The organism is Sphingobacterium thermophilum, from assembly GCF_039541675.1.
Taxonomy (GTDB): Bacteria; Bacteroidota; Bacteroidia; order Sphingobacteriales; family Sphingobacteriaceae; genus Sphingobacterium; species Sphingobacterium thermophilum.
The window spans coordinates 288,948-346,618 of the sequence record NZ_BAABGR010000006.1; the positions used below are offsets into that span (position 1 = coordinate 288,948).

Genomic DNA, 57,671 nt, shown 5'->3' on the forward strand with positions numbered 1-57,671 from the left:
ATCTTTAGTTAGGTAGCTTTGTTTTTGTGAAAAATAGGGGAAGTAAATTTGATTTACTTATGTTTTTCAAAAAACAAGGTGTTGAAAGTTTTGAGGGATAATGTGATAGGAAATAATCAACCAATAGGGAGAGACCTATTGGTTGAAATATTTTTTTAGGATATACTGTAAATCTTCGGGCGTATCTATGGCGTCATTTGTGTGGTTGGATAGAGCGGTTTGTATATGGTATCCATTGTCTATCCATCGTAGTTGTTCCAATGCTTCCATACTTTCCAGGTCCGATACGGGAAGATTGGTAATTTCTTTGAGGATGTCGATGCGATATCCATAGATTCCTATATGGTTGTAGTAAGGTCTCTTGTCTAGCCATTCTTTTTTGTCGACTCCGCGCTGGAAAGGTATGGCCTGGCGTGAGAAGTAGATGGCTTCTCCTTTTTTGTTTAGGACGACCTTGGGTTTGTTTTCGTTAAAAAGGTCGTCAATGTTTTCTATGCGTTTTACGAGAGTAGCGATTTGTGTTTTAGGGTTTTCGAAGCAGGAAGCCAATAGATCTATCTGCTGCGGATCGATGAAAGGTTCGTCTCCCTGGATATTTATAGCGATGTCAAATCCGTTCAGCTTGGAGGCTACTTCCGCACAGCGATCAGTTCCGGATTCGTGGGTGCTGCTAGTCATCATAACATTTCCAGCAAAGCTTTGAACATGTTCATAAATACGCTGATCGTCTGTTGCGATGATGACCTCATGAAGGGATGCTGCACTTTTACATTGTTCGTATACGCGCTGAATCATAGTTTTGCCCGCGATATTGGCCAGCGGTTTTCCGGGAAAGCGGCTAGAGCTGTAGCGCGCTGGGATTATTCCTATTATTTTCATAAAGGTAAATTACTATAATTTCCCCAAAACAAAAAAAGTAGTTGTCGATTAAGACAACTACTTTCGTGTTAGAAGTTATATTTAGATTGGTTAGTTAGTGAATGAATAATAGCTCACGTAATTTTGGTAGAGGCCATTTTGCATCGTCAATAATCTTTTCAAGTTTATTGACGTGGTAACGGATCTCATCAAAATAAGGCTTCACTACTTCGTCGTAAGCGATAGCTTTTTCGCGAACGTCTTCGATAACATTAGCTTTTTTACGAGCTTGACGCATTTCTTCTGCTTTTTCCAAGATGATGTTGGTGTGTTTAGAGATGCGTTCGATCAAGTTGAGTTGTGAAGAGTATGCTTCTTTAGGTAAGCCTAAATCTTTTAGTCCTTTCACATTTTCGATCAGCTCGTTTTGGTATTGGAAGCATGCTGGAGCGATTTGGTTATTCACTACTTCACCAATCACACGTGCCTCGATCTGTAATTTTTTGTAGAAGTTTTCCAACAAGATCTCGTGGCGCGCTTCAGATTCACGTTTAGAGTAGATGCCTAACTTTTCAAATAGCTCTAAAGATTCCTCTTTAACGTAAACGTCTAATGCTTTAGGTGTTGATTTGATGTTAGACAAACCTCTAGCTTCGGCTTCAGCAGCCCATTCATCGCTATAGCCGTTGCCTTCGAAGCGGATAGGTTTCGATTCTTTAATGTATTTGCGGATAACGTTCAAGATCGCAAGATCTTTTTTCGTTCCTTTTTTGATTTGTTTATCTACTTCAGCCTTGAATTCAATCAATTGAGCTGCAACGATAGCATTTAAGATCGTCATTGGTAAAGCAGCATTGGCTGAAGAACCTACAGCACGGAACTCAAATTTGTTGCCTGTAAATGCGAAAGGCGACGTACGGTTGCGATCTGTGTTGTCTAATTTCAATTCAGGAATTTTAGGTATTCCATGCCACAAGTTTGTTTCGGCTTTTACTTTCTTCGCTACTCGTGCAGACTCAACCTCTTCCAAGATTTCATCTAATTGCGAACCTAAGAAGATAGAGATAATCGCTGGAGGAGCCTCGTTAGCACCAAGACGATGGTCGTTAGAGTGGCTGGCGATAGATGCACGTAACAAATCAGCGTGCTCGTAAACGGCTTTGATGGTGTTGACAAAGAATGTCAAGAACATCAAATTGTTTTTAGGAGTTTTTCCCGGAGACAACAAGTTTACGCCAGTGTTGGTAATCAAGGACCAGTTGTTATGTTTACCGGAACCATTGATTCCTGAATAAGGTTTTTCGTGTAATAATACTTTGAAGTTGTGACGGAAAGCAACTTGATCCATTAAGTTCATCAACAACTGGTTGTGGTCGATGGCCAAGTTGATTTCTTCATACATTGGGGCACATTCAAATTGTGAAGGTGCAACTTCGTTGTGGCGTGTTTTTAAAGGGATACCTAATTTTAAGGCTTCATTTTCCAAGTCCACCATGAACGCCAATACGCGGTCTGGAATAGCGCCGAAATAGTGGTCTTCCAATTGTTGGCCTTTTGCGGACATATGACCAAACAAGGTACGACCTGTCAATTGTAGGTCAGGACGTGCGTTGTATAAGGCCAAGTCCACAAGGAAATATTCTTGTTCAATACCTAGAGAGGCATTTACACGTGTAATCGATTTATCGAAGTATTGACATACGTCAGTAGCAGCTTTATCTACGGCAGCAATAGCCTTCAATAAAGGTGCTTTGTAATCCAATGATTCCCCTGTATATGAAACGAAAACTGTAGGGATGCATAATGTCTTTCCTGCAGAAGTCTCGTAGATGAAAGCAGGAGAGGTAGGGTCCCAAGCTGTGTAACCGCGAGCTTCGAATGTGTTGCGGATACCACCGTTAGGGAAAGAAGAAGCATCAGGCTCTTGCTGTACTAGGGCATCGCCAGTAAACTTTTCGATAGCATTTCCGTTTTCATCTGGTTCGAAGAAAGCATCGTGTTTTTCAGCAGTAGAACCTGTCAACGGTTGGAACCAGTGAGTGTAGTGAGAAGCTCCATTTTCGATAGCCCAAGTTTTCATCGCTTGAGAAACGATGTCGGCTAACTCGCGTGAAATAGGAGTGCCTTCTTCAATACATTTTGATAATTCTTTGAAGGTTGATTTTGGCAAGTAAGCTTGCATCTTTGAGATGGTAAAAACGTTTTTACCAAAGATTTCTGTTGCTCTTTTTGTGCTCACTTTCTCGTCTGAGAAGGCTTTTCTAGCAGCAGCAGCGCTTACTGATTCGAATCTGAAGTTTGACATTGTATGTTCGTTTGGTTGTTGTTATTCTTTGTTTTTTAATGTGTATCAAAAATACAGTATGAAATCAAATTTTTATAATTTTTTTTGATTTTTTTATCAAAAAATAGTGTGTTATATAATTTTTAGTGCGGATTTTATGGTTTTTGTTTGAAAAACAGGGGTGTTTTTGTCTTTTTATGTGATTTTTTATGATTTTTTGGTGGTGTTTTTGTTGGTTTGTTGTGTTTTGTTTGTGGGGTTAGCCTATGTTTTAAGGTGAAAAGAGGAGGGAATAGTGTATGATTTCACTACAAAGGCAGTTGTATGGGGGTATAATAAATGCAAAGACCCGGTAAATTCCGGGTCTTTGCATTTTTGGGGAACATTAATCGGTGATGTTAAATCCCCAGTCTATTCCTTTGTTTACTGCAGGGACACCTTTTTTGATCCAATCTGCAGCAGGTTTACCTTTAAGGAAGTGGTCGAAGAATTGCGCTTGACGTCTTTGTATGTCTTTACGATTTTGTCTTTCCATCAGGTTGTGACCATCTCCATTATAGTTTAGTAACCATACTGGTTTTTGAAGTCTGCGTAGAGCGGTAAACATTTCGATACCTTGATACCAAGGTACGGCACCGTCGTTGTCGTTATGCATGATAGCTACAGGGGTAGTTACCTTATCCATGTTGAATAGAGGGGAGTTTTCAAGATAAAGTTCTGGTTTTTCCCATAAGGTAGCCCCTAGACGGCTTTGTGTTTTTTCGTACTGGAATTGGCGTGACATACCGGTTTGCCAGCGTATTCCGCCGTAAGCAGAAGTCATATTTACTACCGGAGCGCCGGCCCATGCAGCGGCATACATGTTGGTACTGGTGATGAGGTGTGTCACTTGGTAACCTCCCCAGCTTTGACCTTGGATACCCATCTTGGTAGAGTCTACCCAGCTGTTTTTCGCCAAATAGCGCATGCCTGAGTTGATATACTCTTCTGCCGATTTGCCAGGATGTCCGATTTCGTAACGGATATCCGGAGCGAAGACTAGGTAACCGTTACTTACAAAGTAAGGGATCATCAGACGAGATGGGGTAGGTGCCGGCTCATGATAATTATATAAGCCGTCTGACAATACTTCATAGAAGTAGGCAATGATTGGATATTTTTTGTTTGGATCGAAGTTTTCCGGCTTGTAGAGTATACCTTCTGCGTCGTAGCCTTTTGGTGTTTTCCATCTTACCAATTCGGCAGTACCCCAGTTGTATTGTTTTTGCTGAGGGTTAATATCCGTAAGCTGAGTAGCTTTTACGAAATCTTTGGAAACAAAGAGATTCGTTGATTCTTGATAATTTTCACGAGAATATGTGAAGATGGTTTGATTTTCATCAGCCGATATTCGCTTATAAACGTGTTGCGACTGGATGATTTCTTTTGGAGCCTTATTTTTAGCTATTTCTAGTTTGAATATTCCGTTTTGTTTGTCGTTTTCGTTGAATGATGACAACAAGACCACTTTTTTGGGGTCTAAATAAGTCGTCATCGAACGAGGTTTGTTCGAGCTGAAGGAAATTAGACGGAATCTAATTTTATTGTTGCGCCCCGCAGATTGAGTGATGTTTTTTGGCGTTTTGCCGTCAAAGTCTACATACCATAGGTCATATTTATCATAAAGATATACGCCTTTGTGGTCGTTTGACCAGCCGGCAATGCCATAAGATTGTGGAAGGGCAGGAGAGTCGTTATCCTCATTGCCAAAAGTAACATTGAGGTTGCAGGTTAAACATGCTGTAGTCTTGGTGCTGATATTATATGCATACCAATTTTGATTTTCTTTGTCAAAGAGCAACACATGTGTTGCCTTCGGAGAAAGAGCTGTATTTCCTAGGAAATCACGTCTTACCAACTGGCGATTTCCGTTGTTTAGCGATACGACATATATGTCCGATCTTGTGCCGTAAGACCATTGCCTTGCAATTTTGTTTTCTAAAGAAGTGTATGACGTTAATCCCCACTCTTCGTCGGCATTTTCAGTAAGACTAACGTTTTCGAACTCAAGATTTGCAAGAGGTACTAGTTTATTTTCGGCAAAGTGATATACTGCTCTGTATGTTTTGTTTTTCAGCAGAGGAAGGGAGGCTAACTGTTGTGTCATCAATAGCTCGTCTTGCCAGTGCCAGATGTCCACTTTTGCGTGTTCGAATTCCACTAATGTGGTGTCCTTGACTTTTGGTATAGGAGCTATGCCGAAGAACAACCTGTTGCCACTTGCGCTGAACGACAGGTTTGTGGACGTCGGAATGTACCAGTTGTTAGGTATCCCTGCTGTGTTTTTTGAAATAAGCTCTTTGGCAGATTCCGCTTTGAAGTCGTACTGATAGATGCTAGGCATCTTCAGCAGTGCTTTTGCAGAGCTTGTATCCACGACGAAAGCCAGCTTATCAGAAGCATCGCTGAAGGTAATATTTTGAAAGGTAGCTTTGCCGTCGTAAATCTTCTTTACCTTTTTGTCTTGAAGGTTATAAACATATAATCCTGGGGTTTTGGTGCTATCTTTTTCAGCTCCTTTAATATTATATACAAAATACTTTTCGTTGTCGTCAAAGTAGAAATTCTCCGCTTTCCAGAATTGTAAGGTGTCTTTAGTTCTTAGGTTATAGAGAATGACTACCAACTCTTTTTTTGCTGATGTTTTTTTGGCTGGCGCCTTTGTTATTGAAGTGTCGGCTTTAGTGGTGTCTGCTTTGCCTTTTACTTCAAGCTCTTGGGAGAAAGCGATGTACGAATCGATTTCGCGGGCGGCTTTCCAAGATTTTATTGGTCCAAGCTTGGTGGACTGTTTGGTTTGGATGTCGAAAAATACCAGCGAATCTTGAGGCATTTCGTTAGGCTTTTTCTTCTTGATTTTGGCGTCTCGAGTTTCTTTGTAAAAAGGCTTTACCGTATTAACCAAGAAGCGTTCGTCTTTGCTAAGTTTGGGAGATACGCCTCTGGCCACATGTAGCAGAAGGTTGTTGTTTTGATCTTTCAGCTCTGTGTAGGCATCACCTTCTTGTGCGTTGACGGTGTAATAGACGTACTTGCCGGATTTGGAGATAGCATTGTAACCAATGCTTTTCCAAGAGTCAAAGGCCTCCATGGTCAATGGCGGTTTTTCCTGCGCTTGTGCTATTGAAAAAACCGAACAAACAGTAACAAAAATTTTAAAGTAATTGTTCATAGGTTTAATCTAAACTAATAATACCAAAGGTAGTCAAATAAATGAAAGGTTTTTGCAACAATTTTGGCACGTTTATTAATCGTTTACGTTATATAAGGAAAATTAGAAATTTTATGAAATATACATCTATTATTATCAGTGTTATAGCAGCTGTGGCCTTAATAGGGACGGCCTGCATCTTAGGAAGTGCTTATAAATATAAGTATAAGGTGAACCAAGTCATTACCGTGACGGGTAATGCGAAGAAAGATTTTGATTCGGATATCGTGAAGTGGACTGCGACCTACAGCCGTAAGTCTATGAACCTTAGTGAAGCTTCCGAGCAACTCAGAAAAGATCGAGAGTTGGTCAAGAACTTCCTCGTGCAAAAGGGAATCAAAGAAAGTGAAATCGTTTTTGACCCGGTCATCATAGTACGTGATTTTAACTATCATACCGACGAAAGAGGGAATAGTTACAACACTTTCGCAGGTTATAGTCTCAGTCAAAATGTAATCGTAGAATCGAAAGAGTTGGATAAGGTAGACAATGCCTCCCGCGAAATCTCGGGGTTGATCTCTCAGGGAGTGGAATTGATGTCTAATGCACCTAATTACTATTATTCGAAGTTGGAAGATTTAAAGTTGGCGTTGATCGCTGAAGCTTCCCAAAATGCGAAAAGCCGTGCAGAAAATATAGCGAAGGAATCCGGGAGTAGTTTAGGAAAATTATTGAAAGCAGATTTAGGAATTTTTCAGATCACAGGACAAAATAGTAATGAAGAATTTTCGTATGGAGGTGTATTCAATACAACATCCAGAGCAAAGACAGCAAATATTACCGTGAAGGTAAGCTATGGGCTCTAAATAGAGTTTTATACTCAAAAAAATAAGTTTGATATTCAGTTTATTAGTGTTTAAAGGCCATTTTTAGCTTCCAATAATTTGGAATATTGGTGTGAACTTATGATATTTGCACTCGGTCTTAAACACTTAAGCCTCCTTAGCTCAGCTGGTAGAGCAACTGACTTGTAATCAGTAGGTCGTTGGTTCGATTCCGACAGGAGGCTCAAAAGATGTTAGGCCTCCTTAGCTCAGCTGGTAGAGCAACTGACTTGTAATCAGTAGGTCGTTGGTTCGATTCCGACAGGAGGCTCTGAAGTGGTAAGACCACGGGCTCGGAGGGATTCCAGAGCGGTCAAATGGGACGGACTGTAAATCCGTTGCTTCGGCTTCGAAGGTTCGAATCCTTCTCCCTCCACCAAAAGCCTCCTTAGCTCAGCTGGTAGAGCAACTGACTTGTAATCAGTAGGTCATTGGTTCGATCCCGATAGGAGGCTCAAAAAAAAGAGATACCATACAGGTATCTTTTTTTTTATGGATTTCTCTTTTTATTATCCTAAGGCCACATCCAGGCTCATCATCACAATAAATCCTAAAATAAATCCCAAGGTAGAAAGATCAGAATTTTTGTTTTGCTGTGCTTCAGGAATAACTTCTTCGACGACCACAAAAAGCATGGCACCGGCGGCAAAGGCCAATGCATAAGGTAATAGGGGATTGAAGAATGTTACAGCAAGTGCGCCGAGCACCCCCGCTATAGGTTCTACTATGGCCGAGAGCTGCCCATAGAAGAAGCTTTTGCGTCGGGACATGCCCATACGGCGTAATGGCATGGATACGGCTATTCCTTCCGGAAAGTTCTGAAGGCCAATACCTACAGCCAAAGATACCGCTCCTGCTATGCTGGCTTCAGGAATACCTGCTGCCACACCCCCAAAGAGAACCCCTACGGCCAAACCTTCCGGAATGTTGTGCAGCGTGATCGCCAAAATCATTAACGTAGTTTTCTGCCATGCTGTTTTTACTCCCTCCACCTTTTTGAAGTGTATATGTAGGTGGGGGATAATTTTGTCGATGGCATATAGAAAGCCTGCACCTAAGAGAAATCCTATAACGGAAGGCATGACCTTCGTAAAACGTTCACCTTCCGACATATCTATTGCGGGAATAAGTAGGCTCCATATACTTGCGGCCACCATGACCCCTCCCGTAAAGCCTAACATGGAATCCATAATGTTCTTATTGTAGCTTTTGAAGAAGAAGACAAAAGCAGCACCTAACGCTGTTATGGACCATGTAAAGAGGGTGGCGTATAAGGCAGCAAGTATAGGGTTAATGCTTTCGAAGTAATGTATTATATTATCCAGCATATTTTAGCTTATGTGTTGCAAAGTTAATAAAGGTATGAATTTAATAGTCTGTACTTTCTAAAATTATTAAAGCCTCTTCTCATCCAAGAGGCTTTAATAAATATCTTATTGAATATGTGTTTTCCTTTGTTGGAAATAGGTTGTAATCTGTTCGAGGCTGAAGGCGTTCAAACATGTGCTTGGGGTCAGGCCTCCTTTTCTGCCTACATACACTCCATAATGCATATCAAGCAGTCCTTCGGTACGATGGGCATCCGGATTGATAGATAGCAACACCCCTTTTTCTAAGGCGTAGCGATGCCATCTCCAATCTAGATCCAATCGTAAAGGGTTGGCATTGATTTCTATGACCACTTGGTTTGCTGCACAGGCATCTATAATTTTTTTGAAATCTAAAGGATATCCGGCACGTGAAAGCAACAGTCTTCCTGTAGGATGTCCCAATATGGTTGTGTAAGGATTTTCAATGGCCTTGATCAGACGTTGTGTAGCTTTTTCCTGATCCATCTTCAGATTGCTATGTACGGAGGCTACGACAAAATCAAATTTTGCCAATATCTCATCCGGATAATCCAGCGATCCGTCCGATAATATATCCGATTCAATCCCTTTGAAAATTTTGAAAGGGGCCAGCATCGCGTTCAGCTCATCTATCTCAGCCCACTGTTCTTCCAAGCGGTCTACGGTAAGGCCGTTGGCATATACGGCGGTTTTGGAGTGGTCACAGATGCCCAGATATGATAATCCTAATTCTTCCTTACAGTAACGGGCCATCTCCGATAAGGAATGTACTCCATCGGAGTAAGTGGAGTGGTTGTGTAAGGTACCTTTTAGATCTTCAAAGGTTATTAGGTTTGGTAGTGTGTTTTTTTGTGCTTTTTCAAGCTCATCAAAGCCTTCGCGCAATTCAGGTTCGATGTATTGCAGGCCCATCTTATGATATATCTCTTCCTCCGTTGCTGCCTCAGGGATTTCAGGAGTAATGTTTTTCAGTTGTTCAATATGCTTTTCATTACCAGTTGTTAGCAACAAATCTTTGGCGAAGCTTTCGTTGGAAGTAAAATGGACAACAAAAGGGCAGGAGTTTTCATCCGTAAAAGCAAGCGTTTGGTTTTGCGGATCTTCAGCAAAGTCAATGTTCAACTGCGAGATGAAATCCTTTACTTCTGTGTGAGGAGCTTCCGTGAGGATGTCCACCTTTTGCAATATTTCACATTTTCTTCTAAAAGCCCCAGCAAATGAAAAGCGGTATTGAGGGAAAGCGGAGGATAGCTTATCTAGGAGGGCAAAGGCGCTGTTTTCGGCTTTGGCAAAAAGGTACCACCCCTGGTTGTCCATAGTGAACTCTATTGCTTTTTTTATTTCCTCCTGTGTTTTGAATCCGAAACCTTTGGCTTCTATAAGACGGTTTTCGTTGCACGCATAATAAAGCTCACCTACAGTTTCTATTTCCAAGGTTTTCCAGATGACTTGTATTTTCTTAGGCCCTAGTCCTTTTATTTTGAGCATTTCCAGAATTCCTTCCGGTGTTTGGGAGATAAGTTTGTCCAATTCCGGGAAGCTTCCTGTATTGATGATTTGAAAGATTTTCTCCGCGGTACTTTTACCTATTCCTTGCTGAGCGCTAAGCTCTTCTAGAGAGGCATTGGCAGCAGGGAAGGGGAGTTTGTCTATCTTGAACGAGGCACTGGACATAGCTTTGGTACGGAACGGGTTTTCATTGTGCAGTTCCATCAGCTGTCCGCAAAGTTTGAATGCACGTGCTATCGTCTTGTTGTCCATAATGAAAGTTTTGATTTATTGCCAAAAGTACTAAATAAAAAAATGTCGGCAATTTTCATTGTCGACATTTGTACTTATTATTTTGATTTAATATAGGATTAAAAGGATACTTACGCGTTTGTAGTCGTAGTTTCTTTGTCTACGGCTCTTTCGTATTTATCAACGATAAGGCGAACGCCTGAATTTTTCGTTAAGAACTTGATAGACCAGTTTACGAAGGTTACCAACTTATTGCGGAAGCCGAAGATAGACACTAAGTGAACGAACATCCATGTCAACCAAGCTAAGAAGCCACTCATATGGAATTTACCAATATCTACGACTGCTCTGCTACGACCGATAGTGGCCATTGAACCTTTATCGAAATACTTGAAGTTTTCAGTGTTAGGTTTGTTTTCGATGATGTTGCTGATATGTTTGGCAACATATGCTCCTTGCTGTTGTGCTACTGGAGCTACGCCTGGAAGTCCTCGAGGGGTATCTTCCGTGATCATCGCTGCTACGTCACCTATAGCGTAGACGCCGTCCATGCTTTCGATTTGACATTGTCCGTTTGTGCGGATGCGGTTACCTCTTTCGATAAGGGAAGCATCAATACCTTCCGGAAACTGACCTCTTACGCCGGCACCCCAGATGACTGTTTTTGTTTTGATGCTTTCACCGTTGTTGAAGGTGATAATATCTCCGTCATATCCTGTAACCTGTGTGTTGAGCAACACGTTGACACCTAGTTCTTTTAGGTATTTTTCAGCGTCTCTTTGCGATTTTTCAGATAATGCGCCTAATACTTTTCCAGTGCCTTCTACCAAATAAACTTTCATTTCGTTTACCGAAAGTTCTGGGTAATCTTTCTTAAGCACATGTAGTTGGATTTCAGCAATGGCTCCCGACAATTCTACACCTGTTGGGCCGCCACCTACCACTACGAATGTCAAGTATGGGGCACGTTCAGAAGCATTTTTTAATAATACTGCCTTTTCAAGGTTTTGTAATACATAGCTCCTGATGTTTAGGGCTTCCTTGATGCTCTTCATTGGTAAGGAATTTTTCTCTACTTCCTTATTGCCAAAGAAGTTGCTTGTAGCTCCTGAGGCGATTACCAAATAATCATAATCGTATGTACCTACCGATGTATGAACTTCTTTCTTAACACTGTCAATGCTTAAAACCTCAGCCATTCTGAATTTGAAGTTGTGCTGGTTTTTAAACATTTTGCGAAGAGGGAAGGAAATCGAGTCTGCTGCAAGAGTACCTGTAGCTACTTGGTACATAAGGGGTTGGAAAGTGTGGAAGTTGTTACGATCGATAAGCAGAACTTCAACTTCTTTATCTTTTAAATTTTTTGCTACCTCTACTCCTCCAAAGCCGCCACCGATGATGATAACTCGAGGGAAAGAACGCTCAGAACGACTTAATAACATATCGCTTGTTTATTTAATTTTCTGTGTTAATTGCAGTGCAAATATCTTAAAAAAGTAGGATATTTCAATATCAAAATCTTAATATTTATGTCTTATTGTTAATTAAAATTTATTTAAATCTAACTTTTGAATATTTTATAGTTGCTTAAACAATTTTAACTTAGTGTATAAAATACACATATTGTTGAATGTTAGTAGATTATGGGAAATGATCTTAGTTAAAATTCTTACTAAGCGAGCTTAATTCTTCGGCTACTGTTGTACATTATGGAAATAAAAAAACGCTCTTTAGTAAGAACGTTTATAGCGTGGGTTTTGTTTTAGCCGTAAATCCATTTGAACTTATATTCTATTTCTGGCACTTTTATTCTGTCAGCTAGGCGAAGTAATCTGTCTGGTAGCTTCATCAGATAATCTCGTGCTTTTTCTCCTTTTTCGTTCAATCCACTAATTTTATCTATTTTCCAATCCTGTATAAGTTCTTTAAGAATATTTACATAATCTATGGCGGTGTACACATTCATGCGCTGTGCAGCATCCGAGAAGTGGGCGAAAGCACCACCTTGAGGCTCTCCCGATTCTCTGAGGAAGTGGGCAGGCATGACGATTTTTTTACGCATCATATCTTCGAAGGCTATCATCACTTCGCTTGGATCTACCTCGAAAGCTTTGGCGATAAAGGACATGTATGCTTTGGCGTGGCGGGCTTCGTCGGAAGCAATAACACCACACATTTTTGCCAGTAGCTTGTCTCCGCTTTTTTTAGCTATTCCGGCAACACGTCGGTGTGATATATTTGTTGCCAGCTCTTGAAAGGAGGTGTAGATGAAATTACGATAAGGATCAGCTCCCGTACCGATGTCGAATCCGTCTTGAATCAGATATTGCATACTCATCTCGAATTCGCGCATGTTAATGCGGCCGGATAAGTAAAGGTATTTGTTCAACAGGTCTCCATGTCTGTTTTCTTCGGCAGTCCATGCACGGACCCATTTCATCCATCCACTGTTTTCATCTTTGTTGACATCTTCGACCATGGTAAGCCATGATTCGTAGGTAGGTAGTGCTTCTTCGGTAATGGTATCACCGATCAATACGGCCACCAGGTCGTAGGGAAGTTCTTTTGCACTTTCTTGTAAATCGCGAACTTCCTCAAAAAAAGTATCCCTTGAGGCATCCGGAAGAAAATCGGACGGCTGCCACATCTCTTCTACAGGTTTCAAATACTCGCTCATCTCATTGAGCATGAATGGCTCCAGATAGGCCATTACTTCTTTCCTGGATCCTTCAGGGATATTTAAAGGTATTTCTTGCATAACTAAATACAAAGTTATAGAAATAAATCTGAAAATAGGTGTAGAAATGATTTAAAACCCTTTTTATGAAGGAAAATAAACTTACCGTGTAGCTTTACTTTGACCAAAAGAATACATTTAATTCTGATATTTGAATTAAAGAAGTATTACCTTTGTAACATTAATATAAGAAAAAATTGGAAAAATTCGATATAAATAAAATACGCAACGATTTCCCTATCCTTAAAAGAGAGGTCAATGGCAAGCCTTTGGTCTATCTAGATAATGGGGCGACGACGCAGAAACCTAAGTTTGTAATTGATGCTATTACAAATTATTATGAGGAGATGAATTCGAATGTACACCGTGGTGTGCATTATCTGAGTCAGCTATCTACCGATGCATTTGAAGTTACGCGTCGTAAGGTACAACAATTCATCAATGCCAAGGAAGAGGCGGAGATAATCATTACCAAAGGTACCACCGAAAGTATCAACCTAGTGGCAAGTTGCTTCGGTAAAGCTTTTGTCCACGAAGGAGATGAAATCATCATTTCTGCCATGGAACATCATTCTAACATAGTGCCTTGGCAGATGCTTTGCGAAGACAGGGGTGCAGTATTGCGTGTCATTCCTATGAACGATAAAGGTGAGTTGGATATGAAGGCTTATGAGGAGCTGCTCTCCGATAAGACCAAAATCGTTGCTGTGGCTTATGTTTCTAATGCTTTGGGAACTATCAATCCGGTAAAGCAAATCATAGAGATGGCTCATGCGAGGAATGTTCCGGTGTTGGTAGATGCTGCGCAGGCCATTCAGCACATAGCCATTGACGTTCAGGAGCTGGATGTGGACTTCTTAGCCTTCTCAGGGCATAAGATGTATGCTCCTACAGGCGTGGGCGTGTTATACGGCAAGCGTGTCCTTCTGGACGCTATGCCACCATACCAAGGAGGAGGCGATATGATTAAAGATGTGACCTTCGAGAAGACGACATATAACGAACTTCCTTTCAAATTTGAGGCCGGCACACCTAATATAGAGGCAGGAATATGTTTCGCAGCGGCGATAGATTATATCAATTCTTTAGGAATAGAGAATATTAAAGCACATGAGGACGAGCTGTTGGCATACGCTACGCAAAAGCTGAAAGCCATTGCTGGTGTACGCATCATAGGTGAGGCAGAATACAAGTCGTCGGTGATATCCTTTGTGGTGGATGGCGTACATCCGTATGATATAGGTGTGATTCTGGATAAGCTGGGGATAGCGGTACGTACCGGACACCACTGTGCACAGCCGGTGATGGATAGATTTAATATTCCGGGAACAGTGCGTGCCAGCCTGGCATTGTATAATACGAAAGAAGATATTGATAATTTTGTGGCGGGTTTGACTCGTGCGTTAAATATGCTTTTATAAAATGACAATAAACGAAATTCAAGACGAATTAATTGACGACTTTTCTTTTTATACAGACTGGATGGAAAAATATGAATACATCATCCAACTAGGAAAAGAAGTCCCCTTAATCGATGAAAAATACAAAACCGACAACTATATCATTAAAGGCTGTCAGTCTAAGGTATGGCTCTATCCTGAAATGCTTGATGGAAAAATTTATTTCAAAGCCGATTCAGATGCTGTCATAACGAAAGGTTTGGTAAGTCTGATGGTGAAAGTGCTTTCTGGACATACTCCAAAAGAGATTGCGGAGGCAGACCTTTATTTCATTGATAAAATAGGCTTGAAAGAACATCTTTCTCCGACGCGTGCCAATGGTTTATTGGCTATGGTCAAACAGATGAAACTATACGCTATAGCATTGATGAATAAATAACAAAAAGGACTCTATCACCGATAGAGTCTTTTTTGTTTATGGCTATTGCAACACACCTTGTTAGGTGTATATAAGGTAGGGTGAAATATCTCTAACCCATTGTTCTATGCCCTCCTTGGTGTTAATTCTGTTGTTTTTTAAGAACTCAAAAGCTTGGGGTATACCTAGCAGCTTGTCGAGATGGCCACTTCCGGAAGGGTTGACGTGGGTCTTGTAAGCTCTTTCGGTAAGCTTATCACCAAAAAGTTCATAAATAATCTGTATAAGTCTTATGAAATAATCAACGGATTGAAAGGTTTTAGGTTTCCAAGGGATAATCCGCAAGCCATGACACACTTCGCCCGAATATATAGACTCTTTGGCTACATAGTGTACTTCTTCAATGTGTGCTTCAGTCAGTCGCTTTTTGACCTGCTCGTGTAGGAGCACGGCATCTATCCATGGAGCGCCAAATTGTGCAAAAGGAAAATCAGTACCGCGGCCTTCGTGTATATTTAATCCTTCGAAAAGACAAGCTCCGGCGTAAGTATATATGGTATCGCGTTTCTGTATCGCTGGGGAGGTAGGAAAGAAAGGATAACCTTGATTTTGGGTTCTATCCCATCCTTTCATAGCCACAATTTCCAGCTTTAGCTCAGGGAAGTAGATGGCTTTAAAGTATTGAGCTAGTTCGGCCAAGGTGCAGTGATGAGTTATGGGCATGTTATACCTTCCAATGAAGGATACGCACTTTGAATTCAGGAAAGGACCTTCAGCAAGATTGAGGTTGTGTGCCATAGGGTTGGGGCGGTCCAACAGCACCACAGGTTTGTGGTGTCTCTCACAGCTTTTCAACACATAGGTCATCGTCCACAGATAGGTATAGAAGCGTGCGCCTATATCTGGCAAGTCGATGAATAAAACATCGATATCGGAGAGATCTTCTTCTGCTGGTGCTAATTTTTCACTATAAAGACTTATGATAGGAACATTCAGTACATTGTCCTTCTGATGGTTTATGTAGGCACCATCCGCTCCTGTACTGTCGAGGCCATGTTCTGGGGCGAATAGTTTTACGATGTTGATTCCCGCCTTTTGAAGTGCAAATCTGCTATGTAATCCTTGCGAGGTCAGGGAGGCCGCATTACATACCAAAGCTATCCTTTGTGCATGGTATGAAGAAGCCTTTTCCAGCATGGTGTCGACTCCGAAGCGTATCTTATTATTCATGTGGTGAAAATACACATTTGACAGTTTATTTAGGTAAAAAATTAATGTTAACCAGCTTATGAATGCTTGTTGTGTCTCTTTTGATATTGTTTGGGGCTAGTCTTGGTGATACTTTTAAATATCTTATGAAAGTTAACGAAACTATTAAAGCCGCTGTCGAAACAGATTTCTTTGAGGTTAAGTTCGGATGATTTGAGCAGCTTACAGGCATGGGATACCCGCAGCTCTGAAACAAACTGTATAGGTGTCTTTCCCGTTTTTTGTTTGAAGTAGCGGCAAAATGAATTTTTGGTCATTCTTGCCAGTGCAGCTAGTTCTTGTAGTTCTACTTTGTGGCGATAATTTTGTTTGATGTACTGGATGACATCGTTCATTCTTTTTTCGTCTAACGAATGGTTGAGGAAAGCATAATTTTTGCTCACCAGACTATGTGGATTTTCTTTCTGAAAATAATATAATGCATTTAATAAACCGGTGATTTTAAGAACATGTTCTTCCTCTAGGATGGCGTGGAAAAGGCTATGCCATCTTTTGTCTGTATCGGCTAAAAATAAAGCTCGGCCGGAAGCGAGAAGACAGTCATTCAAAATTTTAAGTTCTTTAATCTGGAAGAAGTTTTCTCCTAAAAAATGCGGATGAAAGTGAATGACAATACAGTCTATCCTGGGGTCTCCAATAAGATAGTTTTCGTCAAACATCCAATAGTGGGGAAGGTTAGAGCCTATAAGTACACAGTTGCCAGGAACAATCGTTTGGATACAATCGCCCACGAAGAGTGTTCCCGTACCCTTGATAATATAAATAAACTCTACTTCATCATGATAATGCCAGACCTGGTGATGTTGAGGGTAAGTATCTCTTCGTACATGTAAGCTTTTGTGGAAACTGTCCTGCAAGCTCAGCCTTTTTATCTTCATACATCTAAGATATTCCTCTATTAGGTAAAATGCAATTTTCTTAGGGTAATATAGTTTATGTTTTGGGTAAATTGGTATACTTTATTTTTTAGGGATTGTCCTATCTTTAGATAACCAAATATAAACCAGTAATTATGAGCAAACAAAAGTCATATACTTTTGCGATAATACTAATAACCTCATTGTTTTTCTTTTGGGGTTTCATCCATAATCTGGATCCTATACTTATCAAACATCTGCGAAGTGTATTCAGTCTCGCACATGTTCAGGCTTCGTTAGTAGATTCCTCGGTATTTATAGCTTATTTTCTGATGGCCATTCCCGCAGGAATGATTATGAAGCGCTATGGATATAAGTCAGCTATTTTGGTGGGTTTGTTGCTGTTTGCTTTAGGCTGCTTTTTGTTTATTCCTGCCGCTAATGGCTTGAGTTATATGTTTTTCCTTACTGCGCTGTTTGTACTTTCGTGTGGCCTAACGATTCTGGAGACGGCCGCGAATCCTTATATCACGGTATTGGGAGACCCATCAAGGGCGGCATTGCGGCTTAACTTTGCCCAGTCTTTCAATGGTTTGGCTGCCTCATTAGCGCCCATAGTAGGGGGCAAGTTCATTTTAGCAGAAGAGCCTAAAAGTCAGGAAGAATTGATGGCCTTGGGGGATGCCGCAAAATTAGCTTATATACAAAGCGAGACGTCGTTGGTGAAAGGTCCTTACCTTGTGTTGGGAGCAGTGATTTTGCTGGTAGCTATACTCTTTTTCTTTACCAAGCTGCCGGATATTAGGGATGAGGAAGAGGTGGTCGGCAAAAACCTTTTTTCGAGTCTGAAACACAAAAATGTGCGTTGGGGGGTGGTGGCTCAGTTTTTTTATGTGGGAGCACAGATTTATGTGTTCAGCTTTTTACTTGTATTTGCGGAAGACGCTTTGGATATGCCGGGCCAGCAAGCAAAATATTATGGAGCATTAGCCGGGCTTTTATTTATGATAGGCCGCTTTGTGGGAACCTTTTTTATGCGTTTTGTAGAAGCGTATAAGCTATTGATGCTGTACAGCATTTTTGCTGCTCTGTTGACCTTGATAGTCATCTTTGGATCTGGCATGGCTACTTTGTATGCTTTGGTAGGAACTACCTTCTTTATGTCGATTATGTTTCCTACGATTTTCGCTATAGGTATTCGGGATACGGGATCAGACACCAAGTCTGCTTCCAGCTTTATTATTATGTCTATTGTAGGGGGCGCAATCATTCCACCCTTATCAAGCAGCATTACCGATATGACACATAATATTCACTCTTCTTATGTCATCGTGCTGTTATGTTTCTTGGTGGTAATGTTTTTTGCGTGGAATACACGCCCTGTTGAATCTTTAGAAAATCATTCCTTATGAAAAGATATGTTTTAGCCTTGGATCTTGTGGATGACCCTTTCTTAATTGCGGAATACGAACGTTATCATAGAGAAGTATGGCCGGAAGTGAAACAGTCAATTCTTGATGCTGGAATTGTGCATATGGAGATTTATAGGTTCGCCAACAGACTGTGTATGGTCATGGAAGTCGCCGAAGGATTCAGTTTTGAGAAAAAAGCCGAGATGGACGCAGCCAATATAGACGTGCAGAAATGGGAAAGGTTGATGTGGAAATACCAGCAGGCGATGCCTGGAGCTAAAGAAGGAGAGAAATGGGTGCTTATGGATAAGATTTTTGAGTTGTAAGCAATGGGAGGAAGAAGTTTTTTGAAGATTCACCCTCAGGACAATGCACTTGTGGCGTTGAAGGATTTGCCGGAGGGCACAATCATCCGTTGTGACGGAAGGGTTATTGTGTTGCGGCAGGAGGTAAAGGCTAAGCATAAGTTTACGCTATATGCCTTGTCTAAGGATGCCGAAGTGTATATGTACGGTGTGGTGGTAGGTAAAGTTAACGAGTTTCTTGAAGAGGGTAGTCTGTTGACCGTAGACAATCTGCGACATGCTACGGGTGGTTTTCACATGACAGACAGAAAATTAGAATGGCAGAAGCCTGATGTTACCAGATTTAAGGATGCTACCTTTTTAGGGTATCATCGTAGTAATGGGCAGGTAGGTACGGCAAACTATTGGTTGGTCATACCCTTGGTATTCTGTGAAAACAGGAATGTACATACTCTTAAGGAGGCTTTGGAAGAGAAGTTAGGATATGCTGTACAGAGTAAGGATTATTCTTACGAGGTGGACCTATTGATAGAAAAATACAAGAAAGGGGCCACAGTGGAAGAGCTCTTACAGATAGACTTTTCAGGAGAGAAACGGAAGATTAAAAGTAATAAGCTGTTTGAAAATGTAGACGGTATAAAATTTTTGACGCATGAATTCGGCTGTGGAGGCACGCGTCAGGATTCTGATGCGCTATGTGGTTTGTTGGCTGGATATATTACGCATCCCAATGTGGCTGGAGCTACGGTGCTGAGTTTGGGCTGTCAGCATGCACAGGTATCCATTTTACGTGTTGAGATTGAAAAACGTGATCCCCACTTTGATAAACCGCTATATATTTTCGAGCAGCAGCAGGAAGGAACAGAAGACCTGCTGATGCAGAAGGCTTTGAAAGCTACCTTCTGCGGTCTTGTATTCGCTAACAGTCAGGTTCGTCAGCCGGCACCGTTAAGTAAGCTGTGCATAGGTCTGGAGTGTGGCGGTTCGGACGGTTTTTCGGGAATTTCGGCTAATCCTGCCGTGGGTTTGGTGTCCGACATTGTGGTGGCTTTAGGAGGTTCAGTCATCCTTTCCGAATTTCCGGAATTATGTGGTGTAGAACAGGAACTTAGTGAACGCTGTGTGGACGAAAATACGGCAAAGAAGTTTATACAGCTTATGAAGAGTTACAATAAGCAAGCGGAAGATGTTGGTTCGGGATTCTATATGAACCCTTCTCCCGGCAATATTCGTGATGGACTTATTACGGATGCCATAAAGTCTGCTGGAGCAGCCAAAAAGGGAGGTACTTCCCCTATAGTGCATGTGGCCGACTATCCAGAGTTAGCGAATAGGCAGGGATTAAATTTGCTATGTACTCCGGGAAATGATGTGGAAAGTACTACTGCGGAAGTGGCAGCGGGCGCGAACGTCGTCTTGTTTACTACAGGATTAGGAACACCAACCGGAAACCCTATCACTCCGGTAATTAAAGTCTCGTCAAATACGGCAACCTACCAGCGCATGCAGGATATCATAGACATAAATTGTGGTACCATCATCGATGGAGAAGAAAGCTTAGAAGAAGCGGCATATAGAATTTTGGATTATGTTATTGCCGTGGCCAGCGGCAAAGAAACACCGAAATCCGTATTATTAGGTCAGAATGATTTTATACCTTGGCGTAGAGGTGTTTCACTTTAGTTGTATGAATTAATAGTTTAATAGAATGAAGTTAAAAGATAAAATAGCCATAGTCACAGGAGGGGGGAGTGGTATAGGAAAAGCTATTTCGCAAACCTTTGCGGAAGAGGGAGCTTTCGTACATATCCTTGATCTCAATGAGAAAGCAGGAGCTAATGTTGTAGAAAGTATATCACGAAAGGGAGGGAAGGCCCAATTGCATGTCTGTTCGGTGGCTAATCAGAAGGTCGTGATGAACGTTGTGGATAGGATAGGCCGGGTGGATATTTTGGTAAATAATGCCGGGATAGCTCATGTAGGGAACGTAGAAAATTGTTCAGAAGAGGATTTCAATAAGGTCTTTGAGGTGAATGTCAAAGGAGCTTATAATGCATTGTATGCTGTAGTACCCAAAATGCGTATACAGGGGGGAGGTGTCATTCTTAATATAGCTTCCATAGCAGCTTTGGTGGGAATAAGTGACAGGTTTGTCTATTCGATGAGCAAGGGAGCGGTACATGCTATGACGATGTCTGTTGCTCGCGATTATTTAAAGTATAATATCCGTTGTAACTCTATTTCTCCGGCGCGTGTTCATACGCCCTTTGTGGATGGCTTTATCGCCAAAAACTATCCAGGAAAAGAAGAAGAGATGTTTGAGAGACTTGCGCAGTCGCAGCCTATAGGCCGTATGGCACAACCCGAAGAAATCGCTAAATTGGCTTTGTTTCTCTGTTCGGATGATGCTGCATTCATTACAGGTAATGATTATCCTATAGATGGAGGTTTTGTTAAGTTGAATAATTAAAAAATATTGTATATGAGGTTAATACGTTTCGGTGAATCAGGAAAGGAAAAGCCTGGAGTAGAGTTGGATGGAAAATGGTTCGATGTATCGTCGATAATAAAAGATTATGACGAATCTTTTTTTGCAGAAGATGGGTTAAGCCAACTAAAAGAATTGATAGAATCCAAGCGCGGAATATTACCGGAGGTGAATAAGTCCGTTAGGTTAGGCCCTCCCTTTGCGCGTCCTTCTAAGATAGTGTGTATAGGTCTTAACTATAAAGACCATGCTGAGGAAACAGGGGCGACAATTCCGAAGGAGCCTATAATATTTTTGAAATCCACAACCGCTTTGATTGGTCCTAATGATAGCGTTGTTATCCCTAAAAACTCTCAAAAAACCGACTGGGAAGTGGAGTTTGGGATAGTGATAGGTAAGAAGGCTGCTTATGTGGAAGAGGCCGATGCTTTGGATTTTGTGGCAGGATATGTGTTGCATAATGACATTTCCGAGCGAGAATTTCAAATGGAAAGAGTCGGTACCTGGGATAAGGGCAAGGGTTGTGATACTTTTGCACCTATGGGGCCTTATATGACTACCGTTGACGAAATTCCTGATATCCACAATGTCAATCTGTGGCTTAAGGTCAATGGCAAGACCTACCAAAATGGGAATACCAAAAATCTGATTTTTTCCGTACCTTATATAGTGTCTTATGTTTCCCAATTTATGACGCTATTGCCGGGAGATGTGATCTCTACAGGAACTCCTGCTGGTGTAGGATTAGGGTTTAATCCTCCAATATATCTAAAGCCGGGAGACATTCTAGAGTTAGGGGCTGACTTTTTGGGAGAACAAAGACAGCAAGTTGTAGCCTACAAACCATAAAAGCTATGCGTATCGATGCACACCAACATTTTTGGTTATACAATGCCGAAAGAGATACTTGGATTACAGAAGAAATGTCTCTTATTAGGAGGAATTTTCTGCCTAACGACATTTCCCAAACACTGAAGGACAACGGCTTTGACGGGGCAGTAGCCGTGCAGGCCGATCAATCGCATGCGGAGACAAAATTTCTCGTGGAGCTGTCACAGGTGTACAAGATGATAAAAGGGGTGGTAGGATGGGTAGACCTTCGTTCACCTCACATAGGTGAATATTTGGAAGAGTTTTCCAAGTATCCTGTTATTAAGGGGTTCCGTCACATTGTCGAAGCGGAGGAGGACGGAGACTTTTTGTCCAGAGATGAATTTTTGAAAGGCATAGAGGGTCTTACGAAGTACAATTTTACGTATGATTTGCTGATACGACCTGTGCATTATGCCTCTACATTGGAATGTGTCCGCAACAATCCTGAGCAGAAGTTTATGCTGGATCATATAGCGAAACCGCCTATCAAAAGCCAAGCTTTCGACGAATGGGCCTTATTCATAGAGTCGTTAGCTTCCTTTCCGAATGTGTACTGTAAGGTGTCGGGACTTGCCACAGAAGCGGATTGGACAAATTGGAGGTTAGACCATTTTTCCCCTTATATCGCGCATGTGCTTAGATGTTTCGGCATAAGACGTACCTGCTTCGGATCGGATTGGCCTGTGTGCTTGTTAGCGGCCTCCTATGAGCAGAGCATAGAGATTGTGTCACAGATTATCGGTGATTATAGCGTGGAGGAGCAACAGTGTTTTTGGGGGCAGAATGCTGTAGATTTCTATCAATTGACATAATATGGATTTATTTTTAAAAGATAAGGTTTTTATTGTCAGCGGAGGAGCTAAAGGCATAGGGCGAGCTATTGTTTTGGCTTTAGCCAAAGAGGGGGCTCTTCCTGTGATTGTAGGCAGAAATCAGCAGGACAATGAAAAGGTGGTGCAGGAGGTGCGACAGCTAGGAGTTCAGAGCTTGGCGATAGAAGCAGAGCTTTCGCTTCCAGAGGCCTGCAAGCAGGCGGTGGACATGACGTTGGCACATTTCGGCCGCATAGACGGTATTGTCAATAATGCAGGACAAAATGATGGCGTGGGGCTGGAAAATGGGAGCTATGAGTCTTTTATAGCTTCTTATCATAAGAATGTAGTTCATTACTACATGATGGTCCACTATGCTTTGGCGGCATTGAAAAAAAGTAAAGGCGTTGTTCTTAATATAAGTTCGAAAACGGCAGAAACAGGACAGGGTGGTACTTCGGGTTATGCTGCCGCCAACGGTGCTCGCAATGCATTGACAAGAGAATGGGCTGTAGAGCTGTTGCCTTATGGCATCCGGGTCAATGCTATCATTGTGGCCGAATGTGCTACTCCTCAGTATGACAAATGGATACAGACCTTGCCCGATCCGGAGAAAACCCTCAAGAAGATTACCAATCGTATTCCTTTGGAACATCGGATGACTAAAGCCGAAGAAATAGCCGATACGGCAGTGTTTCTGCTTTCGTCGCGGTCTAGCCATACTACAGGACAGCTAGTATATGTGGATGGGGGATACGTTCATCTGGATAGAGCTTTGATAAAAGAATAGGGACTTGAACTACTAGTCCCTATTCTCTTTATTATACTTTAATGTGTTTTGCTGTCAGCTCCTGTCCGAAAAATATTTTTGCCTTTTCAGAAAAGTCCTCCGCATTGTCGGTAGTATAAAAGTCTATCTTACTTCCGATGCTGCATTTTTCTTGGATTTCAGGATGGCGCTCTAGGTAGCTTGCTAAACTTTCAGCCACCAGAGGTCCTTGCGAAAGAATCTGAATATGTTCGGGGGTGTATTGACGAATTATTGGATATAGTAAAGGATAATGTGTACAGGCCAATACTATGGTGTCAATATCTGGAGATTTCTGTAAAAGAGTTTCTACATCCTTTTTGATAAAATAATGAGCTCCACTGCTGTTTACTTCATTATTTTCCACGAGTGGGACCCAGAAAGGGCAGGCATGCTGAAAGACACGAATCTCCGGATGGAATTTTTTTATTTCCAACTCATAGGAATTCGAAAGGACTGTTCCTTGTGTCGCTAGTATACCTATGGTATTTGTTTGGGTGTAATGATGAATGGTTTCTGTGGTGGGACGTATCACCCCCAATACTTTTTTGCCTTCCGGCAGGTCTTTCTGCTGTATGGTACGCAAAGCCTTTGCTGAGGCTGTGTTGCATGCTAATATTACTAGATTGCACCCTAATTCGAAAAGCTTGAAAACACATTGTTTTGTGTATTCGTACACCGTATCAAAGGAGCGCGTACCGTACGGCACACGTGCGTTATCTCCCAAGTAGATGTATTCGTATTGTGGGAGTTTTTTGTAAATCTCCTTAAAAATCGTCAATCCTCCGTAGCCGGAGTCGAAGATACCTATAGGTCCCTTATTGTCCATAAAAATAAGACTTAGGATTACCCTAAGTCTTAGAAAGATTTAGAGCAATCCATTATATTTTTAGCAAAGATGGCTTTTCTTTATATATTTTCCATAACAATTCTCCAAATAAAGTGTTTGCCCAAGCGAACCAGTGACGCGTGAACTTCTTCGGGTCATCCTTATGAAAAGATTCGTGCATAAAACCTGTGTCACCATGTGTGGCTACCAATGTCTGGATACACTGTTGTGTTTCCCGGTCATCTAAAGACGTCATGGCCCGCATGACGATGGACATCGGCCATACCATATCCTTTCCTATATGCGGTCCACCTATACCTTCGGCCGCCTTACCTTTAAAGAAGAAAGGATTGTTTTCGGATAGGATAAATTTCCGTGTTCGTTGGTATGTTTCGTCTTTCACATCTACGGCACCTAGATAAGGTAAAGAAAGTAAGGAAGGCACGTTGGCGTCATCCATAAGAAGAGCACTGCCAAAGCCGTCTACTTCATATGCATAAATCTTTCCATATTTAGGGTGGTTGATGATACCATACTCGTTTACAGCTTGTTCAACCTCATTAGCTAAAGCTTCCATTTTGCTGGAAAGTGTAGTATTGTTCTTTACAGTGCGTAATATTTCGGCAGACTGTCTTAGACTTTTGATAGCGAATAGGTTGGAAGGGATGAGGAAAAGGAAAATCGTACAGTCGTCCGATGGTCGGAAGCTCGAGCAGATAAGACCTACGGGATTCACCGGATAACCCCAGCCATCTACTTGAAGTGTATCGCTACCGCGTGGTGTGGTGCGCATAAATTTATATGGACCTAAATTCTCTTTTCGTTGTTGTTCGACGAAAGTTTTATAGATATTTTCCTGTGCTTTTACCCATTCTTCATCAAAAGGTGTTGTATCTCCCGTAGTTTTCCAATATTCATAAGCCAAGCGGATGGGATAACACAGTGAATCTATTTCCCATTTTCTTTCATGGATGCCTGGCTTCATATCGGTATGGTCGGAGAACCATTCCCCTTTTTTGTTAGGGTCGTTATAGAAGGCATTAGCGTAAGGATCTATGTTGATACATTGGGTCTGTTTATTTATTAAGCCCAAAATGAGATCTTTTAGCTTTTTATCCTTCTGCATGAAAGGAAGGTAAGGCCATACTTGTGCGCTACTGTCTCTGAGCCACATGGCGTCTATATCACCTGTAATCACATAGGTCAATTTTTTGGATGCCGTGGATTCGTCATAGACTGTTGTATCCAAAGTATTGGGGAAGCAGTTGTTGAATAGCCAACCTAACTCTTCATGTTTGACGTTCTTGCGAAATTCTGAAATAGCATCTTCTATTGCTTTGCTGGAAAAATGTCTTTTCTCTAACGGCACGCGAACTTCCGGAAATTTGGACTGGAATGAGTTTGCCAATGAAAATTTGCTTGCCAGCATTCCTGCTCCCAGCAGGGCACTCTGTTGTAAAAAAGTTTTACGATTCATGATATTATTGGTTAATAGCCAATCTTTATATAGTTTGAATATTTTAAAACGTTTTAGCTTAAGCTAATATATCCATTTGGCGTCAAATAAAAAAATACAAGGTATAATTATTTTAATACTAAATTTGTGGTAGTTTTAATATTTAATTAATTTCATTGCGTTTATTATAGTAATATACTTTTTTTATGCAGAAAAACCTTTCATCTTATGTTTTGGCTTTAACATTTTTATGTTTTGTTGCAAAAGAATCTGAAGCGCAGATTGTTGTTCAGCCTTATTCTTTCAGCCAATCGCAGAAATATAGCCGCATTTTGTATAATCCTAATACAAGACTGCATACGTCTTCAAAACCTATGGTTATGCGAGATGAGGATGTATTGGATGAGAAGGAATACTTGGAAAATGAATATAATGTCAGATCGAGTAATTGGCTTGTGCGTAAAATTTTTAACGAGCATTTGGTTCAGGTAGAAAAAGAGGATCATACATTCTATCTGGATTTTTTACCAGACTTTCAGATCGGTAAAGAGATGATTGGAGAAGACAAGCGCACAACATGGTTGAATACGCGTGGCGTGCAGTTGGGATTGACTATAAAAGATAAATTTACCTTTTATACAAACTTTTTCGAAAACCAAGGTGTCTTTCCTAAATATCTTGATGAGTATATGATTGAAAATACGGTTCCCGGACAGGGGGCTGTTGAAAATCTGGCTAACAACAAGAAGGATTGGATGTATGCTTCAGCATCTTTAACTTATGATTTCAGTCCTTATTTTCAGGTGACCATGGCCTATGACAAAAACCATATTGGAGATGGATACAGGTCTGTACTGTTGTCTGATTTTTCTTCCAACTATACTCATCTGAAATTTACAGGGGAAATAGGTAATGTTCAATATACTTCGATTTGGGCTTACATGTTGGATTCAAAAAATCCACGCTATGGAGAAATTGACACCACTAGGATTTACGGAGATGGCATCAAATGGGGTGCATTTCAATATGTAGACTATAACGCTACCGACCGTTTTTCTATAGGTTTTTTTCAAGCTGTCATTTGGGCAAACCGAAATCCAAGTGGAAAGAGAGGTTTTGATTTTAATTATTTGAATCCTGCTATACCCTTACGTCCTTTGGAGTCTACGAATTCCTCTTCGCCGGACAAGATGTTTCTGGGCTTAAATTCAAAATATAAGCTCACCAAGAATCTGACCACCTACGGGCAATTTATGCTTGGAGAGTTTACCGCGAAGGAATTTTTTGGCAACAAGGGCTATATCCATAATAAATGGGCTGCACAGATAGGGGTACGTGGGCATGATATTTTACAATTCAAGAATTTAAATATGTTGCTTGAATACAATTTGGCCCGCCCTTACATGTATCAGCATAAGACATCCATATCTAATTACAGCAATCATGGAGAGCCTTTAGCCCATCCTCGTGGAGCCAACTTCAGAGAATTGGTTGGAATATTGACGTATTCATGGCAGCGGTTTGACTTTTTTGCAGAAGCGTTATATTCTAAGTTTGGTACGGATCCGGCCGATAATACCAATTATGGAGGTAATATATTTCAATCGTATAATACCGCCCCTAATACTTATGGCAACAAAATTGGTCAAGGAGTTAAGAATAATCTTTATTACGCGGATTTGAGAGCCTCCTATGTTTTCAATCCTAAATATAATTTACGTTTCGAAATAGGATATACACAACGATATAGACAAATCGAAGAATCTCCAACGCAAAAGTCAGGAGTAATTAGCTTTGGTTTACGTTCTACATTCCGTAATTTTTATGGTGATTTTTAATACATGAATATCTATATTTATTCGTCATTATAGAATATGAAGAAGATATTAATACTGAATGGTCCCAATCTGAATCTGTTAGGCGTTCGAGAAAAAAGCATCTATGGAGACCAGTCTTTTGAAACTTATTTTCAGAGCTTGAAAGAGCGTTATCCTTCTTTTGACTTGGAATATTTTCAGAGCAACAGTGAAGGAGCTATTATAGATAAGCTGCATGAGATAGGCTTCTCTTATGATGGTATTGTGTTGAATGCAGGAGCCTACACACATACTTCGGTGGCTATAGCCGATGCTATTGCGGCTATACGAACTCCTGTGGTGGAGGTGCATATTTCCAATGTGCACCAACGGGAGTCTTTCCGTCATCATTCTTTTTTATCCAAAGTATGTAAGGGTGTAATCTTAGGTTTTGGTCTGGATAGCTACCGTCTTGCCATAGAAAGTTTCGTTTAAACTGTTCACTACAAGACCGATAATTTGTGCTACAATTTGATAAATTTCGTTGATGTAATGCGAAAAATGTATCATCTTTGCACTATTATTAATCAAGATGTTAGAGTTTTTAAAAGAAAGTACATTTCGTGCTAATGATGTCTTTTTTCGAGCATTAGGAATACTCCGAAAACATTATTTCTCAGTAGCAGGTCTTTGTTTCTTATTATTTGTAACCAACAGCCTTTCGACTTACTTGGCTTTGTATCTCAGTGATATGTTGGGGGCTGAGATTAAGTTTGTGTTGTTTTTGGTATTCGTAATCCTATTTTTTGGATTGCAGCTAGTCCTTATCAAACGTGCCATTCTACTTTCAAAGAATATAGAGAAGGCTGAATTGAAGAGCTATATACCCACGACGAATCAGTTTGTTCAATTCATTTTGGGGCTATTGCTTTATTCATTGATTACGGGAGTAGTATATTTACTATGTTCTATAATTGGCATGCCGCTCTTATATCTTGGAGTTGAGATGGACAAGATTATCTATGAGATAAATCCTCTTTTGACGGGACTAATCATGATGTTTGTGCTGATAAGGATTTCTTTTTTCCCGTTTTTTATTCTGGAGAATAATTTCAATATTATTAGGTCCGTTAAGATGAGTATTGCTTTTACTAAGGGCAATACCATTAATTTGCTTATTTTAATGGTAATAATTGCTTCCGCCTATTTGGGACAGTTGTTTTTCGAATATGTGGGCTACAGTGTCATCGCCAAAATATTGGGAGCGATTAATACTTTTGTTATTATTCCTTCTGTCAGCCTGGTATTGGCCGTAGCATATGTGGGAATGATAAAAGAATATAAAGGCAGTGATGATCCTGAATTGTTGAACAATATACTATAGGGAAGGGACGTTTTGAAGAAGAAAAATTTAGCCATATTAGGTTCGACAGGAAGTATAGGCACTCAGGCGCTGGATGTTGTTCGAGCCTTTGCCGATAGATTTGAGGTTAGCGTAATCTCCGCATACAATAGTGCCGAGCTGCTTATCCAACAAGCGCTGGAGTTTAAGCCTAAAGTTGTAGTAATTATCAACGAGTCAAATTATACGACGGTAAAGGAAGCCCTCGCTCATACGGATATACAGGTGACAGCAGGAGCAGAAGCCTTGGTGGAGGCCGTACAGCTAGAGGAGATCGATGTGGTGCTTAATGCAATAGTTGGATCTGCGGGGTTAAGACCTACCGTACGTGCTATTGAAAAAGGAAAGGATATCGCATTAGCCAATAAAGAAACACTGGTGGTTAGTGGCGAGTTAGTAATGGACTTGGTAAAGAAACATGGTGTCCGTATGTTGCCGGTGGATTCGGAGCATTCTGCCATTTTTCAATGTCTTGTAGGAGAGCCAAGTCCAATCGAGAAAATATACCTTACCGCTTCGGGAGGACCTTTCAGAGGCTGGGATAGAGGTCGTCTAGAGAATGTTACAAAAGAATCGGCTCTCAAGCATCCGAACTGGTCTATGGGAGCAAAAATTACGATAGACTCTGCTTCTTTGATGAATAAAGGGTTGGAAGTAATAGAAGCTAAGTGGCTTTTCGATTTGGACATAGAGCAGATTGACGTTGTCGTACATCCTCAATCGGTTATTCATTCTATCGTACAGTTTCAGGATGGCTCGATGAAGGCACAGATGGGATTGCCAGATATGAAGCTGCCGATACAATATGCGTTGACCTATCCAGAGCGCTATAAGAATAATTTTAGGCGGTTCGATTTTCTAGAGTATGCAAATCTGACTTTTGAAAAGCCGGACTTAGATACTTTCAGAAATCTTAAATTGGCTTTTCAATCCTTACGGGAGGGAGGAAACAGATGTTGTGTGATGAATGCCGCCAATGAGGTCGCTGTTGAGGCCTTTCTACATGATGAGATTTCCTTTTTAGGTATGTCAGATGTCATAGAAGAGACATTATGTCATATAAAAAATACAAATAACCTAAATTTAGATGATTATATTGCGGTTGATTTGGAGAGTAGAAAAGTGGCACGAGATTTAATCAATAAATTTAAATTAAAAAACTAAAATAATAAATGGGTACACTAGTGATGATAGGTCAGGTTATTTTGGCCTTATCAATTTTGATTATACTACACGAATTGGGACATTTTCTTGCAGCCCGTGCTTTTGGGATCAAGGTGGAGAAATTTTATCTTTTCTTTGATGCTTGGGGCGTAAAGCTGTTTAAGTTTAATTATAAAGGTTGTGAGTACGGTATAGGCTGGTTGCCGCTAGGTGGCTATGTGAAAATTGCAGGTATGATCGACGAATCTATGGATACGGCACAGATGAAGGAAGAGCCGAAGCCATGGGAATTTCGTTCGAAGCCGGCATGGCAGCGCCTTATCGTCATGCTTGGCGGTATCATCGTAAACGTCATTGTCGGTATTTTAGTGTTCTGGATGCTGATATTCAAATATGGCGATTCGGACTACGATAACACAAGATTATACGGTATCAAGCCAGGTATTATCGGAGAGAAGATTGGATTGCAAGAAGGTGATAAAATCTTGGCAGTGAATGGCAAACCGGCCAATCTCTTTATTCAAGATGTGATGTCTTCCGAGGTGCTTATGGGGGATGCGCAGTTGCGTATAGAACGTCAGGGCAAGGTTATGGACATAGCACTTCCTGCGACTATGTTGAATGATGTTGCAGAATACAAGAGAAATGAGTTTGTAAGCCCTATTTTTAAGATGCTTCCTGTAGACAGTGTTTTCGAAGGTACACGTGCTCAAAAGATGGGGTTGAAGAAGGGAGACCAGATTGTAGCAGTAAATGGAGTGAAGGTAGAGCGTCTTGATTATTTTCAAGAAGAGATAGCTAAGAATCGTGGTAAGCAAATCACATTGGATGTATTAAGAGGTTCGGACTCATTACAGTTGGTGGCAGAGGCGGATACCTCCAGTAAGTTAGGCTTTACCAACCTTCCTATGGTTATGCGTAAATATACGTTAGGAGAGTCTTTACCTTTGGGTACAGCTAAGGCTTTTGCTGTGGTGACCGACAATATCAAAGGGTTTGGCAAGATTTTTAAAGGAGAGGTTCGTGCGGATAAGGCTTTGTCCGGTCCTGTCGGTATCGCTAAGTTGTTCGGAAGTGAAGTCGATTGGACACGATTCTGGAATTTGGTGGGTATGCTTTCCATGGCCTTAGCCTTCATGAACTTACTTCCTATTCCGGCATTAGACGGTGGTCATGTTTTATTCTTATTGGTAGAGATGATTCAGGGAAAACCGTTGAGCGACAAATTTTTAGAGACAGCGCAGATGATAGGATTCTTTATCCTTATTGCGTTGATGCTTTTCACCTTCGGTAACGATATCCTTAAGTGGTAAAATAATCAGTTCGTGATATAAAAATCATAAAGCCGAAACAAATGTTTGTTTCGGCTTTATGATTTTTAATGCTCTTGCTTAAACTTTTTGTATGCGTCAAAAATGTAAAGCTTGAGGTCTTCGTCCGTAGCTGTTTTTATGAAATCCAAGGAGGGACGATAACGTTCGCGAAATAAGGCAATTTGTGCATCATCCAAAGGAAGCAAAGATTTGATAAGGTGTTTGGTAAAGCGCTGGTCTATGCGGCGTGCGTTTTGCTCTTCTAGCAGAAGCTGTACATTGCTTCTTGCTTGTTTGGCTTTCTTGCCAAAGAGGCGAGAGGGTGATATCTTGATTCCTCCTTCGTTGTCTGGTACTTCGACAATTTTTCCTTCGTTTTTTGCTTTTTCGAGCTCTTTAGCCAGAAGGTTGTCTGTTAACCGTTTTACCAATACCTCATCGATTTCTAGGATATTTTCATCCTTATTGAGATAGATGCGACGTATTGCTTCATCGTAATAATAAATTGTGTCCGGCTGATAGCCTACGATGTTGACGCTAAGATAGTCGTTGACCTGGCCTTCAATGCTGAAAGCGCCGTTCCTATCCGATTTTACAGTTTCATTCGTGCGCAAGTTTTTTATTTCAACGTTGCTTATGGGTTGATTGTTGATCAAGTCCAGCACATAGCCTTGAATGTGCTGCGCATAAGAAAAGGCGCAGCACACAAGAGCTAAAAAGGTTGTCAAATAATATTTTACTATTTTTATCATTTATTTTGCTATCCAAGTGTTGTTTTCCGGGTTGATATCCGGAAAGACGTTGCGAGGGTCCAACTGTACCTTCGTTAATTTTTCTGTACTTTCCAATTTGAATGTCCAAGAGGTATTTCTTTCCCAAATTTCTACAGGAAGTTTTTTGGTTATTTTTTTGCCAGATACGGTTGTTGCTTCAATTTCTACAGGCATAGGGAGTTTTCCCAAGTTTTGCACAGTGATTAAAGCTCCTTTGGTTTCATCCATTTCCACATATCTTACTTCCGAGATAGCCTGATCCATCTGCCAGTTGTGTTGGAACATGCCGCGCCAGAACCAATTTAGATTTTCTCCTGTTTCATTTTCTATGGTACGGAAAAAGTCGTAAGGAGTAGGGTGTTTGTATGCCCAATATTCGATGTATTTGCGGAAGGCCGCGTCAAAACGTTCAGGACCTATAATTTCTTCCCGTAGAAGACGCAAAGCATATCCAGGTTTATAATACGCCAAAATACCGATATGACGCTCTTTCATGTTCTGTGGAGTGGTCATGATAGGCTCCAATGATTTATTGAACATGGCTTGTGTTAGGCTGTTTTTGGCACCCACACGAGTGTTATATTCCCCTTTGTTGAAATGTATAGTGGAAATTTCATTGATAAAGGTGTTAAAGCCTTCATCCATCCAAGCGTGCAACCTTTCGTTGCTTCCCACGATCATAGGAAACCAGTTGTGACCAAACTCATGGTCGGTAACGCCCCATAGGTCGGCACCTTTGGCGCGATAGCCACAGAAGGATAAGCCCGGATATTCCATACCACCTACGTTGGAAGCCACGTTTACGGCAACAGGGTATGGATATTCAAACCATTTTTTTGAATAATGCTCTATGGAAGCTTTAGTATATTCCGTAGATCGTTCCCACCCGTTATTGCCATTACTTTCTTCAGGATATACCGAGAGGGCAAAACTTGTTTTTCCTGAAGGAAGGTTGATTTTGGCGCCATCTACTATGAAAGCAGGGGAGGCAGCCCATGCAATATCATGTGCATTCTGAAGACGGAATTTCCACGTCAATTCTTTTTTGTTTGGACGAGAATTTTTATCGTTTACCTCAGATAAAGAGCGGATCATTACGGTCTTGTCCGACTTTTGTGCTTCATTGTATCGTGACAGCTGCGTCGGCGTCCACACCTCTGAAGGGTTTAATAGTTCACCACCCGCCACGACGATATGGTTGGCCGGAGCTGTAATTTCTATGTTGTAATCTCCGAATTCTAAGTAGAACTCTCCAGGACCGGTGTAGGGATGTGTATTCCATCCTAAGATGTCGTCAAACACACATACACGCGGATACCATTGTGCTATGGAATAAATCTTTCCATTTTTGGTAGGCAAAATACCCATTCTGTCGGCACCGTACTGTGGAATGGAAAATTCAAAATCCATACTGAAGGTAACCTTACCGCCTTTAGCAGGGATAGGCTTAGGTAAGTTGATGCGCATACGTGTATCTGAAATGATGTAGTCGGATGTTGCGGTATTGTTTACTTTGATATTTGTAAGCTGGTACCCCCCTTCAAAGGTACTTGCGGCATTTCCGTATCGGCTTTGACTAAGTGGGATGGTAGCTTGTCCTCTGGACTTTGAATTAAAAAGGTTTTGATCCAACTGGAACCATACGAAGTCCAGAGTTTCCGGACTGTTGTTGATGTAGGTCATGGTCAACGTACCTCTGACTTTGTCAGCCTGATCATCTAATGTAGCTTTGATATCGTAGCTTGCTGCATTTTGCCAGTACTGAGGTCCAGGCTTACCACTGGCAGAACGATATTCATTGCCGAAAGTAGTGTAAAAATTTGGTGCAAACGCCTCTGTGTAGCTGTATTCAGACTGCGTTTGAGCCTCCACAAATTGCGTTGTCAGCGCTCCCGCAATGAGGCACATGGTGAAGTATTTAGTAAATCTTCGCATAATTTATTTTAATAGTTTTTCAGTATATAATTGTTCGTCAAATCCAAGGATAAGTTCGTTTTCGAGCTCTATAAGCGGACGTTTGATCATGCTGTTATGAGCAAGCAAAATCTCTCTTGCCGATTTTTCATCTACTACGGCGGCCTGCTGTTCGGGATTAAGTTTTTTCCATGTAGTCCCTTTTTTGTTGATTAAGGATTCCCAAGGGATTAACTTCTGCCAAGCTATAAGCTGCTTTTCTTCGGCAGGTTCTTTTTTGTAGTCGTGAAAAGTGTATTCAATTTTATGAGCATTGAGCCAATTGAATGCTTTTTTTACCGTGTTACAATTCTTAATTCCGTATACGTTGAGCATAGTGATTATTATTAGGTAATTTCATTATATAAAAGTACTGAAATATTTTCTGTTTTGAGGACAAAACTGTGGCAGATAAAAAACAGTTGTTCTGTTTAGTGTGATAAACAGACAAAAGTGAATACAGAATTGGAGAGGATAAGAAAAACTATGCTGCGCTTTTTTAGAAAAAATACATTTTTGATAGTGTATTTTTGACACTATTATTTTTTTAATGACAAAATAATTCTATTTTTATGCTTTCATTAAAATAATACAACAATGAGCCTAAAAGACTATAAAGGTGTTTTGACAGGGGATCAAGTACAAGAATTATTTGAAATCGCCAAAAAACACAATTTTGCTTTACCTGCAGTAAACGTAATAGGAACCAACTCTATTAATGCAGTATTAGAAACAGCAAAAGCTGTTAATTCTCCGGTAATTATCCAATTATCTAACGGTGGTGCTCAATTTTATGCTGGAAAGTCATTGAACAACGATGGTTTGAAGGCTTGCATTTTGGGTGCTGTATCTGCGGCGCATCACGTACATTTGTTGGCTGAGCACTATGGTGTTGCCGTAATTCTTCATACGGATCATGCGGCTAAGAAATTGTTGCCTTGGATTGATGGATTATTGGATGCTGGCGAAAAGTTCTTTGCACAAAACGGCAAACCTTTATTTTCTTCGCACATGTTAGATCTTTCGGAAGAGCCTATAGAAGAAAATATTGAGATTTCTAAGAAATATCTTGAGCGCATGAAGCCGCTAGGCATGACTATAGAAATCGAGCTAGGTGTTACTGGAGGTGAAGAAGATGGTGTAGACAATACAGGAGTGGATAGCTCTAAATTATATACACAACCGGAAGAGGTGGCTTATGCGTACGAAGAATTGTCAAAAGTATCGGATAAGTTTACCGTAGCGGCTGCCTTTGGTAATGTTCACGGTGTTTACAAACCTGGAAATGTGAAATTGCAACCTGTAATCTTACACAACTCCCAGGAGTATATCCGTAAGAAATTCAATCTTGCTGCTGAAAAGCCTGTAAACTTTGTTTTCCATGGCGGTTCAGGCTCGGCGCCTGAAGAGATTGCAGAAGCTATCTCTTACGGTGCTGTGAAGATGAATATCGACACAGATATGCAATGGGCATTCTGGGATGGTGTTCGTGCGTATGAGGCTAAGAACCATGATTATTTGCAATCACAAATTGGAAATCCTGAAGGTGAGGATGCACCGAACAAAAAGTATTACGACCCACGTGTTTGGTTGCGTAAAGGCGAAGAGTCTTTCGTTGCCCGCTTAAAACAAGCCTTCGCAGAATTAAACGCGGTGGACGTAAACTCTAAATTGTAATTAAAGCAAAACTATATAACAAGCTTACTCTATTAGAGTAAGCTTGTTTGTTTTATAGGTGAGGACTTTTAAACCCTAATTTTTGTAGTCCAGCTTTAATTTCGGGGGCCTGCATGAATAGATTCCAGATAAATCCGTCTTTATAATTCTGTATCATGACGACCATAGGGCCTTGATCTATGGCAAGATACCGCTGTGGATACCACGCTTCATTTTCACTATAAGCATCGTAAAAACCATATTTCCCCCATACTTTATCCTTCAAATTGTCCATAAGATATTGGATGAAGTTGATACTTTCTTTTGGCGTATAAGGTATGGACGATATGGCTGCTGTAGGAGATATGACTCCTGCGGGATCGTTGTCGGGATGGTGCGCATTATAACCATTTACAGAATAACTAGCAGTCCATCCCCATCCTTTGTTTGAGCCATAACCTTTGTAATTCTTGGGATTTTCATCGGCATAAGCCAGATGAATCTTTGTATGATTTTTCACTACTTCTTCATAGTCGGCATAACGATCTCGAAGGCCAAGTGGGTTTAAGCCAAGAAACGAGTAATGAGACCAGAATAGGGGACCTACCTCTCCTGGTTTGGCGTTATGTTTTACTAGTGTAGGTATTCCATATTTCTTGATGTCGGTCTTTATGGAGCCATTGCGTGCCCACCCTTTGTGGTATGTAGAATCCGGAATAGGATGGGTTGGAGAAGAAGCTGCAAGAATATAGGTGATCATACATTCGTCGAAACCCTGTATAGGGTGATTTAACTCCCAGCCATAGGTGGGACTCCAATGCCAGAAGAGTGTGTCTTTCCCATTGCGGTAGAAATTCCAGTTAATACCTTTCCATAGTGTATCTGCCAAAAGTGCCAGCTGCTTCTCTTCGGGAGATCCATCCTTGTAATATTCGCGAACGCAGATCAACGCTTGTGCCAGAAAGGCCGTCTCCACAAGGTCGCCACCGTCATCTTTGCGACTGAAAGGTTTGGTCTTTCCTGTGTCTCCATGATACCAATGTGCCCAAGCCCCTTGGAAGCGAGGAACGCTGTCCAAAAAGCTTAAGGACCGTAATAGTCGATCATATCCCTCTTCCTTAGTGATAAAATCATTGTGCATACCAACCAAAATTGACATAAGGCCAAAGCCGCTGCCTCCTGTAGTGATGACATTTTGGTCGTTTTCTGGATAGTTCCCATCGATATGGATACGCTCTCTAGCTAGTCCAGAGTTAGGCTCTGCACCTTCCCAGAAGTATTGAAAGGTTTGACGTTGAACTAAAGTTAAAAGGCTGTCTTCTGCCGAAGTTTGATTATTTATTTTTTTCTGCTCTTTTCCTTGTTGGCAGGAGAAGAGCAAGATTAAGAAACATATTAAAGGAAAAAGTCTCATAGTCTAGATGTTTGGAGATGTAAAATCAAGTTTTGTGAGTCCGTTTTTTACTTCTGGGCACTGCATAAAAAGTGACCATAGGAGGCCTGACCGATAATTTTCTATGCCAATAATTATAGGACCTTGGTCAATGGCTAAATAGCTGTCGGCAAACCATAATTTGTCAAGGGAAAAAGCATCTTTAAATCCGTATTCACCCCAAATTCTATCGCCCAATTTATAATACATAAATTCTAGAGCATCCAAGGACTCCTCAGGGGTATAAGGCATAGAGCTTAGCGCAGCAGTAGGGGATATTACGCCTCTATCGTTTGTTGGGGAGTGCGCCGAATATCCATCATAGCTATCGCTGGCGGTAAGACCCCAGCATTGCGCGCTGTATCCATAAAAATTGTGTGGATTAGCTATACAGTAGGCTCTGTTGATGAGGGTGTGACTTCTTACTTGAAGCTCGTAGTCTGCGTATTTGTCCTTTAGCCCGTGAGGATTTAATCCTAAAAAGCTATATTGAGAGATAAAGAGGGGGCCACCTCTTTCAGGTCCTAACGGTAAAGTAATACCATAGTATAGACTGCCGTTTTGAATTCCTCCGTTGTTAGCCCAACCCTCTTCGTAATCTTCCTTGTCAATAGGAAATGTGGGTGAACCTGCAGCAAGAACATAAAGAATCAAAGCTTCGTTCCATCCTTTAACTTTTAAGTTCATGTCCCAAGCATAGGTAGGGCTCCAATGCCAAAATAATCCTTTTTGGTTGTTACGGAAAAAAGACCATTCCACAGCATTATAAAGTGCTGTAATATCTTCTGATAATGCTATATCATTAAAGTAATTTCTCGCAGCCAAAAGCCCCTGAAATAATAATGCAGTTTCTACCAGATCGGCACCGTCGTCCTTTTGACTGAAAGGTACTGTTTTTCCGGTATTACCGTTATACCAATGGGAGAAAGCTCCATGATATCTATCAGCAGATTTTAAGAAGGAGACAATTTTCTTGACTCTTTCCATACCTTGGCTTTTGGTGATGAAGCCTCTTTCTGCCGCAGAGATGATGGCCATTACCCCAAAGCCGCTACCTCCCGTGGTTACCACATCACCGGAAGTATTGCGTTCCCTTATCATACCTGAGGCTGGATGTGCAAAATCCCAAAAGTAAGAGAAGGTTTGTCGCTGTACTTTGGTCAGAAGCTCTTCCGTGCTTATACGCGGGAATTTGTCAGTACTATCAATCGCTGTGGTGAATGTGTAATCTTTTTCAGAATCTAGTCTTTCTCCACTTTGCGCTATCAAAGTGGAGCGGATGACTAGATGGTAAGAAGATAATGGGGATAAATTAACTTTAGGGAAAATTGTCACAGTTTTGTTGTCCGAGCTGAAGTTAAAATCCAATCCGTATTTTGTTCCGTTATAGAATAGCTCTACATTCTGTTCTATATTTTTTTTGTCTACAGCCTTGTCGAATATTAAGGTTATCTTAGGTTTTATAGCAATACCTTTGAAAATATTTCCTTCTTTTTCATCTATAGCAAATCGGGTAAGGGAAAAGGTGCTCCTATCGGCCGTAGGGTCGGAGCTTTTACTACAGCCGATGAGGATTAAGAATAGTGTTACGATGAGGAAAATATGTCTCATGGATAAAGTTGTTTACCACCCTTCATTTTGCCGCATCTCCGGCGTTTGAATAAGCTGGTTGTTAGGTATAGGAAACAGATAATGTTTGGCTTGAAAAGGTTTTCCTGCGGCGAGCATTGCTGTTTCTGCCTGTCTTGTACGTACTAGGTCGAACCATCGGTCATGTTCCATTGCCAGTTCGAGACGGCGCTCTTTCCATATGAGCTGCCGTAGTTCATCCTTGTTGTTGGATGTTATGGCAGGAAGGCTTACCCTGTTTCGTACCAGATTGAGATACTGTCGTGCTGTAGCGAAGTCGTCCAGCTCGTTGGCCGCTTCGGCGAGGATTAGATAAACTTCCGCAAAGCGTAGATAACGCAAGTTTTTGTCGGTGTCGTCCGCTCCGCCATTGGCAGAAGAATAGGCTTTTTCATTGTACATAGGATTTTCTACACTTTCGCCCACGACACGTCCATCGTATAAGGTTTCTCCGCGGAAGATGATAGTCGCGTTTTTACGTATTTGGTCACCTTCAGCCTCAAAGGCTTCAAGGAGGTTTTGAGAAGGCGTGTTGAATCCCCAGCCCCATCCTGTGGCGCCGCGCGCTCCCTGGGTTTGTGAATACTGTTGGATGCCGTGAGCTATAACTTCTCCTCGTGCTTGAAATTCAAATAGAGATTCTCTGCCATTTTCTGTGGACTCACGCCATACGGTTGCATAGTCCGGTTCTAGGTCATATTCTCCCGAATTGATGACCGCTCGTGCCATGTTGACAGCCTCGTTCCATTTTTTCTGATACAGATAAACTTTGGCCAAAAGTCCTTGGGCGGCTCCTTTGGTAGCTCTTCCCAAGTCTTTACTTGCATATTGAGATTTCAAAGGCAGATGATCTATAGCAAACAACAGATCCTCTTCGATAAATTGGTAGACTTCTTCTGTAGGCTTTCGGTCGATAAGGTCGATATGCTGAAGAGGAATGTCACCCCAACCGCGTACAAGGTAGAAATAGTTTAGTGCTCTTAAGAAGCGGGCTTCGCCGATGAGTCTATTTTTGTAGGCCTCATCGGTAAGACCAAAGTTTTCGGTATATTCTATAGCCTGTGTGGCACGTCCTATACTTTTGTACCAATGTTCCCACATGGCGGCAAAGGAGCCGGCAGTGGAAGTATAGGTTAAGTTATCTAAGATATCTTTGTCTGTTCCCGTATCTGTTGGGGAGCTGCCCTTATCAGCGTTGTCAGATATGATTTCGGTGATGCCTAGGAAGGAGAAGGCATAGTTCCAATCCGTAAACATGCCATAAATGGCATTAACAAAAGATTCCGGTTCGTAAACTACGTTGGAGTCTTCTGCTTCTACGATTTCTTTTGAAGGGACATTCAGAAAATCTTTAGTACAGCTTTGTGTCATAAGACCTAAGGCCGCCACAAGAGAGAAGTTTAATATTTTGGTTTTCATAGCTTCAAATTTTTGGTTAGAACTGTAAGTTAAGTCCGAAAAGGAAGTTTCTGGTGGTAGGGTAGGCCGAAAGTTCTATGCCGGAGGTACCTGAAGGACTTCCCGCATTAGAATATCCTATGCCTGTAGCCGCTTCCGACACTCCCGATATTTCAGGGGAGAATCCACTGTATTTCGTGAAAATAAAAGGATTTTGTGCTGTAACATATAGACGCAGTTTGGAAGTGTTGGAATATAATCTGCTGAATGTATATCCAAGAGTGATGTTGTTAATCCGAAAATAACTTCCTGATTCCAAGTAGTAACTAGAAGCATAAGAGTCTCTTGCTGCTCCCGGATGCACATTGGTAGATCCTGGACCTGTCCAGCGCTGCTTGAAGGTTTCTGCGGTGATATTTTCTCCTCCATCTATACGAGTACCTTTTAGGGCATTATATACTTTGTTGCCTGCTACGCCGTAGCCATATACAGCAAAGTCTACTTTCTTATAGTTGACGGCAAGGTTAATGCCATAGGTTGAAGAAGGAATATAAGAGCCAAAAAACACTTTGTCGCGGTTATCAATCACGCCATCCTCGTTTTGGTCTTTATAGCGTAAGTGCCCTGGAATAGGAGATCCGTAGCGCGGGTTGTTTGCTATTTCCTCAGCTGTCTGCCAAACGCCGTCGGCTTCCCACATCCACCATGCATAGATAGGTTGGCCCACACGCAGCTGTTTGGTGATCTGACCGTTTGCGAGGCTTCCTCCTGTAGCTCCGTCATAGGCTGGCGTCACTTCTTTAACCTTATTGCTGTTGTAGGCATAGTTAACACCGAAGGAATAGTTGAAATCCTCACTTAATGTTTTACTCCAAGTGAGAATGGCTTCAAAACCTTGGTTCAGTACTTTAGCGCCATGCGCATAGAAGTTGCGTGCATAGCTTGAGTTTAAGGTTGGGGTAACATCCAAAATAGTATTGGTATTTAACTTATGATAGTAGTCTATCGAACCGCTAAGATTATTATTAAGAAAGCCAAAGTCAAGCCCCACTCCAGCTTCTCTTGTTTTTTCCCAAGTGAGATCTACGGCCGGTGTTCCGAAGGCTGCACCGAAAACTAAGGTTTGCTCAGGCCCAAACACATAATTATAGTTGGACGATCCCGGAGAGGTCAATATCTGCGACACATTCAGCGGTATCTGCTGGTTGCCGAGCTCACCCCAGTTGGCTCTAACTTTCAGAAAGTTGATCCATGAGGCTTCCTGCATGAACTCTTCGTTGCTGATGGTCCATCCGGCACCGAATGAAGGGAAAGTTCCCCAATAGTTTTCGTTGGCTTTAAATACACTAGAACCATCTCTACGTACAGTAGCGGTAAGATAATATCTATTGTCGTAATTATATTGTATTCTTCCGAAATATGAAGCTAATGCTATAGGTGTATACGACGTTTGGTTGACAGTTTTAGGGTAGGCGCTAGATCCCGAACTGTTGGCTAAATCTATATTCCAATATTGTTCTTTTTCTGGTACGTCATATGCCGAAGCAGACATAGAGCTTGCTATGTCAAACTTTTCTCTTGACATACCTAGGATGGCCTCTACATGGTGTCTATCGAAACTTTTTTGGAAAGTAAGGAAATTTTCCCATACCCAACGGAAACTTTCATTCTGACTTATGTTTAGAGAGTTGTAAGCATAAGATGTTGAGGTAGGGTTGTTTGTTCGCAAGGTTTCGAATTCGCTTTCAGTACGTGTAGGATCTGCGTTTAGCCAGCCGTGTTTGATATTGTTGAAAGTACGACCGTTGTACCAAAATTTTGTGGCACCAAAACGGGAATTGAACTTCAGATAGTCCACAATCTTAAATTCTCCTTCGAAACTTCCTTGTAAAGTCGTAGTGTTTTGCAGATTATTATTACGCAAAACTTCATATACAGGGTTGCCGATGGAGTTGAGGGATCCTATATTGTCTCCAGGTTGACCTTCGTAAGTAACAAGTCCCGTAGTTTTATTTACAAAGGGTACACCGTAGCGTCCGTTTGCATACATGACAGGCACTAAAGGGGATTGTCTGTAGGCAGCGTTGAATGCATTTAAAGGTTTCGGTGTATTTTTCGTTAGCGTAAGGTTGACATTTTGATCGAACTTAAGCCTTCCGTCCATAAACTTATATGTGTTGTTATTGCGGAAGGTGTTGCGGATAAAGCGGGATCCATCAAGAATTCCATTTTCAGTAAAGTTGTTTACACTGAGGTAGTAGTCGATTCTTTCCGAACCACCGGATAGATTTACGGCGTTATTAAAGATAGAGCCCTGTTTTAAAAGGGCCTCGTACCAGTCAGTTTCATATGGTTGTCCTGAGGTTTGTAGGCTATAACCACCGTTAATAGCCTGTAGATTTTCGTTGACGTATGTTGCATATTGCTGTCCGTTAGCCATCTCTACGCGGTTAAGGATATTCTTTATACCTGCGTAGCTCTCATAGTTGATGTTGAAGCGACCGGCTCTTCCTTTTTTGGTGGTGACAATAACTACGCCGTTGGCAGCACGCAGACCATAGATGGAGGCCGAGGAGGCGTCTTTAAGCACATCCATAGACTCTATGTCTGTAGGATTGATATTGTTAATATTAGTCACCGGAATGCCATCCACGATATAGAGGGGATTGCGTCCTCCTAGGGCTGTTCCCAATCCTCTAATCATTACGGTAGGGGCGGATCCTGGATTTTCTGAGGCTACAATATTAAGTCCTGCCACCTTTCCTTGTACGGATTGCATGGCCGACATTGATGGTTGTTTGGCAATCTCTTCGCCTTTAACGGACCCTATGGATCCAGTAACATCTGCCTTTTTCTGTGTGCCGTAACCAACCACTACCACCTCTTCCAACTCTTGGCTATCTCTTTCCAAGAAGATATTATATGTACTCTGGGAGCTTACCGGTATTGTTTGTGGTTTATAACCTATAAAAGTGATGGTGATATTGGCATTCGAAGAAACTTCGATACTAAAATATCCATCCGCATTTGTTTGGGTGCTCTGTCCCGAACTGGAGGTGATGGTCACACCAGGGAGACTTTCCATGGTGCTGCCATCCTTTACTGTTCCCGTAATGGTTTTTGTCTGCGCTAAAGCATAACTAAAACATACGGTAATAAGAAAGACAAGGGTAAAAAACTTTCTCATATGATTATCTTTTGGTTTACAATTAGTAGTTATTACCTACAACGTTTCAAGTATTCGCTGTAGGTTTAACAAATTTGTGATGTATTCGTTTGATTATGAAAAAATATAATTTCACATTAATACTTCATATGAAAAATACTGCTACACTCTAATGGTATCTTGTTGTTTAAATTGTTGATAGTTAGCTTATTATTTTATTTTTATCCTTTCTCAAATGACTGTCGTTAGTGTAAAAAATACACAAAATACATGTAGTAGTGATGATGTAGTGTTGCTACAATTCCATTAGAAATTCATTCAAGTTTTTATGGGTGGGAAGGTTAAATTTCTTGCGAAGTCTATATCTTCTGATTTCAACACCGCGGATGCTGATATTAATTAATGAAGCTATATCTTTACTAGACATGTTGAGCCTCAAATAAGCGCAGAGTTTTAGATCATTAGGAGAAAGACTAGGATATTGGGCTTTTAATTTTTTGAAAAAGTTTTCGTGCGACTCGTTGAAGCTTTTTTCAAATAAGTCCCAATCTCTATCATCGCTCTTAGCATTGTTGATGAGCTTATTGATTTTTTGGAGCTGTTCATTCGACAAGGGTTTACCGTCTTTGTCCTTAATTTTAAGGAGTTCGACGTGCAAGTTGTCCAGCAATTCGTTTTTGTAAATGATGTTGGTTGCAGCGTTGGCGAGCTGCCGGTTTTTAAGCTCCAATTCTTGTGATAGCTGTTCGTTTTTCAAGGCCATGAGCTTTTTCTCATTTTCTTCGGCCTCTTTTCGTAAAAGTTCTTCTTGACGTTGTTGTAACTCTTGGCGGATACGTTGTTTGTCACGTGCGATTTTTTGGAGTACCATTTTTCTCGCGACAAAGAAAGCGATACACGCCAATAAGAAATAGATAGCAAGAGCCTGCCAGGTAAGATACCAAGGAGGTAAAATACGGAAAGAAACAACGGTCCAATCGGAGGTTTCGCCACTGTCCGATATGGCTCTCACTTTGAAAGTATATTTTCCCCATTCCAGATTCGTAAAATCTACATATGGAGTTTCCGTAGGCGTATCCCATTCCGTGTTACTTCCCTCTAGAAGATATTGATATTTTAGAGGAGTGCTGGAAAACCATGGGGAAGCGAAGAGAATACGAATGCTGTTTCGCTTAAATGGAATCTTACTTTCTTCCGTAAGGTGATAGAGGCTGTCGCTGCTGGTGTTAAGCTGTCTGTAACCTTTTACGAAGGGAGGCGTGATGAGTGACTTATTGTAAGAATGTGGATCGTATATGGCTATGCCGTTGTCTAAGCCAAATAATAGTTTTTGCTGATACGGCTCTACAATTTCGTAATTTTTCATCACGGCATTTTTCAGTATGTTAAAGCTGGTAGAGTCTACTTGAATCATATCTTTGCCGATATGTACCAGCGCAAAGTCGCCCTCAAGCGCAAAGATGTATTTTCCTTTTTCGATTCCTTTAATCCTGTTGGCTTTAGAAAAGCGCCCCAACGATTTATTTAAATCACTGTAGAGGCTGAATTTGGAAAGTACATTGTCATAGATGAAGATGCCTTTATCGGAGAAAAAGAGGGTATTACCTTCTATCGTTTGTGGATGAAGTCGGCTTATCTGAGGGAAGTCCTTATCAAAGCGAAATGTTTTTAAAATCTGTACATCTTTGAAACTTCCTCCAAACTGTACGAGCAGTATAGCTTTGTTTAATACGGTCCAGTACTGGTTCTTTTCCTTTTGAATGAGGTTGACTACAGCTTCTTTGGGGAAAGGGAATTTTTGATTTAGGGACCACGAGTTGTTTTTCTGAGTGAAAGAAGCTAACCCCGTATAATTTCCTTGGACAAAATGGAGTGCGGAATGTTGTTGGTTTATCCAGCCGCCAGTCCACTCTGAAATGCGCTTAAGGCGGTGTCCTTCAACTAAGAAAGTGCCGTCGTTATGACCACAAATCAGCTGATTGTTGAAAACATCTAAGGTCCAAACCTGCCCTTGCGATCCGGAAACAAACTGCAAGTTAAGGTGATTGATGTTGCGGTTTGAAGGCCAAGGCGCATAAAACAATCCTTGATTGGTGCCCAAATAAATATGGTTGTCAAATATTTTAATCGCATAAACAGTCCCTAACTCACCGAAAATGTCCTTGTAATAGTAAAAGGGAGCATTTATCTCTATGCGGTCTATACCATTATCCAATCCGGCCCATATGTTGCCTTGTTTATCCAGAGTCATGCTGAGGACCGTATTGTTTTGAAGTCCGTTTCTTTTATGGATATGTTGGAGGATTTGACCTTCGGCATTGATGATGATGATACCGTTTTTAATGGTGCCAAAAGCATAGATATTTTCCGAGACTTTCAGGCCATTATTGATTTGTCCCTCTTTAAGAAGGGATTCGAGCTGGGGATTAGGGGTCCATTTTCGTAAGTTACCCTGCAGGTCTAAGATAAAGAGTCCTTCCTTAGCTGTTCCTAACAAATATTCTTCCTTTCCGAAAGAAAGTACAGTAAGGATGTTGGTTATTTTATTTGCAAGAGGCAGGAAGGAATCCGCTGTCCACCGCTGCAAGCCGGAAGGGATTTTTTCTATCCATATCTTATTGTCTATCTGGTGAGCAAAGAGAAAAGGTTCTCCCTGTCCATATTGGATTTCTATTTTGTTGTCCCTTAAAATATATAGCTTGGAGAAGGCTTGAAAAATCACCTTGTCTTCGGTGAGAATGATTTTCCAGATGTCGTCATTTTCTAATAAAGCCGGATTTACCAAGTCTGAAAGCCTGTGATAGACTAGTTTCCCATGACGGCGTTCGAAATATCCGAATTCTTCTTTTCCCCCGACATAGATATGACCATTGGGGGCGATAGCCACACTACGTAGATGCTTTTTGTTGCTCAAAGGGTAAAGTTCCCAATAAAAGCCGTCGTAGACGAGCAGACCTTCGTTGTTGGCCGTATAGATGAATCCATCAGGTCCCTGTGCTATGCTCCAGTTTTGATTTCCAGCCTTATACTGGGCTTTGGTAAAATTTTGAATATAGGGACTTCCGAAGGAAGATATAGTTTGGGCTCGAGATTGTTGTAAAACGAAAAGTAAAGATGCTATAAGGAAAACTATACGTATCATAACTTTCGGTTTTGCCACTGTAGGAAGAATCTTATTCATTTACAATTGGTAAGGTGAAAGTACTAATCCTATGGCAGGGAAGCAAATAATCCCCAGTTTTATTTAAAAATTGCAGCTAAAAAATAGCTTTTCATATAGCATAAAATCTATGATAAAAAAAGTATATTTGCCCTTTAATTGAAGGCATAGAACCTGTATGAAGCATATACGTAATTTTTGTATTATCGCACACATCGACCATGGTAAGAGTACCTTGGCGGATAGATTATTAGAGTACACAAACACGATTTCCCAGCGAGAGGCTCAAGACCAGTTGTTGGATAATATGGATTTGGAGCGTGAACGTGGTATTACGATCAAAAGTCATGCTATCCAAATGGATTATTACCAAGATGGTGAGCATTATGTGTTGAACCTTATCGACACGCCGGGACACGTTGACTTTTCTTACGAGGTATCTCGTTCTATCGCGGCATGTGAAGGTGCGTTGTTGATAGTAGATGCTTCTCAAGGTATTCAGGCACAGACCATTTCCAATCTTTATTTAGCGTTGGAACACGATTTGGAGATTATTCCTATTCTCAACAAAATGGATTTGCCGGGCGCTATGCCAGAAGAAGTAAAAGACCAAATCATCGACCTTATCGGCGGAAAACGGGAAGATATTATTCCTGCCTCAGGAAAGACAGGAATGGGAATTCCTGAAATTTTGCGTGCCATCGTAGAGCGTATCCCCGCACCACAAGGTGATCCAAAGGCTCCTTTGCAGGCCTTGATTTTTGACTCGGTATACAACTCTTTCCGAGGTATCATGGCTTATTTTAAGGTAGAAAACGGTGAAATCCGTAAGGGCGACAAAGTTAAATTTATCGCTACAGGAAAAGAATATATAGCAGATGAGGTGGGTACATTGAAGTTGAATCAGGTACCTAAAGATGTTATTCGTACGGGCGATGTAGGATATATCATTTCGGGTATTAAAGATGCTCGTGAGGTAAAGGTAGGTGATACTATCACCCATGTGGACAGACCTAGTCCGGAAGCCATCAAAGGGTTCGAAGAGGTAAAGCCTATGGTGTTTGCAGGAATCTATCCTGTCGATACGGAAGATTTCGAAGAGTTGCGCGAGTCTATGCATAGACTGCAGCTCAACGACGCCTCCTTAGTGTTCGAGCCTGAGTCTTCGGCAGCTTTGGGCTTCGGATTCCGATGTGGTTTCTTGGGTATGCTTCATATGGAGATTATCCAGGAGCGCTTAGAACGTGAGTTCAACATGACGGTGATCACTACCGTGCCTAACGTGTCTTATAAAGCCTATCTGACAAAAGACAATGAAGAGGTTATAGTACATAACCCTTCGGATTTGCCGGATCCGAGCAAGCTGGCTTCTATAGAAGAACCTTATATTCGTGCCAACATTATTACCAAGGCAGAATTCGTAGGGCCTGTGATGTCATTGTGTATACAGAAACGTGGAACTATCGTAAGCCAATCTTATCTGACAGCAGACCGTGTGGAATTGGTGTTCGAAATGCCTATGGGCGAGATCGTCTTCGACTTCTATGACAAGTTGAAGTCGATTTCCAGAGGTTATGCATCGTTCGACTATCATCAGATAGGATACAGACCTTCGGACTTGGTGAAATTGGATATTCGTCTGAATGATGAACCTGTAGATGCGCTATCTTCGCTGATACATCGTAGCAATGCTTACGAGTTTGGAAAGAAAATCTGTGAGAAGCTGAAAGAACTGTTGCCGCGTCAGCAATTTGAAATACGTATTCAGGCTTCTATCGGCGCTAAAATCATTGCCCGTGAGACTATTTCTGCATTACGTAAGGATGTTACGGCAAAATGTTATGGTGGGGATATTTCGCGTAAGCGTAAGCTATTAGAAAAACAGAAAAAAGGTAAGAAGCGTATGCGACAGGTAGGAAATGTTGAAATTCCACAATCTGCATTTATGGCTGTATTGAAATTGGATTCGTAGTAAATTAATCAACCTAAAATAAATAGTAATGAGATTATTAGACGGTAAAGAAGTATCCGCTAAGATTAAGGAAGATATTAAAAAGGAAGCTGCTGAGTTTGCTGCAAAGACAGGGCGTAAGCCTCACTTGGTAGCTATTTTGGTAGGTAACGATGGAGGTAGCGAAACGTATGTTGCCAGTAAGATGCGCAACTGCGAGTTGGTGGGTTTTGACTCTACGAACATACGCTACGATGAAAATATTACGGAAGAAGAGCTGATAGCCAAGATCAAAGAGATAAATAAGGATGACAAGATCGATGGACTTATAGTTCAGCTTCCGCTACCTAAGCATATTGATCCAGAGAAAGTAACGGAAGCTATTGATTATCGAAAAGATGTGGATGGCTTTCATCCGATAAACTTGGGACGTATGCAGCGCAACTTACCTTGCTTTATTCCTGCTACGCCGTATGGCATTATGTTGATGTTGCAACACTACGGAATTGGTACAGCGGGAAAGCATGCCGTGGTAGTCGGACGTAGCAATATAGTAGGGTCACCGATGAGTATTTTGTTGGCCAGAAACAGCAATCCTGGCAATTGTACAGTAACCTTGACACATAGCCGCACCCAAAATCTTAAAGAGGAGGTTCTGCGAGGCGACATCGTAGTTGCAGCTATAGGAAAGAAAAATTTCATCACGGCAGATATGGTGAAGGAGGGTGCTATAGTTATCGATGTGGGCATCAACCGTGAGGTCTCTACTTCTACAAAATCAGGATACAAACTTTATGGCGATGTAGATTTCGAAAATGTGTCCAAAAAAGCGTCATGGATAACACCGGTACCTGGTGGTGTAGGACTGATGACCATCGTAGGTTTGTTGAAAAATACCTTGGAAGCTGCTAAGGGCACCATCTACGCTAAATAATATTTTGGCATACATATTGTTTCTCATTACAAGTTATATTTAAACTTATTACTATGAGAAGATTAGCTTATCTAGCCCTAATGGCTGGAACGTTGACATTTGCGGCATGCAGCAATAATCCATCAAAAGACAGAAACAACGATGGAGAAGTTTCTGCAGGAGAACATTTAGATCATGCGCATGATCAAATGGATGAGGCAGCACATCAGGCCTACCACGAAGCCGAAGACAATTATAATAAAGCGAAAGCTGAATTGGATGCAGCCATAAAAAAAGGCGATAAAAATGCCGAAGAAGCAGCCCGTAAAGCATTAGCCGACGCTGAAGTGGCATGGGAAAAGACTAAAGCCAACCTCAAAGAGGCTGGAGATAAGGTGGAAGAAGGGTTTAACGATGCTGTGGACGCTACAAAAGATGCTGCTAAAAAGACCAGTGACGCCATAGAAAATACGGCAGAGAAGACAGGTGATAAAATTGAAAGCGGAGCGCAGAAGGTGGGCGATGCAGCAAAAGATGCAGCAGACAAAACCAAAGAAAAGGCTAATCAGCTGAAGAAATCTTTACAATAATTTAGATAATATTAAGTAGGGAAGCGTCTATCCTCGATAGACGCTTTATTATTATATACTGTGATGAACAAAGATGAAATATTAAAGGCCTGCTTTGATCTAGTACACAAAAAGATTGAAGAAGTGAATATGGCTATTCAGACGGCCAATCATAGTCTTGTAGAAGAGGATAAAAGTAGTGCCGGAGATAAATATGAAACGGGAAGGGAGATGATCCAACAGGACCTGAACCGTTATGAACAACAGCTTAAAGTCCTAACACAAGATTTGGATTTGTTGCAACGTATCCAGTCTCAGGAAATACGGACAGATGCTGTTGGCTTAGGCTCTTTGGTGAAAACGGATAAATCTATCTTTTTCTTGGCTTGCAGTATTGGGGTAGTTCCTGTAGGAAAGAATACAATTTACTGTATTTCTCTTGTTTCACCCATAGGTCAGGTGCTACAAGGTAAAAAGGAGGGGGTAAACTTCGCTTTCAATGGCGTTGAACATCAGATTCTTAGCCTTTCTTAAATTTGTCTAGATGTCCTAATAGTCCTGTAAGGCCTCCTGTATGGATAAACAAAATTCTGCTGTTTTCAGTGAAATAACCTTTTTTAATCAAGTCGTGTAACGCATATGCCACTTTCCCGGTATAGGTAGGTTCGATCATTATTGCTGTCGAAGCAACGAATTCTTGTACAAAGGCAAGCAAATCAGGCTTTGTCTTGGCATATCCCCCAAAATGATAATCAAGATGGAGTATTGTCTGGTCTGTTGAAGCATTGAATTTTTTTATTTCATCCAAGATAAATTCCCCATTCTTCAAAACAGGAACAACATGTAATAGCGTTTTCCATTTATGGTCATTAATACCTATAGCTATGCCTGCTGCAGTAGTTCCTGTTCCCGCGGCACAAAAGATATGATCATACTCTTGTTTGAGTTCGGATATTAGCTCTTTACACCCCCACGTAGCCTCCAAACCTGAGCCCCCTTCATTGATAAGGAAGTTATCGTCTTTGTTTTCCAGTTGATAAAAGAGGGCATCTTTGTCTTTGTACTCTTCTCTTGAGACAAAAAGGAGTTTCATGCCGAAGAGTCTACACATATCGAGTACGGGATTTCGGACTTCTTCTCCTCTTACAAAACCAATTGTTTTAAGATTAAATGTTGCTCCAGCACAGGCTGTAGCTAGTAAATGGTTGGACCATGCCCCGCCGAAAGTCACTACAACCTTTTTGTTCTCTTGCTGTGCTTTCTGAAGATTATATTTAAGCTTTCGCCACTTATTCCCCGAAATAAAGGGATGTATCATGTCGTCCCTTTTCATAAAGACCTCTACACGATGCTGCTTATATAAAGGATGCTCAACCTTTTGTTCCGGACTATAAATATGCATAAGTGGAAAGCAAAAAATAATCTATATAAACTCCAATAATTTTAATTGTAGGCAGAGCCAAAGTTAATAGATTTTGCGTGATTTCCTTTACTTTTGTAGAATGTCAGAAGATATTGAATTAATCGAACAGGAAGAGCAGGAGTTATACGAGCACGTACGTATCGTGGTTGAGAAGGGAGTCAATCCCGTACGTATTGACAAGTTCTTGATGAATAGGATTGAGAACACCTCCCGTAATCGCATACAGAATGCCATAGATTCCGGTTCGGTAAGGGTCAATGATAAAACTATCAAGGCGAGCTATAAGGTAAAACCAGCGGACATTATTACGGTGGTGTTGCCTGACCCTCCACGAGATACGGAAGTTTATCCGGAAGATATTCCAATAGATATAGTTTATGAGGATGATGATGTGCTTTTGGTAAATAAAGAGGCCGGCATGGTTGTGCATCCGGGCTACAATAATTACAGTGGTACGTTAGTCAATGCTTTGTCTTATCACCTTAATCAGCTGCCGGTGATGCCGGGGAATACCGGTCGTCCGGGTTTGGTGCACCGTATCGACAAAGACACTTCAGGGCTGCTTATCATTGCCAAGAATGAATGGGCCATGACGTATCTGGCTAAGCAATTTTTCGAACATTCTATAAGCCGTAAGTATGTAGCTCTAGTATGGGGAGATATAGAGCAGGATGGGACCGTGAACGGATATATAGGAAGAGATATAAAAGATCGACGTATCATGTCGCTATATGATGACCCAGAAAAAGGTAAATGGTCGGTCACCCATTATAAGGTTTTGGAAAGATTAGGGATGGTAACACTCATAGAGTGTCAGCTGGAAACAGGACGCACCCATCAGATCCGAGCACATATGAAGTCTATAGGTCATCCGCTATTTGGCGATACCAGTTATGGAGGCAACCGCATTGTGAAAGGCACTTCCTTTAGTAAGTATAAGCAGTTTGTGGATAACTGTTTATCTATTTTACCTAGACAGGCACTTCATGCTAAATCTTTAGGGTTTGAGCATCCTGTCAGCAAACAGAGAATGGACTTTGAGGTGCCTCTGCCACAAGATATGGAACAAGTGTTGGAAAGATGGAGAGCTTATGCTCAACAGATGAATAGTTAAGAAAGGAAAAGAATATGCCGATACACTATATAAATTTTAACGGACAGATTGTTCCTGAAGATTCCAAGCTATTTTCTGTGGATAGCCGTGCACTCCGCTATGGGGACGGTCTTTTTGAGACCATGCTGTATCAGGGAGGAGAAATACGTTTTCTACATCTTCATGTGGACAGACTTCAGCGAGGTATGCAGAAGCTACAGTTGGAACAGTCGTCCATGTTTGATGCATACTTTATCAAGAAAATAACGGATGATCTTATCCGAAAAAACAATATGTTGGGGCAAAGGGTGCGGGTACGCCTTATCGTCTTTCGTGAGGGAGGAGGCATCTATACGCCCGTAACCAATAAGTCGGCCTTCATCCTCCAAGTACATAAGCTAGAGACGGAAGTAAGGGATAAAAAGGTAGGCCTAATCGTCGACCTGTTTACGGAAGTTAAGAAGCCGTATAGCGATCTTTCGGCGTTGAAGACCAACAATGCCTTGGTTTATGTGTTGGCTGGAAACTTCAAACGTAAGTTTGAGTATGATGATGTCTTTATTCTCAATCAGGAGGGGTTTCTCTGTGAGGCATTGACCTCCAACATTTTCGTTTACTTCGATAAAGTGCTGTATACACCTGCTTTAAATCAGGGATGTGTAGAAGGGATCATGCGCAAAGTCGTGATGGATATGGCGGCAGATGAGGGGATTCCGGTCGTGGAAGCGCAGATTAACCCGGAAATTATGAAAAAGGCTGACGAGCTGTTTTGTACCAATGCAGTACAAGGAATACAGTGGGTCATGGGATATAAGCAGAAGCGCTACTTCAACAAAATTTCAAGGCTGATGCAAGAAAAATTATTAAACTGGTCCTATAATAAAGGGGAGTAATCGATAACTTTTCGGAAGTTACCTTACTTTTGTTGAAAATATCTCATAATATCATTTATAAGTTGAAATAAGTTTTTGCTACGTAGGCATTTCCTTATTTTTGTTTAACAAAAATCATGGTTGTGTCTGCAAGGGCATCATCTCAATAGTAGTATTACATGGAATTAAAACTAAAAAGACCGTTAGCATTTTTTGATCTAGAGACAACAGGAGTTAATATTGCTACGGATAAGATTGTAGAAATTTCTATTCTGAAAGTTAATGTGGACAATTCGGAAGAGGTCTATACAAGGAGAGTAAACCCTGGCATTCCTATTCCGAAGGAATCTTCCATGTTCCATGGTATATACGATGAAGATGTAAAGGATGCCCCTACATTCAAAGATATAGCTCAGGAGATAGCAGATTTTATAGGTGACGCCGATTTGGCGGGCTACAATTCTAACAAGTTTGACGTGCCTATGCTGATGGAAGAATTTCTTGCTGCAGGAATAGACTTCAGTCTGGAGGGACGTTCTTTCGTGGATGTACAGAACATTTTCCATCAGATGGAGCAACGTACGCTGAAGGCAGCCTATAAGTTTTATTGTGGTAAAGAATTGGACAATGCCCATCAGGCCGAGGATGATGTGCGGGCAACGTATGAAGTGTTGAAAGCACAGTTGTCGAAGTACGAAAATGAAAGCTTTGTCGATAAGCATGGCAATGTCTCTTATCCGGTGGTAAATGATGTGGAGGCCTTGCACCGCTTTACCAATCTGTCGCGTCCAGTAGACTTCGCAGGACGTTTTGTCTACGATGAAGAAGGAGAGGTGCTCATAAACTTCGGTAAACATAAGGGAAAGAGACTGAAAGACGTCTTTGAAAGCGAGCCTAGCTATTATGCTTGGATGCAAAACGGTGATTTTCCATTGTATACTAAACGTATCTTGGAGAAGGAGTGGATTGCTTTCAAAAATGCTAAGGCCGAACAAAAACAGCAGCCGTCAAAGGTGGAACACAAAGAAAACATCCAAAAGACGGACAAGAAGCCTGAGCCTATCACGAATGACATGCTTATGAGTTTGAAAAATAAATTTGGTAATAAATAAAGTAAAAGTATAAAAGAATATTCGATGAATAAAGAACAAGTAGCAGAGCATATTAAGTGTTTGATTATCGGCTCGGGGCCTGCAGGCTATACGGCAGCTATTTATGCTGCACGTGCAGATTTAAAACCTGTAGTATATACGGGCATCGTACCGGGAGGTCAGCTAACACAAACCACTGAGGTGGATAATTTCCCAGGTTATCCCAATGGAATCAAGGGGCCGGAGCTCATGGAAGACTTAAAGCAGCAGGCTGAACGTTTCGGTACGCAGGTGCGTTTCGGTTATGTTACTAAAGTGGATTTTTCCAAAGATGGAGGTCTTCACTATGCCGAGATTGACGGAAATACTGTTGTCTCTGCGGATACGGTGATTATCGCTACCGGGGCCACTGCCAAATGGTTAGGATTAGAGTCAGAACAGAAATATAATGGGTTTGGGGTTTCTGCCTGTGCTGTATGTGACGGTTTCTTCTTCAAAGGTCAGGATGTGGCTATCGTGGGGGCCGGAGATACTGCCGCCGAAGAGGCTACCTATCTAGCAAAACTATGTAATAAGGTGTATATGTTGGTACGTCGTGACGAATTCCGCGCTTCTAAAGCTATGTATCACCGTGTAATCAATACACCAAATATTGAAGTGTTGTATAATACCGAAACAGAAGAAATTCTAGGAGATGGCCAGGTGGTGACAGGAGTGCGTGTCAGAAACAATAAGACCAACGAAACCAAAGAATTGGCGGTAACTGGTTTCTTCGTTGCTATCGGTCATAAACCGAATACCGAGCTGTTCCAAGGAATTTTGGATATGGACGAAACAGGTTATTTGATTACGAAGCCAGATTCTACAGCAACCAATATTCCTGGTGTTTTTGCTGCAGGAGACGTCCAAGACCATGTGTACAGACAGGCTATCACCGCTGCCGGAACAGGATGTATGGCCGCACTAGAAGCAGAACGTTATCTTGCCGCTAAAGAAGATTAATCCTAAAAATATTTAGTCTATTCATTCATATTTAAAACAAAGAGAGCTTCCGAAAGGAAGCTCTCTTTGTTTTATGCTGTTTGTGTAGTTTTTTTTCGTTTTGTAATACGATAAGAGATATAAAGGATGAGCAGCCATATAGGTATAAGCTCTACCGAGATACGTAAACCTGTAAGCCACATCATAGCCAGCACGCCAAACAAAAAGAACAAAGTAAGATAATTGCTCCAAGGGTACAAAAGACTAGGGAACTTTGTCTTATGGTTTTCTTTGACCTTGCTTTTTTTGAAGTAAAGGTGCGTCCAAGATATCATAATCCAGTTGATGATCAAGGCTGAAACAACTAGGGACATTAATATTTCCAAGGCTTGCTCCGGCATAATCTTATTGATGATGATACATATGGTCACGAATGCCGCGGACACGAGCAAAGCTGTCACGGGAGCATGGTTCTTGTTAAGCTTCTTTAGGAAGCGCGGGGCATTGCCTTGCTCCGCAAGGCCGTAAAGCATGCGTGAGTTACTATATACACAGCTGTTGTATACCGACAGGGCGGCAGTCAATACGATAAGGTTAAGCGCATTGGCGATAAGTCCCATAAAGTTGTAAGTCTGACCGAAAAGCGTGAAGTTTTTACCTTCCAACACGTTGAAAACTTCCACAAAAGGACTGGTATTGGCGGTAATATTTCGCCAAGGCATCAAGGAAAAAAGAATAAATAAAGCTCCTACGTAGAATATGAGAATCCTTACCAACACCTGGTTGGTAGCTTTAGGAATGTTCTTCTCCGGATTTTCGGCTTCCGCGGCCGTGATTCCAACTAGTTCCAGCCCGCCGAAAGAGAACATGATGATGACCAAAGCTGCCAACAGCCCCTGATAACTGCCATCTTCATTCTGTTGAAACCATCCCTTTGGGAAAAAACCACCATCATTGACAAGGTTCATTACTGTAGCTTGATCGCCCTTAGCTCCCGTAATAAGCAGATATGAGCCAAACAATATCATGGCAATGATAGCTGACACTTTGATTATGGAAAACCAAAATTCGGTTTCTCCATAAACTTTCACGGAGGTCAGGTTGATAGCATTTATCACGATAAAGAAGAATAAGCTGGAAACCCAAAGGGGTATGTCGGGCCACCAAAACTGAATATAAACACCAATGGCAGTAAGCTCAGCCATACTTACTAGGATGTATAGAATCCAATAGTTCCATCCCGAAGCGTAACCGGCAAAAGGTCCCCAATATTTGTTGGCGAAATAAGAGAAACTGCCCGATACGGGTTCGTCAACTACCATTTCTCCCAATTGGCGCAAAATAAAAAAAGCAAATAAGCCTGCAATGGCATATCCCAAGATTACGGCAGGACCAGCCAAAATTGCTGCCTTGCCAATGCCAAGAAAAAGACCTGTCCCTACGGCACCTCCGATAGCGATAAGCTGAATGTGTCTGTTGCTTAGTCCTCTTTTAAGTTTCTTTTCGTTATTCTCTTTCACCTTTGTTTGTGTTAATGTGTTGATGCCCTATACCGATAATTTCATCCCAGTATGTTCCGGGCTTTCTGTAATAAGCTATGGCAATATATTCATTTTCTGTCTCAAAATGCGAACCCGAAAATAAGTCGGTAATTAATTCGTTGTTTTTTATCGCATTATACTCATAGTTGTATAACCCCTGTTTTAATAAGAGGGTAGTGGTCCATAAAGTATTTCTTTCGTCATAGGTTAATTTATTCGTAGAATCTTTCTCAAAATTATTGAAACCGCCGATTATATAAATATTTTCTTCCTTTTTTTTATCCGCTGCCAAAGCGAAACGTACAAGCACATACTCACTTTGTGTTTCTGCACTTTCATAGTCCAAGTTACGGATGAAATAACGTCCGTTGTCATCGGGAATATAGATATAATTATTCGTTTTTAAATCTTTATCGGCAAATAAAA

Annotated in this window: 46 protein-coding genes and 4 tRNA genes (1 of these 50 only partly in view); 28 read left to right on the forward strand and 22 right to left on the reverse strand. The window is 41.2% G+C overall.

Going from position 1 to position 57,671, the window contains the following annotated elements; translation table 11 throughout:
* Positions 1-135: 135 nt before the first annotated feature.
* From kdsB to ABD873_RS03310, 3 genes are all read right to left on the reverse strand, one after another.
* Positions 136-879 carry a 3-deoxy-manno-octulosonate cytidylyltransferase gene (gene kdsB / locus ABD873_RS03300; RefSeq protein ID WP_345064603.1) on the reverse strand — a complete coding sequence of 248 codons (744 nt, stop codon included), beginning with the start codon at positions 877-879 and terminating at the stop codon, positions 136-138.
* A 94-nt stretch (positions 880-973) separates the two neighbouring features.
* The gene (locus ABD873_RS03305; RefSeq protein WP_345064604.1) at positions 974-3,163 is read right to left on the reverse strand and encodes a glutamine synthetase III family protein; all 2,190 of its coding nucleotides are present in this window, start codon (positions 3,161-3,163) and stop codon (positions 974-976) included.
* Positions 3,164-3,527: 364 nt separating this feature from the next.
* The gene (locus ABD873_RS03310) at positions 3,528-6,353 is read right to left on the reverse strand and encodes a S9 family peptidase (RefSeq protein ID WP_345064605.1); all 2,826 of its coding nucleotides are present in this window, start codon (positions 6,351-6,353) and stop codon (positions 3,528-3,530) included.
* 113 nt (positions 6,354-6,466) lie between these two features.
* Between ABD873_RS03310 and ABD873_RS03315 the strand changes: the two genes are divergently transcribed.
* The 5 genes from ABD873_RS03315 to ABD873_RS03335 all read left to right on the forward strand — a co-directional run bounded on the left by ABD873_RS03315 (position 6,467) and on the right by ABD873_RS03335 (position 7,671).
* On the forward strand, positions 6,467-7,198 hold the full coding sequence (locus ABD873_RS03315; RefSeq protein WP_039054154.1) for an SIMPL domain-containing protein: 732 nt from the start codon (positions 6,467-6,469) through the stop codon (positions 7,196-7,198).
* 130 nt (positions 7,199-7,328) lie between these two features.
* Positions 7,329-7,401: transfer RNA gene (locus ABD873_RS03320), tRNA-Thr, on the forward strand.
* A gap of 13 nt (positions 7,402-7,414) precedes the next feature.
* Positions 7,415-7,487, forward strand: a tRNA-Thr gene (locus tag ABD873_RS03325).
* Between the two features lie 24 nt (positions 7,488-7,511).
* Positions 7,512-7,595: transfer RNA gene (locus ABD873_RS03330), tRNA-Tyr, on the forward strand.
* Positions 7,596-7,598: 3 nt separating this feature from the next.
* Positions 7,599-7,671, forward strand: a tRNA-Thr gene (locus ABD873_RS03335).
* Between the two features lie 54 nt (positions 7,672-7,725).
* Here ABD873_RS03335 and ABD873_RS03340 read toward each other — a convergent pair.
* From ABD873_RS03340 to ABD873_RS03355, 4 genes are all read right to left on the reverse strand, one after another.
* Positions 7,726-8,544: a ZIP family metal transporter gene (locus ABD873_RS03340; protein WP_345064607.1), complete on the reverse strand. Its 819-nt coding sequence runs from the start codon at positions 8,542-8,544 to the stop codon at positions 7,726-7,728.
* Between the two features lie 105 nt (positions 8,545-8,649).
* Positions 8,650-10,326, reverse strand: a complete 1,677-nt coding sequence (locus ABD873_RS03345) for a helix-hairpin-helix domain-containing protein (RefSeq protein WP_345064609.1) — start codon at positions 10,324-10,326, stop codon at positions 8,650-8,652.
* Between the two features lie 110 nt (positions 10,327-10,436).
* On the reverse strand, positions 10,437-11,747 hold the full coding sequence (locus ABD873_RS03350) for an NAD(P)/FAD-dependent oxidoreductase (protein ID WP_039054152.1): 1,311 nt from the start codon (positions 11,745-11,747) through the stop codon (positions 10,437-10,439).
* A 320-nt stretch (positions 11,748-12,067) separates the two neighbouring features.
* Positions 12,068-13,063, reverse strand: coding sequence for an acyl-ACP desaturase (locus ABD873_RS03355; protein WP_039054151.1), 996 nt, complete (start codon positions 13,061-13,063; stop codon positions 12,068-12,070).
* A gap of 176 nt (positions 13,064-13,239) precedes the next feature.
* Between ABD873_RS03355 and ABD873_RS03360 the strand changes: the two genes are divergently transcribed.
* Positions 13,240-14,463 carry a SufS family cysteine desulfurase gene (locus ABD873_RS03360; RefSeq protein WP_345064615.1) on the forward strand — a complete coding sequence of 408 codons (1,224 nt, stop codon included), beginning with the start codon at positions 13,240-13,242 and terminating at the stop codon, positions 14,461-14,463.
* 1 nt (position 14,464) lies between these two features.
* Positions 14,465-14,881 carry a SufE family protein gene (locus ABD873_RS03365; RefSeq protein WP_039053844.1) on the forward strand — a complete coding sequence of 139 codons (417 nt, stop codon included), beginning with the start codon at positions 14,465-14,467 and terminating at the stop codon, positions 14,879-14,881.
* A 60-nt stretch (positions 14,882-14,941) separates the two neighbouring features.
* Here the strand turns inward: ABD873_RS03365 and ABD873_RS03370 are convergent, their stop codons facing one another.
* Complete coding sequence (locus tag ABD873_RS03370; RefSeq protein WP_345064618.1) at positions 14,942-16,090, reverse strand: exo-beta-N-acetylmuramidase NamZ family protein; 1,149 nt, start codon at positions 16,088-16,090, stop codon at positions 14,942-14,944.
* A gap of 56 nt (positions 16,091-16,146) precedes the next feature.
* A complete protein-coding gene (locus ABD873_RS03375) occupies positions 16,147-17,007 on the reverse strand; it encodes an AraC family transcriptional regulator (RefSeq protein ID WP_345064621.1) in 861 nt (286 codons plus the stop codon).
* A gap of 134 nt (positions 17,008-17,141) precedes the next feature.
* Between ABD873_RS03375 and fucP the strand changes: the two genes are divergently transcribed.
* From fucP to ABD873_RS03410, 7 genes are read left to right on the forward strand one after another with little or no spacing between them, the layout of a single operon-like run.
* Positions 17,142-18,398, forward strand: coding sequence for an L-fucose:H+ symporter permease (gene fucP, locus ABD873_RS03380; protein ID WP_345064623.1), 1,257 nt, complete (start codon positions 17,142-17,144; stop codon positions 18,396-18,398).
* On the forward strand, positions 18,395-18,724 hold the full coding sequence (locus tag ABD873_RS03385) for an L-rhamnose mutarotase (protein ID WP_345064626.1): 330 nt from the start codon (positions 18,395-18,397) through the stop codon (positions 18,722-18,724). Before fucP ends, ABD873_RS03385 begins: the two co-directional genes overlap by 4 nt.
* A gap of 3 nt (positions 18,725-18,727) precedes the next feature.
* Positions 18,728-20,386, forward strand: coding sequence for a UxaA family hydrolase (locus ABD873_RS03390; protein ID WP_345064628.1), 1,659 nt, complete (start codon positions 18,728-18,730; stop codon positions 20,384-20,386).
* A 25-nt stretch (positions 20,387-20,411) separates the two neighbouring features.
* A complete protein-coding gene (locus tag ABD873_RS03395) occupies positions 20,412-21,173 on the forward strand; it encodes an SDR family NAD(P)-dependent oxidoreductase (protein WP_345064630.1) in 762 nt (253 codons plus the stop codon).
* Positions 21,174-21,185: 12 nt separating this feature from the next.
* Positions 21,186-22,040 carry a fumarylacetoacetate hydrolase family protein gene (locus ABD873_RS03400; protein WP_345064633.1) on the forward strand — a complete coding sequence of 285 codons (855 nt, stop codon included), beginning with the start codon at positions 21,186-21,188 and terminating at the stop codon, positions 22,038-22,040.
* A 5-nt stretch (positions 22,041-22,045) separates the two neighbouring features.
* Complete coding sequence (locus ABD873_RS03405) at positions 22,046-22,876, forward strand: amidohydrolase family protein (RefSeq protein ID WP_345064636.1); 831 nt, start codon at positions 22,046-22,048, stop codon at positions 22,874-22,876.
* A gap of 1 nt (position 22,877) precedes the next feature.
* Positions 22,878-23,666 carry an L-fucose dehydrogenase gene (locus ABD873_RS03410; protein WP_039052889.1) on the forward strand — a complete coding sequence of 263 codons (789 nt, stop codon included), beginning with the start codon at positions 22,878-22,880 and terminating at the stop codon, positions 23,664-23,666.
* 31 nt (positions 23,667-23,697) lie between these two features.
* On the opposite strand, the gene murI is transcribed toward ABD873_RS03410, so the two are convergent.
* Entirely contained in the window at positions 23,698-24,513 is an 816-nt protein-coding gene (gene murI, locus ABD873_RS03415) for a glutamate racemase (protein WP_345064640.1), read from the reverse strand.
* A gap of 52 nt (positions 24,514-24,565) precedes the next feature.
* Positions 24,566-25,990: a glycoside hydrolase family 125 protein gene (locus tag ABD873_RS03420; protein WP_345064643.1), complete on the reverse strand. Its 1,425-nt coding sequence runs from the start codon at positions 25,988-25,990 to the stop codon at positions 24,566-24,568.
* A gap of 185 nt (positions 25,991-26,175) precedes the next feature.
* Between ABD873_RS03420 and ABD873_RS03425 the strand changes: the two genes are divergently transcribed.
* From ABD873_RS03425 to rseP, 5 genes are all read left to right on the forward strand, one after another.
* The gene (locus ABD873_RS03425; protein ID WP_345064646.1) at positions 26,176-27,807 is read left to right on the forward strand and encodes a gliding motility protein RemB; all 1,632 of its coding nucleotides are present in this window, start codon (positions 26,176-26,178) and stop codon (positions 27,805-27,807) included.
* A 36-nt stretch (positions 27,808-27,843) separates the two neighbouring features.
* A complete protein-coding gene (gene aroQ / locus ABD873_RS03430; RefSeq protein ID WP_039052887.1) occupies positions 27,844-28,260 on the forward strand; it encodes a type II 3-dehydroquinate dehydratase in 417 nt (138 codons plus the stop codon).
* Between the two features lie 97 nt (positions 28,261-28,357).
* Entirely contained in the window at positions 28,358-29,149 is a 792-nt protein-coding gene (locus tag ABD873_RS03435; RefSeq protein WP_345064650.1) for a hypothetical protein, read from the forward strand.
* Between the two features lie 12 nt (positions 29,150-29,161).
* A complete protein-coding gene (locus ABD873_RS03440) occupies positions 29,162-30,331 on the forward strand; it encodes a 1-deoxy-D-xylulose-5-phosphate reductoisomerase (protein ID WP_345064654.1) in 1,170 nt (389 codons plus the stop codon).
* 8 nt (positions 30,332-30,339) lie between these two features.
* Positions 30,340-31,644, forward strand: coding sequence for an RIP metalloprotease RseP (gene rseP / locus ABD873_RS03445; protein ID WP_039052885.1), 1,305 nt, complete (start codon positions 30,340-30,342; stop codon positions 31,642-31,644).
* A gap of 65 nt (positions 31,645-31,709) precedes the next feature.
* On the opposite strand, the gene ABD873_RS03450 is transcribed toward rseP, so the two are convergent.
* Genes ABD873_RS03450 through ABD873_RS03460 form a run of 3 tightly spaced genes read right to left on the reverse strand, consistent with a single transcriptional unit; the run spans position 31,710 to position 34,706 of the window.
* A complete protein-coding gene (locus tag ABD873_RS03450; protein WP_052258544.1) occupies positions 31,710-32,396 on the reverse strand; it encodes a carboxypeptidase-like regulatory domain-containing protein in 687 nt (228 codons plus the stop codon).
* The gene (locus ABD873_RS03455) at positions 32,397-34,352 is read right to left on the reverse strand and encodes a M1 family metallopeptidase (RefSeq protein ID WP_345064659.1); all 1,956 of its coding nucleotides are present in this window, start codon (positions 34,350-34,352) and stop codon (positions 32,397-32,399) included.
* Positions 34,353-34,355: 3 nt separating this feature from the next.
* On the reverse strand, positions 34,356-34,706 hold the full coding sequence (locus tag ABD873_RS03460) for a Spx/MgsR family RNA polymerase-binding regulatory protein (RefSeq protein WP_345064663.1): 351 nt from the start codon (positions 34,704-34,706) through the stop codon (positions 34,356-34,358).
* 261 nt (positions 34,707-34,967) lie between these two features.
* Between ABD873_RS03460 and fbaA the strand changes: the two genes are divergently transcribed.
* Positions 34,968-36,047 carry a class II fructose-bisphosphate aldolase gene (gene fbaA, locus ABD873_RS03465; protein ID WP_345064666.1) on the forward strand — a complete coding sequence of 360 codons (1,080 nt, stop codon included), beginning with the start codon at positions 34,968-34,970 and terminating at the stop codon, positions 36,045-36,047.
* A gap of 52 nt (positions 36,048-36,099) precedes the next feature.
* Here the strand turns inward: fbaA and ABD873_RS03470 are convergent, their stop codons facing one another.
* From ABD873_RS03470 to ABD873_RS03490, 5 genes are all read right to left on the reverse strand, one after another.
* On the reverse strand, positions 36,100-37,440 hold the full coding sequence (locus tag ABD873_RS03470; protein ID WP_345064669.1) for a glucoamylase family protein: 1,341 nt from the start codon (positions 37,438-37,440) through the stop codon (positions 36,100-36,102).
* A gap of 3 nt (positions 37,441-37,443) precedes the next feature.
* Positions 37,444-39,069, reverse strand: a complete 1,626-nt coding sequence (locus ABD873_RS03475) for a glucoamylase family protein (RefSeq protein ID WP_345064672.1) — start codon at positions 39,067-39,069, stop codon at positions 37,444-37,446.
* Between the two features lie 12 nt (positions 39,070-39,081).
* Positions 39,082-40,506, reverse strand: a complete 1,425-nt coding sequence (locus tag ABD873_RS03480) for a RagB/SusD family nutrient uptake outer membrane protein (RefSeq protein WP_345064675.1) — start codon at positions 40,504-40,506, stop codon at positions 39,082-39,084.
* A 16-nt stretch (positions 40,507-40,522) separates the two neighbouring features.
* Positions 40,523-43,672, reverse strand: coding sequence for a SusC/RagA family TonB-linked outer membrane protein (locus ABD873_RS03485; protein ID WP_345064678.1), 3,150 nt, complete (start codon positions 43,670-43,672; stop codon positions 40,523-40,525).
* A gap of 274 nt (positions 43,673-43,946) precedes the next feature.
* Entirely contained in the window at positions 43,947-46,832 is a 2,886-nt protein-coding gene (locus tag ABD873_RS03490; protein WP_345064681.1) for a helix-turn-helix and ligand-binding sensor domain-containing protein, read from the reverse strand.
* 157 nt (positions 46,833-46,989) lie between these two features.
* On the opposite strand from ABD873_RS03490, the gene lepA reads away from it, so the two are divergent.
* The 4 genes from lepA to ABD873_RS03510 are packed head-to-tail and all read left to right on the forward strand — an operon-like array spanning position 46,990 to position 50,778.
* Complete coding sequence (gene lepA, locus ABD873_RS03495; protein WP_345064684.1) at positions 46,990-48,783, forward strand: translation elongation factor 4; 1,794 nt, start codon at positions 46,990-46,992, stop codon at positions 48,781-48,783.
* Between the two features lie 28 nt (positions 48,784-48,811).
* A complete protein-coding gene (locus tag ABD873_RS03500) occupies positions 48,812-49,696 on the forward strand; it encodes a bifunctional 5,10-methylenetetrahydrofolate dehydrogenase/5,10-methenyltetrahydrofolate cyclohydrolase (RefSeq protein ID WP_345064687.1) in 885 nt (294 codons plus the stop codon).
* Positions 49,697-49,749: 53 nt separating this feature from the next.
* Positions 49,750-50,265: a hypothetical protein gene (locus ABD873_RS03505; protein WP_345064690.1), complete on the forward strand. Its 516-nt coding sequence runs from the start codon at positions 49,750-49,752 to the stop codon at positions 50,263-50,265.
* Between the two features lie 60 nt (positions 50,266-50,325).
* Entirely contained in the window at positions 50,326-50,778 is a 453-nt protein-coding gene (locus ABD873_RS03510; protein WP_345064692.1) for a hypothetical protein, read from the forward strand.
* On the opposite strand, the gene ABD873_RS03515 is transcribed toward ABD873_RS03510, so the two are convergent.
* A complete protein-coding gene (locus ABD873_RS03515) occupies positions 50,765-51,646 on the reverse strand; it encodes a 1-aminocyclopropane-1-carboxylate deaminase/D-cysteine desulfhydrase (RefSeq protein WP_345064696.1) in 882 nt (293 codons plus the stop codon). The genes ABD873_RS03510 and ABD873_RS03515 overlap by 14 nt on opposite strands.
* A 100-nt stretch (positions 51,647-51,746) precedes the next feature.
* On the opposite strand from ABD873_RS03515, the gene ABD873_RS03520 reads away from it, so the two are divergent.
* The 4 genes from ABD873_RS03520 to trxB all read left to right on the forward strand — a co-directional run bounded on the left by ABD873_RS03520 (position 51,747) and on the right by trxB (position 55,725).
* Entirely contained in the window at positions 51,747-52,781 is a 1,035-nt protein-coding gene (locus ABD873_RS03520; RefSeq protein ID WP_345064698.1) for an RluA family pseudouridine synthase, read from the forward strand.
* 14 nt (positions 52,782-52,795) lie between these two features.
* Positions 52,796-53,653 carry an aminotransferase class IV gene (locus ABD873_RS03525; RefSeq protein WP_345064701.1) on the forward strand — a complete coding sequence of 286 codons (858 nt, stop codon included), beginning with the start codon at positions 52,796-52,798 and terminating at the stop codon, positions 53,651-53,653.
* Positions 53,654-53,811: 158 nt separating this feature from the next.
* Positions 53,812-54,744, forward strand: coding sequence for a 3'-5' exonuclease (locus ABD873_RS03530; RefSeq protein ID WP_039053654.1), 933 nt, complete (start codon positions 53,812-53,814; stop codon positions 54,742-54,744).
* A gap of 24 nt (positions 54,745-54,768) precedes the next feature.
* Positions 54,769-55,725 (forward strand): thioredoxin-disulfide reductase, encoded by a 957-nt coding sequence (trxB, locus tag ABD873_RS03535; RefSeq protein WP_345064705.1) that lies wholly within the window; start codon positions 54,769-54,771, stop codon positions 55,723-55,725.
* 71 nt (positions 55,726-55,796) lie between these two features.
* Here the strand turns inward: trxB and ABD873_RS03540 are convergent, their stop codons facing one another.
* Both ABD873_RS03540 and ABD873_RS03545 read right to left on the reverse strand, forming a co-directional pair.
* Entirely contained in the window at positions 55,797-57,224 is a 1,428-nt protein-coding gene (locus tag ABD873_RS03540) for an amino acid permease (RefSeq protein WP_345064708.1), read from the reverse strand.
* Positions 57,211-57,671 carry the final stretch of a type IX secretion system plug protein gene (locus ABD873_RS03545; RefSeq protein ID WP_345064713.1) on the reverse strand. It continues 853 nt past the right edge of the window, so only the last 461 of its 1,314 coding nucleotides appear in the window; its start codon lies beyond the right edge, outside the window; it ends in the stop codon at positions 57,211-57,213. The genes ABD873_RS03540 and ABD873_RS03545 overlap by 14 nt, the downstream gene beginning before the upstream one ends.

What these genes read in the sequence shown, in the direction of transcription:
- ABD873_RS03365 (WP_039053844.1), top strand. Translation starts at nt 14,465, where the DNA reads ATGACAATAAACGAAATTCAAGACGAATTAATTGACGACTTTTCTTTT.
- ABD873_RS03460 (WP_345064663.1), bottom strand. Translation starts at nt 34,706, where the DNA reads ATGCTCAACGTATACGGAATTAAGAATTGTAACACGGTAAAAAAAGCA.
- ABD873_RS03375 (WP_345064621.1), bottom strand. Translation starts at nt 17,007, where the DNA reads ATGAAGATAAAAAGGCTGAGCTTGCAGGACAGTTTCCACAAAAGCTTA.
- ABD873_RS03405 (WP_345064636.1), top strand. Translation starts at nt 22,046, where the DNA reads ATGCGTATCGATGCACACCAACATTTTTGGTTATACAATGCCGAAAGA.
- ABD873_RS03525 (WP_345064701.1), top strand. Translation starts at nt 52,796, where the DNA reads ATGCCGATACACTATATAAATTTTAACGGACAGATTGTTCCTGAAGAT.
- ABD873_RS03455 (WP_345064659.1), bottom strand. Translation starts at nt 34,352, where the DNA reads ATGCGAAGATTTACTAAATACTTCACCATGTGCCTCATTGCGGGAGCG.
- ABD873_RS03305 (WP_345064604.1), bottom strand. Translation starts at nt 3,163, where the DNA reads ATGTCAAACTTCAGATTCGAATCAGTAAGCGCTGCTGCTGCTAGAAAA.
- ABD873_RS03310 (WP_345064605.1), bottom strand. Translation starts at nt 6,353, where the DNA reads ATGAACAATTACTTTAAAATTTTTGTTACTGTTTGTTCGGTTTTTTCA.
- kdsB (WP_345064603.1), bottom strand. Translation starts at nt 879, where the DNA reads ATGAAAATAATAGGAATAATCCCAGCGCGCTACAGCTCTAGCCGCTTT.
- ABD873_RS03390 (WP_345064628.1), top strand. Translation starts at nt 18,728, where the DNA reads ATGGGAGGAAGAAGTTTTTTGAAGATTCACCCTCAGGACAATGCACTT.
- murI (WP_345064640.1), bottom strand. Translation starts at nt 24,513, where the DNA reads ATGGACAATAAGGGACCTATAGGTATCTTCGACTCCGGCTACGGAGGA.
- ABD873_RS03350 (WP_039054152.1), bottom strand. Translation starts at nt 11,747, where the DNA reads ATGTTATTAAGTCGTTCTGAGCGTTCTTTCCCTCGAGTTATCATCATC.
- ABD873_RS03480 (WP_345064675.1), bottom strand. Translation starts at nt 40,506, where the DNA reads ATGAAAACCAAAATATTAAACTTCTCTCTTGTGGCGGCCTTAGGTCTT.
- ABD873_RS03470 (WP_345064669.1), bottom strand. Translation starts at nt 37,440, where the DNA reads ATGAGACTTTTTCCTTTAATATGTTTCTTAATCTTGCTCTTCTCCTGC.
- ABD873_RS03340 (WP_345064607.1), bottom strand. Translation starts at nt 8,544, where the DNA reads ATGCTGGATAATATAATACATTACTTCGAAAGCATTAACCCTATACTT.
- ABD873_RS03435 (WP_345064650.1), top strand. Translation starts at nt 28,358, where the DNA reads ATGTTAGAGTTTTTAAAAGAAAGTACATTTCGTGCTAATGATGTCTTT.
- ABD873_RS03370 (WP_345064618.1), bottom strand. Translation starts at nt 16,090, where the DNA reads ATGAATAATAAGATACGCTTCGGAGTCGACACCATGCTGGAAAAGGCT.
- ABD873_RS03410 (WP_039052889.1), top strand. Translation starts at nt 22,878, where the DNA reads ATGGATTTATTTTTAAAAGATAAGGTTTTTATTGTCAGCGGAGGAGCT.
- ABD873_RS03520 (WP_345064698.1), top strand. Translation starts at nt 51,747, where the DNA reads ATGTCAGAAGATATTGAATTAATCGAACAGGAAGAGCAGGAGTTATAC.
- ABD873_RS03490 (WP_345064681.1), bottom strand. Translation starts at nt 46,832, where the DNA reads ATGAATAAGATTCTTCCTACAGTGGCAAAACCGAAAGTTATGATACGT.
- ABD873_RS03500 (WP_345064687.1), top strand. Translation starts at nt 48,812, where the DNA reads ATGAGATTATTAGACGGTAAAGAAGTATCCGCTAAGATTAAGGAAGAT.
- ABD873_RS03450 (WP_052258544.1), bottom strand. Translation starts at nt 32,396, where the DNA reads ATGATAAAAATAGTAAAATATTATTTGACAACCTTTTTAGCTCTTGTG.
- fucP (WP_345064623.1), top strand. Translation starts at nt 17,142, where the DNA reads ATGAGCAAACAAAAGTCATATACTTTTGCGATAATACTAATAACCTCA.
- lepA (WP_345064684.1), top strand. Translation starts at nt 46,990, where the DNA reads ATGAAGCATATACGTAATTTTTGTATTATCGCACACATCGACCATGGT.
- trxB (WP_345064705.1), top strand. Translation starts at nt 54,769, where the DNA reads ATGAATAAAGAACAAGTAGCAGAGCATATTAAGTGTTTGATTATCGGC.
- ABD873_RS03530 (WP_039053654.1), top strand. Translation starts at nt 53,812, where the DNA reads ATGGAATTAAAACTAAAAAGACCGTTAGCATTTTTTGATCTAGAGACA.
- ABD873_RS03475 (WP_345064672.1), bottom strand. Translation starts at nt 39,069, where the DNA reads ATGAGACATATTTTCCTCATCGTAACACTATTCTTAATCCTCATCGGC.
- ABD873_RS03485 (WP_345064678.1), bottom strand. Translation starts at nt 43,672, where the DNA reads ATGAGAAAGTTTTTTACCCTTGTCTTTCTTATTACCGTATGTTTTAGT.
- fbaA (WP_345064666.1), top strand. Translation starts at nt 34,968, where the DNA reads ATGAGCCTAAAAGACTATAAAGGTGTTTTGACAGGGGATCAAGTACAA.
- aroQ (WP_039052887.1), top strand. Translation starts at nt 27,844, where the DNA reads ATGAAGAAGATATTAATACTGAATGGTCCCAATCTGAATCTGTTAGGC.
- rseP (WP_039052885.1), top strand. Translation starts at nt 30,340, where the DNA reads ATGGGTACACTAGTGATGATAGGTCAGGTTATTTTGGCCTTATCAATT.
- ABD873_RS03345 (WP_345064609.1), bottom strand. Translation starts at nt 10,326, where the DNA reads ATGGACAACAAGACGATAGCACGTGCATTCAAACTTTGCGGACAGCTG.
- ABD873_RS03395 (WP_345064630.1), top strand. Translation starts at nt 20,412, where the DNA reads ATGAAGTTAAAAGATAAAATAGCCATAGTCACAGGAGGGGGGAGTGGT.
- ABD873_RS03355 (WP_039054151.1), bottom strand. Translation starts at nt 13,063, where the DNA reads ATGCAAGAAATACCTTTAAATATCCCTGAAGGATCCAGGAAAGAAGTA.
- ABD873_RS03505 (WP_345064690.1), top strand. Translation starts at nt 49,750, where the DNA reads ATGAGAAGATTAGCTTATCTAGCCCTAATGGCTGGAACGTTGACATTT.
- ABD873_RS03515 (WP_345064696.1), bottom strand. Translation starts at nt 51,646, where the DNA reads ATGCATATTTATAGTCCGGAACAAAAGGTTGAGCATCCTTTATATAAG.
- ABD873_RS03315 (WP_039054154.1), top strand. Translation starts at nt 6,467, where the DNA reads ATGAAATATACATCTATTATTATCAGTGTTATAGCAGCTGTGGCCTTA.
- ABD873_RS03425 (WP_345064646.1), top strand. Translation starts at nt 26,176, where the DNA reads ATGCAGAAAAACCTTTCATCTTATGTTTTGGCTTTAACATTTTTATGT.
- ABD873_RS03385 (WP_345064626.1), top strand. Translation starts at nt 18,395, where the DNA reads ATGAAAAGATATGTTTTAGCCTTGGATCTTGTGGATGACCCTTTCTTA.
- ABD873_RS03400 (WP_345064633.1), top strand. Translation starts at nt 21,186, where the DNA reads ATGAGGTTAATACGTTTCGGTGAATCAGGAAAGGAAAAGCCTGGAGTA.
- ABD873_RS03420 (WP_345064643.1), bottom strand. Translation starts at nt 25,990, where the DNA reads ATGAATCGTAAAACTTTTTTACAACAGAGTGCCCTGCTGGGAGCAGGA.